At 51.4% G+C, this 57,671-nt stretch carries 55 protein-coding genes and 1 tRNA gene (2 of these 56 running past the window's edge); 25 read left to right on the top strand and 31 right to left on the bottom strand.

Annotation, left to right across the window (positions count from 1 at the left end):
• Positions 1-1,077, bottom strand: partial view of a PD-(D/E)XK nuclease family protein gene (locus PED39_07025; protein ID WII07337.1) — the 5' end (the start) only. It extends 1,551 nt beyond the left edge of the window; the window shows 1,077 of its 2,628 coding nt (coding positions 1-1,077); its start codon is at positions 1,075-1,077; its stop codon lies off the left edge, out of view.
• Positions 1,078-1,186: 109 nt separating this feature from the next.
• Between PED39_07025 and PED39_07020 the strand changes: the two genes are divergently transcribed.
• Positions 1,187-1,747: a hypothetical protein gene (locus PED39_07020; GenBank protein ID WII07336.1), complete on the top strand. Its 561-nt coding sequence runs from the start codon at positions 1,187-1,189 to the stop codon at positions 1,745-1,747.
• Here the strand turns inward: PED39_07020 and PED39_07015 are convergent.
• The 6 genes from PED39_07015 to PED39_06990 all read right to left on the bottom strand — a co-directional run bounded on the left by PED39_07015 (position 1,715) and on the right by PED39_06990 (position 9,855).
• Positions 1,715-2,143: a hypothetical protein gene (locus PED39_07015; protein WII07335.1), complete on the bottom strand. Its 429-nt coding sequence runs from the start codon at positions 2,141-2,143 to the stop codon at positions 1,715-1,717. The genes PED39_07020 and PED39_07015 overlap by 33 nt on opposite strands.
• Complete coding sequence (locus PED39_07010; GenBank protein ID WII07334.1) at positions 2,140-2,574, bottom strand: PaaI family thioesterase; 435 nt, start codon at positions 2,572-2,574, stop codon at positions 2,140-2,142. The genes PED39_07015 and PED39_07010 overlap by 4 nt, the downstream gene beginning before the upstream one ends.
• A 178-nt stretch (positions 2,575-2,752) precedes the next feature.
• Positions 2,753-3,697 (bottom strand): hypothetical protein, encoded by a 945-nt coding sequence (locus tag PED39_07005; protein WII07333.1) that lies wholly within the window; start codon positions 3,695-3,697, stop codon positions 2,753-2,755.
• A gap of 90 nt (positions 3,698-3,787) precedes the next feature.
• A complete protein-coding gene (locus tag PED39_07000; protein ID WII07332.1) occupies positions 3,788-8,782 on the bottom strand; it encodes a hypothetical protein in 4,995 nt (1,664 codons plus the stop codon).
• A gap of 301 nt (positions 8,783-9,083) precedes the next feature.
• Entirely contained in the window at positions 9,084-9,518 is a 435-nt protein-coding gene (locus PED39_06995; GenBank protein WII07331.1) for a hypothetical protein, read from the bottom strand.
• Positions 9,519-9,606: 88 nt separating this feature from the next.
• Positions 9,607-9,855, bottom strand: coding sequence for a hypothetical protein (locus PED39_06990; protein WII07330.1), 249 nt, complete (start codon positions 9,853-9,855; stop codon positions 9,607-9,609).
• Positions 9,856-9,994: 139 nt separating this feature from the next.
• Between PED39_06990 and xseA the strand changes: the two genes are divergently transcribed.
• Together xseA and xseB are read left to right on the top strand one after the other, a co-directional pair.
• Positions 9,995-11,329 carry an exodeoxyribonuclease VII large subunit gene (gene xseA, locus PED39_06985; GenBank protein ID WII07329.1) on the top strand — a complete coding sequence of 445 codons (1,335 nt, stop codon included), beginning with the start codon at positions 9,995-9,997 and terminating at the stop codon, positions 11,327-11,329.
• Complete coding sequence (xseB, locus tag PED39_06980; GenBank protein WII07328.1) at positions 11,326-11,568, top strand: exodeoxyribonuclease VII small subunit; 243 nt, start codon at positions 11,326-11,328, stop codon at positions 11,566-11,568. The genes xseA and xseB overlap by 4 nt, the downstream gene beginning before the upstream one ends.
• Here xseB and PED39_06975 read toward each other — a convergent pair.
• Together PED39_06975 and PED39_06970 are read right to left on the bottom strand one after the other, a co-directional pair.
• Positions 11,540-12,415, bottom strand: coding sequence for a DUF4435 domain-containing protein (locus PED39_06975; GenBank protein WII07327.1), 876 nt, complete (start codon positions 12,413-12,415; stop codon positions 11,540-11,542). The two genes, xseB and PED39_06975, sit on opposite strands and share 29 nt — an antisense overlap.
• On the bottom strand, positions 12,408-13,445 hold the full coding sequence (locus tag PED39_06970; protein ID WII07326.1) for an AAA family ATPase: 1,038 nt from the start codon (positions 13,443-13,445) through the stop codon (positions 12,408-12,410). The genes PED39_06975 and PED39_06970 overlap by 8 nt, the downstream gene beginning before the upstream one ends.
• A gap of 32 nt (positions 13,446-13,477) precedes the next feature.
• Here PED39_06970 and PED39_06965 point away from each other — a divergent pair, with 32 nt between their 5' ends.
• Positions 13,478-14,326 (top strand): hypothetical protein, encoded by an 849-nt coding sequence (locus PED39_06965; GenBank protein WII07325.1) that lies wholly within the window; start codon positions 13,478-13,480, stop codon positions 14,324-14,326.
• On the opposite strand, the gene PED39_06960 is transcribed toward PED39_06965, so the two are convergent.
• The gene (locus tag PED39_06960; GenBank protein ID WII07324.1) at positions 14,320-15,855 is read right to left on the bottom strand and encodes a hypothetical protein; all 1,536 of its coding nucleotides are present in this window, start codon (positions 15,853-15,855) and stop codon (positions 14,320-14,322) included. The genes PED39_06965 and PED39_06960 overlap by 7 nt on opposite strands.
• Before the next feature lie 5 nt (positions 15,856-15,860).
• The gene (locus tag PED39_06955) at positions 15,861-17,213 is read right to left on the bottom strand and encodes an NAD-binding protein (GenBank protein WII07323.1); all 1,353 of its coding nucleotides are present in this window, start codon (positions 17,211-17,213) and stop codon (positions 15,861-15,863) included.
• A gap of 91 nt (positions 17,214-17,304) precedes the next feature.
• On the opposite strand from PED39_06955, the gene hisD reads away from it, so the two are divergent.
• The 6 genes from hisD to PED39_06925 all read left to right on the top strand — a co-directional run bounded on the left by hisD (position 17,305) and on the right by PED39_06925 (position 24,254).
• A complete protein-coding gene (hisD, locus tag PED39_06950) occupies positions 17,305-18,564 on the top strand; it encodes a histidinol dehydrogenase (GenBank protein ID WII07322.1) in 1,260 nt (419 codons plus the stop codon).
• 227 nt (positions 18,565-18,791) lie between these two features.
• Positions 18,792-20,072, top strand: coding sequence for an Nre family DNA repair protein (locus PED39_06945; GenBank protein WII07321.1), 1,281 nt, complete (start codon positions 18,792-18,794; stop codon positions 20,070-20,072).
• Between the two features lie 90 nt (positions 20,073-20,162).
• A complete protein-coding gene (thsA, locus tag PED39_06940; GenBank protein ID WII07320.1) occupies positions 20,163-21,800 on the top strand; it encodes a thermosome subunit alpha in 1,638 nt (545 codons plus the stop codon).
• Positions 21,801-21,971: 171 nt separating this feature from the next.
• Positions 21,972-22,451 carry a MarR family transcriptional regulator gene (locus PED39_06935; protein WII07319.1) on the top strand — a complete coding sequence of 160 codons (480 nt, stop codon included), beginning with the start codon at positions 21,972-21,974 and terminating at the stop codon, positions 22,449-22,451.
• 127 nt (positions 22,452-22,578) lie between these two features.
• Positions 22,579-23,352, top strand: coding sequence for a recombinase family protein (locus PED39_06930; protein ID WII07318.1), 774 nt, complete (start codon positions 22,579-22,581; stop codon positions 23,350-23,352).
• Complete coding sequence (locus PED39_06925; GenBank protein ID WII07317.1) at positions 23,349-24,254, top strand: recombinase family protein; 906 nt, start codon at positions 23,349-23,351, stop codon at positions 24,252-24,254. The genes PED39_06930 and PED39_06925 overlap by 4 nt, the downstream gene beginning before the upstream one ends.
• 294 nt (positions 24,255-24,548) lie before the next feature.
• Here PED39_06925 and PED39_06920 read toward each other — a convergent pair whose 3' ends face one another.
• Positions 24,549-24,809: a hypothetical protein gene (locus PED39_06920; GenBank protein WII07316.1), complete on the bottom strand. Its 261-nt coding sequence runs from the start codon at positions 24,807-24,809 to the stop codon at positions 24,549-24,551.
• Between PED39_06920 and PED39_06915 the strand changes: the two genes are divergently transcribed.
• The 3 genes from PED39_06915 to PED39_06905 all read left to right on the top strand — a co-directional run bounded on the left by PED39_06915 (position 24,799) and on the right by PED39_06905 (position 30,302).
• Entirely contained in the window at positions 24,799-28,257 is a 3,459-nt protein-coding gene (locus PED39_06915) for a hypothetical protein (protein ID WII07315.1), read from the top strand. The two genes, PED39_06920 and PED39_06915, sit on opposite strands and share 11 nt — an antisense overlap.
• A 21-nt stretch (positions 28,258-28,278) precedes the next feature.
• Positions 28,279-29,337: a mechanosensitive ion channel family protein gene (locus PED39_06910; GenBank protein WII07314.1), complete on the top strand. Its 1,059-nt coding sequence runs from the start codon at positions 28,279-28,281 to the stop codon at positions 29,335-29,337.
• A 209-nt stretch (positions 29,338-29,546) separates the two neighbouring features.
• Positions 29,547-30,302 (top strand): SDR family NAD(P)-dependent oxidoreductase, encoded by a 756-nt coding sequence (locus PED39_06905; protein WII07313.1) that lies wholly within the window; start codon positions 29,547-29,549, stop codon positions 30,300-30,302.
• Between the two features lie 810 nt (positions 30,303-31,112).
• Here the strand turns inward: PED39_06905 and PED39_06900 are convergent.
• Genes PED39_06900 through PED39_06890 form a run of 3 tightly spaced genes read right to left on the bottom strand, consistent with a single transcriptional unit; the run spans position 31,113 to position 32,263 of the window.
• Positions 31,113-31,616 (bottom strand): hypothetical protein, encoded by a 504-nt coding sequence (locus PED39_06900; protein ID WII07312.1) that lies wholly within the window; start codon positions 31,614-31,616, stop codon positions 31,113-31,115.
• A 27-nt stretch (positions 31,617-31,643) separates the two neighbouring features.
• Positions 31,644-31,874, bottom strand: coding sequence for a hypothetical protein (locus tag PED39_06895; protein ID WII07311.1), 231 nt, complete (start codon positions 31,872-31,874; stop codon positions 31,644-31,646).
• Positions 31,871-32,263 (bottom strand): hypothetical protein, encoded by a 393-nt coding sequence (locus PED39_06890; protein ID WII07310.1) that lies wholly within the window; start codon positions 32,261-32,263, stop codon positions 31,871-31,873. The genes PED39_06895 and PED39_06890 overlap by 4 nt, the downstream gene beginning before the upstream one ends.
• A gap of 127 nt (positions 32,264-32,390) precedes the next feature.
• Here PED39_06890 and PED39_06885 point away from each other — a divergent pair, with 127 nt between their 5' ends.
• Positions 32,391-33,032, top strand: coding sequence for an HAD family hydrolase (locus PED39_06885; protein WII07309.1), 642 nt, complete (start codon positions 32,391-32,393; stop codon positions 33,030-33,032).
• Here PED39_06885 and PED39_06880 read toward each other — a convergent pair whose 3' ends face one another.
• The 5 genes from PED39_06880 to PED39_06860 form a co-directional block, all read right to left on the bottom strand.
• Positions 33,033-33,914 (bottom strand): serine protease, encoded by an 882-nt coding sequence (locus PED39_06880; protein ID WII07308.1) that lies wholly within the window; start codon positions 33,912-33,914, stop codon positions 33,033-33,035.
• A gap of 12 nt (positions 33,915-33,926) precedes the next feature.
• The gene (locus PED39_06875; protein ID WII07307.1) at positions 33,927-34,487 is read right to left on the bottom strand and encodes an adenine phosphoribosyltransferase; all 561 of its coding nucleotides are present in this window, start codon (positions 34,485-34,487) and stop codon (positions 33,927-33,929) included.
• 4 nt (positions 34,488-34,491) lie between these two features.
• A complete protein-coding gene (locus tag PED39_06870) occupies positions 34,492-34,899 on the bottom strand; it encodes a hypothetical protein (GenBank protein WII07306.1) in 408 nt (135 codons plus the stop codon).
• Between the two features lie 68 nt (positions 34,900-34,967).
• Entirely contained in the window at positions 34,968-35,624 is a 657-nt protein-coding gene (locus PED39_06865) for a tetratricopeptide repeat protein (protein WII07305.1), read from the bottom strand.
• Positions 35,625-35,658: 34 nt separating this feature from the next.
• On the bottom strand, positions 35,659-36,549 hold the full coding sequence (locus PED39_06860; GenBank protein ID WII07304.1) for an SEL1-like repeat protein: 891 nt from the start codon (positions 36,547-36,549) through the stop codon (positions 35,659-35,661).
• Between the two features lie 276 nt (positions 36,550-36,825).
• Here PED39_06860 and PED39_06855 point away from each other — a divergent pair, with 276 nt between their 5' ends.
• The 3 genes from PED39_06855 (at position 36,826) to PED39_06845 (ending at position 39,110) form a co-directional block, all read left to right on the top strand.
• Positions 36,826-37,518, top strand: coding sequence for a DUF5131 family protein (locus tag PED39_06855; protein WII07303.1), 693 nt, complete (start codon positions 36,826-36,828; stop codon positions 37,516-37,518).
• A complete protein-coding gene (locus PED39_06850; protein ID WII07302.1) occupies positions 37,515-38,411 on the top strand; it encodes a radical SAM mobile pair protein B in 897 nt (298 codons plus the stop codon). The genes PED39_06855 and PED39_06850 overlap by 4 nt, the downstream gene beginning before the upstream one ends.
• A 231-nt stretch (positions 38,412-38,642) precedes the next feature.
• Positions 38,643-39,110 carry a hypothetical protein gene (locus PED39_06845; protein WII07301.1) on the top strand — a complete coding sequence of 156 codons (468 nt, stop codon included), beginning with the start codon at positions 38,643-38,645 and terminating at the stop codon, positions 39,108-39,110.
• Positions 39,111-39,225: 115 nt separating this feature from the next.
• On the opposite strand, the gene PED39_06840 is transcribed toward PED39_06845, so the two are convergent.
• The 4 genes from PED39_06840 to PED39_06825 form a co-directional block, all read right to left on the bottom strand.
• Positions 39,226-39,372: a hypothetical protein gene (locus PED39_06840; GenBank protein ID WII07300.1), complete on the bottom strand. Its 147-nt coding sequence runs from the start codon at positions 39,370-39,372 to the stop codon at positions 39,226-39,228.
• 233 nt (positions 39,373-39,605) lie between these two features.
• Positions 39,606-40,292, bottom strand: a complete 687-nt coding sequence (locus PED39_06835; protein WII07299.1) for a DUF45 domain-containing protein — start codon at positions 40,290-40,292, stop codon at positions 39,606-39,608.
• Complete coding sequence (locus PED39_06830) at positions 40,285-41,973, bottom strand: YgiQ family radical SAM protein (GenBank protein WII07298.1); 1,689 nt, start codon at positions 41,971-41,973, stop codon at positions 40,285-40,287. Before PED39_06830 ends, PED39_06835 begins: the two co-directional genes overlap by 8 nt.
• A gap of 6 nt (positions 41,974-41,979) precedes the next feature.
• Positions 41,980-43,323 carry a pyridoxamine kinase gene (locus tag PED39_06825; GenBank protein ID WII07297.1) on the bottom strand — a complete coding sequence of 448 codons (1,344 nt, stop codon included), beginning with the start codon at positions 43,321-43,323 and terminating at the stop codon, positions 41,980-41,982.
• A gap of 106 nt (positions 43,324-43,429) precedes the next feature.
• Between PED39_06825 and PED39_06820 the strand changes: the two genes are divergently transcribed.
• From PED39_06820 to PED39_06805, 4 genes are all read left to right on the top strand, one after another.
• Positions 43,430-44,341: a hypothetical protein gene (locus PED39_06820; GenBank protein ID WII07296.1), complete on the top strand. Its 912-nt coding sequence runs from the start codon at positions 43,430-43,432 to the stop codon at positions 44,339-44,341.
• Positions 44,342-44,489: 148 nt separating this feature from the next.
• Positions 44,490-46,556: an ATP-dependent DNA helicase gene (locus PED39_06815; GenBank protein ID WII07295.1), complete on the top strand. Its 2,067-nt coding sequence runs from the start codon at positions 44,490-44,492 to the stop codon at positions 46,554-46,556.
• Complete coding sequence (locus tag PED39_06810) at positions 46,553-47,470, top strand: Na+-dependent transporter (GenBank protein WII07294.1); 918 nt, start codon at positions 46,553-46,555, stop codon at positions 47,468-47,470. Before PED39_06815 ends, PED39_06810 begins: the two co-directional genes overlap by 4 nt.
• A 32-nt stretch (positions 47,471-47,502) precedes the next feature.
• Positions 47,503-47,585 (top strand) — tRNA-Ser (locus tag PED39_06805).
• A 13-nt stretch (positions 47,586-47,598) separates the two neighbouring features.
• Here PED39_06805 and PED39_06800 read toward each other — a convergent pair.
• Positions 47,599-48,861 carry a DUF4143 domain-containing protein gene (locus PED39_06800; GenBank protein WII07293.1) on the bottom strand — a complete coding sequence of 421 codons (1,263 nt, stop codon included), beginning with the start codon at positions 48,859-48,861 and terminating at the stop codon, positions 47,599-47,601.
• 425 nt (positions 48,862-49,286) lie between these two features.
• Between PED39_06800 and PED39_06795 the strand changes: the two genes are divergently transcribed.
• The gene (locus PED39_06795) at positions 49,287-50,504 is read left to right on the top strand and encodes an ATP-binding protein (GenBank protein ID WII07292.1); all 1,218 of its coding nucleotides are present in this window, start codon (positions 49,287-49,289) and stop codon (positions 50,502-50,504) included.
• A 33-nt stretch (positions 50,505-50,537) separates the two neighbouring features.
• On the opposite strand, the gene PED39_06790 is transcribed toward PED39_06795, so the two are convergent.
• Positions 50,538-50,795 carry a hypothetical protein gene (locus PED39_06790; protein WII07291.1) on the bottom strand — a complete coding sequence of 86 codons (258 nt, stop codon included), beginning with the start codon at positions 50,793-50,795 and terminating at the stop codon, positions 50,538-50,540.
• 69 nt (positions 50,796-50,864) lie between these two features.
• Here PED39_06790 and PED39_06785 point away from each other — a divergent pair, with 69 nt between their 5' ends.
• Positions 50,865-51,152: a YdeI/OmpD-associated family protein gene (locus tag PED39_06785; GenBank protein WII07290.1), complete on the top strand. Its 288-nt coding sequence runs from the start codon at positions 50,865-50,867 to the stop codon at positions 51,150-51,152.
• 2 nt (positions 51,153-51,154) lie between these two features.
• Here PED39_06785 and sfsA read toward each other — a convergent pair whose 3' ends face one another.
• Entirely contained in the window at positions 51,155-51,838 is a 684-nt protein-coding gene (gene sfsA, locus PED39_06780; GenBank protein WII07289.1) for a DNA/RNA nuclease SfsA, read from the bottom strand.
• A 163-nt stretch (positions 51,839-52,001) separates the two neighbouring features.
• On the opposite strand from sfsA, the gene PED39_06775 reads away from it, so the two are divergent.
• Positions 52,002-52,235, top strand: a complete 234-nt coding sequence (locus PED39_06775) for a hypothetical protein (protein WII07288.1) — start codon at positions 52,002-52,004, stop codon at positions 52,233-52,235.
• Here PED39_06775 and PED39_06770 read toward each other — a convergent pair whose 3' ends face one another.
• The 4 genes from PED39_06770 to gpmA form a co-directional block, all read right to left on the bottom strand.
• Entirely contained in the window at positions 52,236-53,642 is a 1,407-nt protein-coding gene (locus tag PED39_06770; GenBank protein ID WII07287.1) for an MATE family efflux transporter, read from the bottom strand.
• A 150-nt stretch (positions 53,643-53,792) separates the two neighbouring features.
• Positions 53,793-54,332, bottom strand: a complete 540-nt coding sequence (locus tag PED39_06765; protein WII07286.1) for a Holliday junction resolvase — start codon at positions 54,330-54,332, stop codon at positions 53,793-53,795.
• Positions 54,333-54,440: 108 nt separating this feature from the next.
• Positions 54,441-55,745 (bottom strand): aspartate--tRNA(Asn) ligase, encoded by a 1,305-nt coding sequence (gene aspS, locus PED39_06760; GenBank protein ID WII07285.1) that lies wholly within the window; start codon positions 55,743-55,745, stop codon positions 54,441-54,443.
• Between the two features lie 34 nt (positions 55,746-55,779).
• Complete coding sequence (gpmA, locus tag PED39_06755; protein ID WII07284.1) at positions 55,780-56,535, bottom strand: 2,3-diphosphoglycerate-dependent phosphoglycerate mutase; 756 nt, start codon at positions 56,533-56,535, stop codon at positions 55,780-55,782.
• Between the two features lie 179 nt (positions 56,536-56,714).
• Here gpmA and PED39_06750 point away from each other — a divergent pair, with 179 nt between their 5' ends.
• A protein-coding gene (locus tag PED39_06750; GenBank protein WII07283.1) for a fructose-1,6-bisphosphatase crosses the window boundary here: on the top strand, positions 56,715-57,671 show its 5' portion. Its footprint extends 258 nt past the window's final position; only the first 957 of its 1,215 coding nucleotides appear in the window; its start codon is at positions 56,715-56,717; the stop codon falls past the right edge of the window.

Below are 57,671 nucleotides of genomic sequence, written 5' to 3'. Positions count from 1 at the left end.
GTGGTGAAGCTCCTTCACGTTGTCCACTGCGTATTTCACCTCGTTCAGATTGACCGATGTGATTCTCGTATCCGCCACCTTCAGGTCCTCGATAAGGATGCCGACCTGTATCCTGGCCCTCTTGTCGCAGACAATGTCGCATACATCCCTGTAGGTCATCGAGCGGATGGCCTTCATAACATTCCACAGCTCAGACGCCCGTTCCGTCATGTCTGATTCGTTCTGCTTGCAGAGGAGGAACTCCTCCCTGCCCTTCCTGAAGAATCCGTTGTAGTTGGAGAACAGCTCTTTGACGTGCTTGACACGAATAGTATCGAATTCCATGGCCAGGGTTATGAACTGAAGGTAGTCCCTAATCTGTGAGAGGTCCCTGACGTTGAGGGCGTTTATGAATCCGATATTCACTCTGTACAGGGATGCCCTGACCGCATCCGCGATGGGCCCGCCGGTATTCAGGACGATGGCGTAATCGGTGCTCTTCTTCGGATCTATCAGATCCACGGCATTCTCCGCAAGCTGGCGGTCGTTTCCGATCTCGTAGATCCTGTTGATGGTGTAATCATCATCCTTGGAAATGGATATGGATTCGTGATTGATGGGGATGAAATGCTTGTCCAGGTCGTTGAACAGCTCCTCGGCTATGACGGCCACCCTGTTGCCCCTGTAGAATTCATCGTCATCGGGGACGAAGGCTCCCATCACGCGCTCCAGCGTGGGGATGGCCTCGTACGAGTCGTATACGGCCCTTGATGCGGCGGTATGGAGATGTTTTGTGACCTCCTTGGTGTATTGCCTAATCTCTTTGATATTCTCGATCTCGCTGTGGACGTACTTCATGCTGAGGCCGGTCTCGGCCGATACAGTGGAGATGACCTTTAGTTCGGAGTAAAGGGGGACGCCCATGACCCTGGATGCCACGTGAGCGGCTATCTGTTTGGGCGTCATGGCGAAATGCCCAATTATGGGCCTGTCGATCCTGCCGTTCAGGGCAGTGGCCAGGGCGGCATCGGTGGTGATGACCAGATCGAAGTCCCTGACCTCCTCGTAGAGTTCGTCTATGCTCTTGGTGCATCTCATCGTGTTCCTGATTGCTTACACCGTGATAAAGGCATCCGCGTTATGCCTGTAATGCCTGTTATCCGTGTTAGTACGATGTTTTCTTGTACTCTTCAGCCGATAATCGGTCATGGACGATGTGTACATCGTGGAGATCGCTACAACCGGACCGAAAGGCTTCCCCATGGACAGGGTGGTCGACGTTGCGGTGTGCAGGATGCATCGGGACGGTCAGGATTTCGACACCGTGTACAACTCCACGGTCTTCGCCGAGCCGATGGACATAGGGAAGGATTCATTGGATTACATCCAGGAGAACTACGGGATGACTGCGGAGGTGCTGTACGCATCCCCTGAGGTAGGAATCGTCGCCAAGGAGCTTTTGGAGAAGCTCAGGGACACCGAGGCTACATCCTTCGATGTCAACAGGACCTTCGGTCAGTTCCTGTGCGTGGAACCGTGGGATCTCAATGGAGAGCTGGCGCTGTTCCCTTCGATATCGTCCAGACTGCCGCCCGAGCATTCATCGGATCTGAAGGATGCCTACGATTACGTCACTCCGGGCAATCCGATGCAGATTGAAGGAAAGACCGCTATGGACAGGTGCCTCATGTCCACGTCGATCATGATGAAGCTCCGTCAGACAGGATTCTTCCGATCACATATGGCGTATCTTCACATGGAATCCTGAAGCGGAATCAAGTACCGATATGACGAATGTGATGAGGTACAGCAGAATGAATCCAATTCCGACGGGCATCTTCAATATGAATCCCAACCAATCCGACGGGACCGTCACGAGGAACGTCCCTATCGAAAAGAAAACAAGCCCGACGATGAGGAACTTGTATCCCCTGGGCTGTTTGTAATCCATGTAGATGTGCCCAAGGCCGAGAATGCCGAAGAATCCGGGAACGATCGCCAGGATACGGCGGATGCTCTGATTCTTTCCGTTGGAACCAGTCCTCTGCTCTTCCTGCCTTCTTTCGTTCTTGACAGGTTCCGCAGGGATCTTGGCGTAGCACTTTGGACAAGTGAGGCAGTTGCTCGGAACGGCCTCTCCGCAATTAGGGCAGTAACGGGTCATTCTGCCTTCTTGATGATGAAGGCTGTACAAGTAGATGACGCTATGAGCTTCCCCTCTTCCGAATAGACCTTCACGTCGTAGACCGCCAGGGAGCGGGAGATGTTGACGGGTTTGGCAACACATCTGAGGTTTCCGTTGGCAGGACGGTAGAATTTGACCTCGGTGCTCTGTCCGGTTCCGTCGTGCATCATGTTGGAGATGATGGCGAACGTGTGGTCCAGAAGGGCATAGACGGCACCGCCGTGCATCCTGCCCATGCTGTTGATCATGAAATCCTGAACATTCATCGAGCAGACAACCTCTTCCTGGGAGATCGATTCGATCTTCAGTCCCATGTGCTGGGCGAAGGGGGCGTCGAAAACTTCCAGAACGCGGTCGGCATACTGCTTGGTGTCCTCCGACATCAGGGGAAGGAGGTCTGATCTGTCCATGGTCGTGCATCGGGGATCACAATAAAGAACTATCCGAGCTACCAGCATGTTTTCTGGGATGGTGGTATCTCGGAGTAGGGTTCAGGATCTCGATCATCCTCGTAGGCGACAATCGTGTAACGTGCCGCAAAGTCTGGTGATCTCAACGTTCAGACGATCCGCTTCTCAAAGGAGACGGTCACAGCCTGTCCAGCTGGTTTGAAAGCATATCCTTGCCACTGAATGTCCCTTTCAAACGGGATTTGTCAAGCAGTACATATCCGAACTTGTTCAGGCGTTCCACGGTGGAGTTGTCATAATCCTTGTTCGGTATGAGCAGGATCCTGGCATCGATGACTTTCTCCCCCATCGTTGTCGGATGAGCGCCGATTCTTTCATCGAGACTGTTCGACGGCGGCAATCTGGTCATGATACTTATCTCAAGATGATACGTCCTCTCTGACCTGATGTGTCTGATTGTCATGTCCGGCCCGGTCTTCCCCTTCCCGTGAAGCGGTCCGACATACAGTTCGTATCCCGTATCCATCGAAAGACCGGCCCATAGCAAGTCCACTATGTACCAATTCGTTGGAGGGGCCTCCGAGGCCTTCGGCATGCCCTTTTTCTTCATCATGGAATCCAGCAGATGCAGGATACGCCCCGATTCCACCCTCAGGAAGAAGTTGTAGTTGTTCCTGTTACGATCGAAACCGATGAATGTGGAATCTTCCGTCAGAGTGAACCTCCCGTGAGCCAGAGAGTTGCGCAGATGGGTCAGCATGGACATCATCTTCGTCTGTCCCTCTTCCTTCCCGCATCCATAGGCCATTATCATCCTGCGAGTCGGATCGTCCTTCTCCAGACCCATGATCTTTCCGTTCACATCTTCCGGTCCGCTTCCCGCGCATCCGATGCATATGACCTCGTCCAATCCCATGGCCGAGGTGAAATAATCGAATATCTCGTCGCTCAGATCGGTGCTCTTTATTAAGGGCTCATCTATGGACTGATATCCGCCCGGATTAGGCGAATTCCATAGCAGAAGCTTGAACATACTGGCGACATCCTCGCCGTACGAGAGCGGTTTAGGACGATGGGAGAGTCTGAATTTCCTCTCCATGGCGAAGATCTGTTCACCAGGCATGTCGATCACGAGAAGGATGAGAGGGGCGATGCCCCTCTCGGTTTGTCTTGTGGTTATCGGTTTTCGTTGCACCTTATTCCGAAGTTACCTTCAGCTCCTGTTGAGTCTCAATGCGACGATGACTGCCATGACGGCGATCAGGATCACGAGGATGACGAGCAGGATGGTGGTGATGGTCCACTCGGACTGCTGCTCCTCGGGAGCGGGCTCGGGGATGAGCTCGGTTCCGTTCAACTGGAGAGAGACGGTCTTGTAATCGGATGCACCGGAAGCAGAGAACTTCATGTCCTTCAGGATCGTACCGTCAGCAGTGTACAGGATGACTCCGTTGTTGTCCTCCTGGTAAGTGCTGTACAGGGTGTAGGTGATCTTGTAGGTGCCCGTCTTCAGTTTGGAGAGGGTGTCCGTGTAATCACCATTGGTCATTCCCATGGTGAAGATGTTCGTTCCGGACTGCCTTACCATCTCGATTCCGTCGATGGCGACGGACTTGATTCCGGAGTCGGTGATGACGGTCACGCTGTAGATCTTCGTTACGATCTCTGCATAAACCGCGTCGTAGGTTCCGATGTATGCATCATTAGCAAGAGCATCACCATTCTCGTCCAACCAAGCGGAGATCACTGCCTCCGAGATGAGGGGCTTGTATACGGTGTAAGTGCTGAGGGCCACATTATTTGCTACAGCATAGACGGTGTAGTACACATCATCGTCGATGACGAATGAGGTATCATAATGTGCTGCCAGTGCGGTGAGGGCATCGTAGTCGAGCTCTGCATCGCCCATGACGATCGCTGATGTTACAAGAGTTACCGGCCCGTTGAAAGCTGCGGTGGCGAAGGTCTTCGCATTCTTGGGTGCAGCGTCCGCACCGATGTAGAGGTTGGTAACGGTCAGGGATCCCTTGGCGGTCGTGCTGGTCGCGGGTGCGACGGTCACGGTTCCGAGATCGATGAGGTTGGTTACCGGAACTGTCTTGTTTGCAGGGACCTCGAAGGTTCCCTCGACCCTGATTCCGCTGATACTAGTCACTTTCTCGACCACGGCCTTGGCGCCCTTCTCGATGAGGAGGTTGTTGCTTTCTCCGGTGTAGGTGAAGGTAGCGTCGCTGGTTCCGAGATAGACGGTTCCGGATGAGACCGATGCGGATGATCCGGTAGCGGACGCAACCATCGTACCGGTGACATAGAGCTTTCCGTCGTTCTCTTTGATGGTTAATGCATCCGTCGCGATTCCCTTCACTGCGGTGAACGCCATGGTGGCGTCGATGTCACCGATGTATCCGGTGACGGGACTGATGGCAGTCACGGTGACCCCGTCGAGGACGAGAGACAGCACTGACAGGGATGTGCCCACTGCGCAGCCGGTGGCTGTGCTCGTGGGTGCGGTGACATTACCATCCTCAGGAACAGTGATGGTGCTGAAGTAGTTGGTCTCCTTAAATGCCACCACAGAAGCAGCTACCTTTCCGTGGATCGTGATATCTCCGACGATGTAGTCGTTGACCATAGCTGCATAGGACAGCGATGAGACCACGTACAATGTCTTGCTGCCGTCCTTCACCTGGTAGTAAGCACCGGCGATGGGTGCGGTGGTAGGGGAACTTAGGTTGGTATTAACCGTATTGTATGTAATGTAACCCTGACCAGTGATGAAGTTTCCTCCGAGCAGTGCGATCTTGTTCGCATCGGGAGTCTTTGGATCTTGGTCGGTGACTGACGCGTATCCGTCGTCGTATCCGACTGCGACTGCGGATATGAAGGCTCCGTTGACGACGATGGCGGAAGAGTACCTGCTAGCCGTGCCGGTAAGCTTCATGTTCTGCGCTTCAAGACCGAATGCCTGCTGGGCGTAGATGTTGGATCCGACGATGATGATACCGTCCACGGTGAGGGTCACACCGTTCTTCAAAAGAAGAGGTGCGGCGTTCTCGGGCAGTTCGAGGGTCACTCCCTCGGGAACCGTGAGGTTTCCGCTGAGTGTGACGAACTTGTCGGCTGCCTTGGTGATGGTGACGATGGAACCGGGCTCGGCATCGGATAATGCCTTGGCGAGGTTGGTCCACATGATCCATCCGGTCCTAGCCGCCTTGCCCTTATCGTCGAGGGCTTCGGTCTTGACGTCTGCGACGATGGTGAGGGCGGACTTGACGTCTCCCTTCTCCTCTGCGTAGAGGGTTCCGTCCACATTGACGGTTCCCTCTCCCTTGAGGGTGGCCCCGTCCTTGATGGTGAGGGTGATGTCCTTCTTGACTTTCATGTCCGCACCGGTGTTGATCACCAGGGTGATCGGGGACGGCAGATCGGTGCTCTTGGAAACGGTCTGGCCGGATCCGAGGACCACGATCTCGTCAGTTACAGCCTCGGCGTTAACGACAGCAAGGGCGCCGTCGATGGAGTAGTAGTTGTAGATCCTGTAGTTCCTTCCAGAACTGTCCTTCGCAACGACGACGAACTTCGCAGCGCTGATTCCGGTCTCGGAATTGATGGAAGAACCGAGAAGGGAGATGGCTCCGTCGTTCGATACGGTGATCTTGGCGGCGTTGGTGAACAGTCCTGCCGAGGACTCGTTTGTGATGGTTCCGGTAACGGTGAGGAGACCCCGCGTGTTGGCGATCGTGACGTTGTCGCCGATGAGGATGGCTCCAACAACCTTGACCGCACAGTATTTTTTGTTGTCACCGGCATCGGTGTATGTGGACACCGTGGCCTGTGCTGTGAGGTCGGTCCTTCCGGTCGTGTTCCCGATATAGGTGTAGTCGACCGAAGTCAGTCCTTCGACGACGAGTGCCTTCGAATACTGCTTTCCGTTGTAGATTCCTTTTGTTGCGTCACTTCCATCGCTGGTCGAAGAAGAGGAAACGGTGGATTTGACTACCAGTCCGCTGAATGTGACCGAGTAATCCGTTCCCGTGATCTCTCCAGAGGGTACGGCGAGACCTGTCGAGATGACGACCTTGTCCTCGCTGTTAGCAAGTTTTACATCGACATCTGCGGCTCCTCCCCAGTATGTGAGGAACACAAGGTCCCTGTCGGAGATGGTCAGTGTCGCGGTACCGTTGGCGGATGCCTTGACGGTGTAGTTCTCGATTTCGACTACCGCGTTGGCGGCCATGTTGTAGATGGTCGTGGAGGTGGTCACCGCGACATCGCTGTCGACCGTGACAGATCCGCTGTTCTTGATGACGGTTCCCATGGTTCCGTAAACGACCAGGTATCCTCCGTCGTCGACGATGAATTCGAAATAGTCATCCTCGGTGACCGTTCCGTCGTCACCGATGGTGAACAATCCGGACTCTGCGACCTCGACTGTGGATACGATGGCATCTCCGTTCTCGAACGAAGTGATTCCGTCCATCTCGACCGTTCCCTCGACATAGACATATCCTGCATCGATGGTGAGCTTTCCGGCGGATTCCGCGCTCTCGGTCTTCTTGTCGATTATCAGCTGTCCGTAGACGATCAGCTTGGCGTTCTTGTGGATGACGAGCTCCGCATCGGCCTCGACGGTGAGCTTGGTTCCCTCGGGGATGACGAGCACTCCCTTGATCTCGACTTTCGATCCCTCGCTGAGGGTCCAGAACTTGATCTCGGAGCTGACAGTCACAAGCTGCTTAGCGGAGTATACTGTGCTCTTACCCTCGGAGTCTCCTCCGATGATGATCTCCTTCATGTCGCTCTCGGATGTCTCGTCATCGATGACTCCGGTTCCAGTTATGTTCAGGTCCGAGATGTCGGCACCGCTCTCAAGAACGATCGTTCCTGCGTTGGCAACATTACCGGTGACATTTCCGGTGAGATCGAGTGTTGCTGTTGCGGGAACCTCAAACTCGCTACCGGCTCCATTTCCAAGGACGACTGTTCCGGTGGTCGCGAGGATCTTGGATCCGTTGAGTGTTCCAAGTGCTCCGGTGACCTTGACTGAACCTGTCGCGATTGTCAAGTTAGTTTCGGTTCCAGCCTTGACCAGCATATCTGCACTGGAGTTGACGGCCTTGTTCGTGTAGTGGGAGATGGTTCCGTCGAAGACTGCTCCATTAGCATTCGCAGTGAGTACGAGCGAAGGTGTGGTAGTCCATACGACAAGATCGATATCGGCCTTTAGGGTCTTTCCTGCGGCCACGGTCACGGATCCGTTCAGGATGAAGAGCTTGGTGATGGTCAGGTCGCTGGCAATTCCGATGTTTCCGCCGGTATTGACCTGTGCCTTCGGTATTGTCGCATCGACGATCACCTCGGCTCCCGCCGTTCCCGAGACTCCTATACCGTATCCTTTTCCGATGAAGTGGTAAGGTCCGAATGCCTCGAAATATTTGGCATCGTCGATATCCGTGAATGTGTTCTTGGTTAGGTCCACTGTCGTGTAATTACCGAACGTCTGGCTCGTACTTCCTCCGACCTGGATACAATAATAGATTATTCCATCGTCCAAGTCCGCTGTGAATTTGTTGTTCGTGACTGATATCGTATTCGATGCATTTGCGATATCGATCCACGCTGCGTATGCGGTCTTCTGGGTTATGTTGTTGTTGGTGAGTTTCGAGGTTCCGGTCCCTCCGACCTTGATTACAGCGTCCTGTATTTCGCCTTTGAATTCGGTCGTGATGTTCTGGTAGGATACCGTTCCCTGGGTGATCGTGAGCGCATTTGCTACAGTGCTCTCGACGATGATGGTTCCCTTCACGGTCGTCTCGCTCGAGCCGCTGTAGATCGCAGCGCCATCTCCGTTCACGATTATTGTCGTATCCCCTGTGATATCCATCGTTCCCAGGTTGGTCACTTTTTTGCTTAACGTCAGGACCGGGGTACCGGCTGTATTGGTGACCGGAGCGATTGTGAGTGTTTTTCCATCATTGATTGTGATATCATTAGTTATAGAAGCTGCTCCACGGACATACCATGTAGTATTAGCATTGATGGTGATATCTCCTGTGTCAACGACCGCAGTTGTTCCTTCTTCATTTGTGAAGACGCCGTCGTTAACACCCGCATCGTCTGTCTCCGCAGGTGCGACGACAGCGAATGCGGCGAACGCCATAGCCAATACAGCCAGGACTGCCAGGAATTTCATTCCTTTTGTATTCATATTTCATTTCTCCTTTTCAGCGGTGATGTTACCTCTGATCCGGGTTGCTCCAGGAATACTGGAGTGATGTCGAAAAATCTCCGTTTACTTGCAGGACACATGCCCTATACATTGCCCCGCGGGCCTTTCACCGCCCGACCGCAATCATCCCATAAGGCCCCTAACCTCCCTCAGGACGAAAGTTTGGTCGGAAACAATGTATCTGAACAGAATATTAAGCGGGTTTTCAATCTCGTGCCTAAATCCATAACGAGTTTTGACAAAACCCGAGATGGTCGCTTTTTGTCGCAAAAGATGTACATCAGGCATCTGGACCGTCTGATTCTATGATGCCCCTGATCTCCCTGATGCAGTCCGCCACGAGACGTCCCTTCTCGGTGATCATCATGATATGGGAATTGGTGCGGCCGGTGTAATACGTGGCAATCAGCCCAAGACCATCCAGATCATCCAGTTTTTGAGTCATGTTGGAGCACCTCGACACATCGTTGTAGATGTCCGTTTTGAGAACGGGGGACATCTCGTCGAGATAGAGGATGAGCGTGAGCATATGCTTCTGCTCGAGAACCGCGATGGTCGATCTCGCCTCCTTGGTGAGCCTGTTCTTGCGGCTGACCAGGAGTTCCTGGACATCCTTGGGCAACTGGTCGAAGGACCTGGGCGAGGAATCAACGTTGTTCCTGTCATCCAATTTGCCTCCGAAGGGGATCCTCTTCTCAGTCAAGTTCTCTACCATTTTGGCGCCTCATCTGCTGTTTTTTCTAACTGTTCAGTATAATATTATACTTTCGGTCGAAAGTAGATATAAGAATATGATAAAGAAATCAGAAAAGATTCTGTCGAGTATGGAAGGCGACAGTGTGTTCGAGAGGCACGTCTTCGAGATATTGGACTACCTCGTGAGGGATGGAGACCATATCAGGACGGAGATCTACGACCACATCGGTCAGAACGGCCATACTGCCGTCAATGTCGTCGACAAGCTGATCTCTCTCGGCCTCATAGCCGAGACCAGATATGGAAGGTACAACAGGAAGCTCATATCCATCACCGAGAAGGGAGTGTCTGTCCACGAGCTCATGACTTCGATAAACGACATCATTCTGGTGCGAATGCTCCTGACGCCGAGCGATCCCTGGATTGCTGATGACAGCATATGGGTCGATTGTACGATGCAACATCCTTTATCCTCCGTCCCCATACGGTCCAACGATGCCCGAAGTGATCACCGTAACCCAACTGAACACCCGCGTCAAGGAACTGTTCTCCAGGACTGTAGGTCTCAGCGATATTTGGGTGAGCGGGGAGATCTCCGGATTGACCAAATCCACGTCCGGGCACTACTATTTCGTTCTCAAGGACGAGGGCAGCGAGATCCGCTGCGCTCTTTTCAAGGGTTCCCGCGCCAGGATCGATTTCGAACCTACAGAGAACATGAAGGTCAGGATGTTCGGGCGCGTCGACATTTATGTCGCCCGCGGAAGCTACCAGTTCATAGTCGAGACCATGGAGAAATCCGGTGTCGGCGACAGATATGTTGCATTTGAGAAGCTGAAGAAGAAGCTATCCGACGAGGGACTATTCGCTGAATCGCACAAGAGGAAGCTCCCCCTGTACCCTAAGACCATTGGGGTGGTCACCTCCCAGACGGGTGCTGTCATCCATGATATCATAACAACCTCAGAGTCCAGGTACACCGCGGACATCCTTCTGGCGCCCGCGATGGTCCAGGGAGAGGGCTCTGCGGAGTCCATAGTGGCCGGCATAGAGCTGCTGAACAAGGCCGGAGTGGATGTCATCATAGTCGGAAGGGGAGGAGGTTCCATAGAGGACCTATGGGCCTTCAACGAGGAGATCGTCGCCAGGGCGATTTACAATTCCAAAGTCCCTGTGGTATCAGCAGTAGGTCACGAGACGGATTTCACCATAGCGGATTTCGTCGCTGACCTGAGGGCACCAACCCCGACCGGGGCAGCGGCATTGATACTACGGGACAAATCCGAGATGAGGTCAGAGATCTCCTCTTTTATGACCAGACTCAACCGTGCCATCTCTTCCGTTCTGGATGAGATGCAGCATTCGTTCGAGGTTCTGGATTCCAGGTTGGACCCGCAGAGGGGCCTGGATGCCCTGTCCCTTCAGCGCATGAGGATAGAGAACCTGTCAAAATCAGCCGATAGGGCCCTGGTAGACAAGATGCACGACATGATCCTGGACTTCGAGGGGCTCGAAGCAAGGCTCCAACCCTCCAGAGCTCTGGACGATATGGAGAACAAGAAGGAATACGTCGAGGCCTCCCTGGAAAGGATCAATGTAGGTATCATGACCTCCGTCAGGGAGAAGGAGAGCGAGCTCTCGTCATACAGCAAGCAATTGGAGGGTGTGAACCCGCTCAACGTCCTCACAAGAGGATACAGCATGATCACCGGCCCCGGAGGGAAGGTGCTCACCACCATAGATAATGTCAACGTCGGCGACAGCGTTACCATCCATATGAGGGATGGAAGGGCTGAGGCCGACATCAAATCGAAGGAGATGAAGGAATGAGCGATTATTCGGAAGAAGTAGAGAAGATGAGCTTCGAGGAAAGCATCGAGACCCTGGAGGGCCTGGTGAAGGAATTGGAGGCTGGAGGCATAGACCTCGACCGCAGCATAGAGATCTATGAGAAGGCCGTCATCCTTAGGAACCATTGCAGGGAGATACTGGACGAGGGCGAGCGCAGGATCAAGAAGATAATGGAATCCTCAGGCAGCATCAAGGTAGAGGATCTGGAATTCGATTGATCTTCCACAGTTTTATGTTCCTCTCGGAGGCCCATTCGCTGGTGTTCTTGAAAAGATCGGTGGATTCGAACTCATCGTCATCGAAGGCTAATCTGAGAGCGCCACCGAGGCTCCCCTCGTTGAGATTTGATGAGTTATAGCTTCCGAAGGCGTCCTTCAGACCTATCATCAGTACGTTGACGGCATCGTGTCCTCTGGCGATCATATGCTTGTCGGTATGGTTGGACATCTGACTTTGAAGGTCCCTGAGGACGTTCTTCCTTGACAGCTCGCTGCCGTAAGTGTTCTGGATGACGGACTGGACCATCCTGGTCAGATCGACCTTGAGGGTCTTCCTGTCTATGAAATCCCTGAAGTCCAGGTTCTTGAAATTGAGGTTGTATCCCCTGAGATGGGACACATACATGAGCAGCCCTAACGGGTACGAAGCCTCGATTATAGCTTCCCTTATGTTCCCGAACTGGCGCTCGAACCTCTGCATCCTGTCCTGGTCGCCGTATTCTGAAAGCACATCATCGAGGGCGTCGCTGTTGATCAGCATCATCTCCAGATCCCTCATGTCTGTGTAGAAAACCGGAGGGGAATATACCCTGCCCTTGAGTTCGTCCAGGTCCTTGTCAACTATGCCCAGTACCTTTCCGTCCCTGCGGGCGGTCATCTTGTTGACAACCTGTATGACATTGCTCTTGGAGTGTGCGGGGAGGATCTTCGTCCCCTTACGGTCTATGAACTTGCCGTACAGCCTCTGGTCGGTGTTGCCCTCAGAAAGCAGTATGGTTCCCTTGAACAGGGATCTGTTCATCGATATCTGGTTGCAGATATCATCGACAGTAAGGTAATCACGCATTCTTCAGCACCAGCTCCTGAGCCTGATCCCACCTGTCATGTATCACCTGGGGCGAATGGGTGGCGACAAGCATCTGAATCTTCCTCACCCTGCATATGTCACTGAAGTAGTCCCCTATCATCTGCTGCCAGGATACGTGCAGCGATATCTCGGGCTCATCCACTATGACTATGCCGTCCTGGTGGGAATGGAAAAGGATATTGTAGAACATCAGTAGGATCTGAGTCTCGCCGGATGACAGCTTGTTCAGCTGCAGCGAGGTCCCGTTGGCCATGGTTACGGTCAGCTTCCCTGTTTCGGTGACATCGATGTACTTGTTCAGGAAGATGTTGTTCACGATGTCCTTGAAGACTATTATGGACTCGGCCAGCTGATAGTCCCTGTCCACGTATTCCGAGATGGAATAGGCCAGATCCTCGCAGGCCTTCCTGTTGTCTATTATCTCGTATCTGGACGGAGGGAACTTTATGTTCGTGGGAAGAACAGGGTAGAACCCTGCGTCCTTGATGAAATCGAGCTTTGCATTCAGGTCCTTGCACCAGAAGTCGAGTTCGCTGTCGGACATCTCCCTGCGCTCTCCGGTGTATTCGGTCAGGGAATTGTCGTCCTTGGCGCGGCGTATGGTCTCATACAGCTCCTGGGCACAGAACTCCAGGGCATTCACAAGATGCCCGTCCTTCTTCCTGATGGTTAGGCGGTCGGGACCAATGTATGTTATGTCCGACATGGATTCGACATCCTCATCGGTCACACGGGTGTCCAGATCCATTTTCTGTACCATCTTGGTCAGCTTGCAGTCCTTGTTCTCAATAATAAGGACGGTACCATCCACGAACTCTATGTCGAATCTCTTGAATGGGATCTCCTCCAGATATGCGGAGTCACCCTTGAGAGCACTGTAGAGCATGTGCATCAGGGTGGACTTGCCGTAACCGTTTGGAGAATGGATGTATGTCAGATCGGGATTCAGTTTGAGCTCATAATCGAACCCGTTGTAAAGCCCGTCCACACTGACCGAGCGTATCTTCATGAAAGTAAATCGGACTCATCAGTTAAAAATATATGAGCGGGGATGTCACTTCGATGTCGAACGAGGAGATTTTCAAGAGCATCTCTGCTGATATTTCGTCCGGGAACACGGAAGGGGTCAGCCAGAGGATACTTTCTCTGTCCGAATCTTCGGACGACCCGTTCGAACTCCTGAAGTGCATGTCGCTTCTGAAGCTCCTTCCGAACGACGGCACGGAATCCAAGATCGCCAACAGGCTGGTCGCGATGGCCGATACGGAGAACGGATTCGAGATCGCCACAGCGCTGTACAACCTCGGATGTCCCTATTTCTCATACCAGATTGCGAAGGATATGGACGGGGATGACAGGGTCAAGAGGCTGAGATGCCACTGCCTTGTGGACATGGAAGAGTACGAATCCGCGATGGAGTGCTATCCACAGATATCGAATCCAGTCATCAACGACAGGATCATGCTGTCTGCGATACAGAGCGCGGTGGGGGAGCATAGGCAATCCCTTGATACCTCATCAGCCCTTCTGAAGGAGAATCCCAAGGATTACGATGTCAGGGTGGCCTATGTCACATCGCTGATGCTTGGCGGGCATGACAGGGAGGCCGTCAAATACGTCCGTGAAGGCCTGAAGGACAAATCGGCTGATTCCAATGCAATCGCGGCATATGTGATGAGGATCCAAGGGAACGTCAAGGCCGCGGGCGGATATGCTGCCAGGGCTGTGCAGAAGGACAATCAGCATATCGGAGCCTTGGAGACTTTGGGGATATGCCTGGCCCTATCCAACGAGTACGACAAGGCCAGGATAACCGCCGGTGCAATCAACGAGATCTCGCCCGGCAACAAGGCTGCCATGAACATCCTTTCTTACTGCGAAGGTCACTGAGACTTCTTGAAGAAGTTAGAGTACCTCATATTCATCCTCAGTTCATGCCAGAATGTAGGCGTGAGGAAGACCAATGCCAAGGATATCTCGAGACGTCCGATCCACATCAGGAGCATCAGGAACCCTTTGGTGACGGGATCTATGAAGGAGTACGTTCCCGCTTCTCCGATGGTACCGAATCCTATTCCGGTGTTGGTTATCGAACCGACAGCCATTCCCAGAGATTCCTCCCAGCCCCAGTTCGGCAGGAGGAAGATGATCGCCACGAAGGTGGTTCCTAGATACAGGAGCATTATCGAGACGGCTGAAAGAACACGGGAATCGTCCACATCCTCTCCGTCAACCTTGACTGTGTACACTGCATTGGGGTGGAGGATGTTCTTCAGGTTGTTATGGAAGAACTTCAGGATGAGCCTGACCCTGGTAATCTTTATACCTCCAGCGGTAGAACCTGCAGATCCTCCGATCATCATGAGCACGATGAACAGGAACATGATGATCTCCGGGGCCGCGGTCGTGTCGATGACGAAAGCTCCTGTGGTGGTTCCCAGGGATATCGCCATGAACAGCGAGTTCTTGAAGGTCTCTCCGTATTCAGAGGGTGGAACGCTGCCAGTGTTGAAGATCGGGAATGCGTAAAGCACGAATATCACCAGGGCAGCGAAAAGGTACCATCCGAGGAGGAGCTTGATCTCCTTGTTGTGGTAGTATTCCTTGAGGTTCTTCCCGTATATGGCTTTGAAGTGCAGGTAGAAGTTTACTGCTCCGATGAACATGAAGAACATGGTGACGATCTGGACCGCCAGCGAGAAGTCCATCATACTGTTGTTGGAAACTATGCTTCCGCCGGTCGATATAGTGGTCAGCGACAGACAGATGGAATCCACCAGAGGCACATTCAGCAGCATCAGGATGATGAAGTTCAGGAAAGATAGCAGGACGTAAACCAATATGAAGGATTTCGCTGCGCTCCTGAGCTTCATCGAGAACCTGTTGTTTCCGGAACCTTCCAGCTCATTGCTGAAGAATGAACGGCCCATTCCGAACATCGGCAGGATGTACATGAAGATGATAACGACTGCTATACCTCCCAGCCACTGCGTAAGGGATCTCCATATGAGGATGCTGACCGGGTAGGCATAGACATCGTCTATGGTGGAGCATCCTGTAGTTGTAAAACCGTTGACAGATTCGAAAGCCGCATCGATCAGCGGGAAATTGAGCATGATGTACGGGAAGGATCCGCAGACGAACATGACAATCCAGGCCAAAGCCACGGTGATCAGTCCGTTAACCGTCCTGAAATTGATCGACGGGGCGAAAAGAAGGTATACTATCGTACCGAAGATTATCATCGGAACGGCCGGTGTCAGGAAAATGAATGGGTTTTCACCGTTCAGGAATGCGTATAGGGCAGGGAAGAGGTATGTGCCTCCGATGATGGCCACTAACCCTCCCAAAAGCTTCATCTCGGTGCTGTTCCACCTTGAGATCTTGCTCAAAACACTCTCTTCCTTGATACGGCCCATTGGAATCAGCTCTCTGAAACGATGTTCCTTCCGAAGACCTTGGCAAGATCCTTCTCCTTCGTGAAATTGGTGAATACCAGAAGACGGTCGCCCTCAATGAACTCGGTGTCCATGGCGGGATAAAGAACATCTTCGTTGCGTTTGATGGCCACGACTCTCACACCGTTAGGAAGGATGAGATCACCGTAATACCTATCGATAAGCTTGGAATGCGAATCCACATCGTGGATGAAGAACTGCTCATCGCTGTTCCTCATCCTCATGACCACCTTGTCCCCGGAAATGACGCATTTGGCGATCTCGTTGGATACGATCTTGTCGAATCCTACGATGGTGGCCAGACCGGTGAACGTGAAGATGTCCTGATACTCCTTCTTGAGGTATCTGGATACGATCTTGTTAGTGTTGTACTTCTGAGCCGACATGCACATAAGAAGATTGGTATCGTCCTGATTCGTTACGGATACCAAGCAGTCGGATCTGAAAAGGTTCTCAGATGACTGAATTTCCGGATCTGTGAAATCCCCGTTGATGACGAGCACACCGCTCAGGCTCCTAGAGAGGTCCTTGCAGCGCTCATTGTCCTTATCGATGATCCTGACGTACCTCTGCTTATCATCAGCTGCCAGAAGCGAGGCCAGATGCTGTCCGACGATGGTTCCTCCGAGGATAACTATGTCCTTAGCTGAGATTTCCACTCCCAGGGATGCATTGTAGCCTGAAATGGCCTCATAGGTTCCCATGACGCATATCCTGTCCCCAGCGTGTATCTCCATCGTGTCCACCTGGAAGAACAGGTCATCGCCGCGATAGATGGCGAACACGGTTGCATCGTTCAGTGAGAAGGTATCCTGTACAATCTTCCCGACCATATTGCTGTCCTGAGAGACCTCGAATACGGCCATGGAAGAGTTGAAAATGGGCATGACCTCGAAGTCGACAGCATTCTCCAGGGTGCATATCCTGTACATCTTGTCGGCAGTTATCAGCTCAGGGGAGATTATGACATCCACTCCCGTCACTCCATCTTTGGTGGTGGCGATCATGAAATCTGGATTGGTGATCGAAGCCACGGTGACGATCTCGGGTCTGATCCTCTTCGCCATCATGCAGATGAAGAGATTGGAATCGTCTCTCTTCAGGGTGCTTATGAGAACGTCTGCTCCATGAGTCTCAACAGCATAATTGATCGTCTTTGGATTGGTACCGTCCTCATGAAGAACAGATACATTCAGACGGTTCTTAACCATGTCCGCGATATCGGAATCGTTCTCTATCACAAGCACATCGTGCATGTTCGAAATGGTCTCGGCAGCTACGTAACCGACAGCGCCGGCACCGATTATTATGACCTTCATGGTACTGAAGACCGAGATATTCGTAACGTTAAAAGCGTTATCATTCTTTAATAAAAGGGTTAATATACAGGCGCGTGTCGTAGCCATAATCATGTGGAAGCAAGTCAGCGAGGATTTCTGGGCAAAGAATCGCGCATCGAAGGTCGACGACGTCAACGAGATCGTCAAAGGCATCATAGACCAGGTCCGCAACGACGGGGACAAGGCTCTCATCGAACTCGCAGAGAAGTTCGACAAGGTGAAACTGAAGTCCATAGTCGTCACGAGGGACGAGATCGAGGAGGCCTACGAGAAGGTCTCGCAGGATGTCGTGGACGAGCTGGAGAACGCAGCGTACAACATCGAGCGCTTCCATAAGATGCAGAAGCCCCAGGGACTCTGGCTGACCGAGGTCGAGCCCGGTATCACCCTGGGTGTGAAGACGACTCCTCTCGAGAGGGTAGGATGCTACATCCCCGGCGGAAGGGCCTCATACCCCAGTACCGTCCTGATGACAGCGATTCCCGCCAAGGTGGCTGGTGTCGACGAGGTCATCATGTTCACACCGGCTCCTGCCAACCCCCTCACACTCGTAGCAGCCGATATCGCAGGCGTGGACGAGATCTATTACAGCGGAGGTGCCCAGGCGATTGCCGCTATGGCCCTCGGTACCGGGAGCGTTGAGCCTGTCCAGAAGATCGTAGGTCCCGGAAACGTGTTCGTCACCGCGGCAAAGATGATGCTCAGGGACAAGGTGGACATAGACTTCCCTGCAGGACCGAGCGAGGTAGCTGTCCTTGCAGACGAGACAGCGGACGTCGAATTCGTGGCCATGGACCTTGTGGCCCAGGCCGAGCACGATCCATCATCAGCCTGTCTACTCGTAACAGACGACCCCGAACTTCCTGACAAGGCCTGGAAGATCATGGAGAAGTTCATCAGCGAGACTCCCAGGAAGGAGATCATCGAGAAGGCCATGAACAACTCAGGATACATCATCGCTGACGATATGGACCTGGCTGTGGAGATCATCAACGAGATCGCTCCGGAGCACCTTTCCATCCAGACCAAGGACCCCTTGGATACGCTCAGCAAGGTCAAGAACGCTGGTTCGATCTTCGTCGGCCCGTACACCCCTGTGGCCGCAGGCGATTATGCTTCGGGTACCAACCACGTGCTGCCCACGGCCGAGCACGCTAAGACCTGTTCCGGACTGAACGTGATGGCCTTCATGAAGACATCCACTGTCCAATATCTCACCAAAGAGGGATTGGCGGAGCTCGCTCACACGGTCGAGACCCTCGCGAATGCCGAGGGACTCTATGCCCACGGCGCATCCGTCACGGCTAGGAAATCCGATTCGGACGAATGAATTCATACGGGGCAATGCCCCGTTCTTTCCATCTTTTATAAATACCTCCTGTGAAAAACATTCGATAATTGACCATTATCCAACTTTTAACTACTGTTAATCAATGGGTTTTATATTCTCCAACCCATATGCACAATCATAGTGGGAGACAGCCCCTTGCAACCGGAGAAATCCAACTGTCTCTCCTATTCGTTCCTTATTTTAACATCTAACCCATACCTAAGTCCATGGGGGAGCAGAGCACTTTATTCGAAGAAGCACTCGAGAATAGCGATTCCATTGTGAAGAACGGTCTCTGCAACGTATGCAAGGGTACAAGACGCCTTTGCGGAAAGGACAGATGCCCCCTGATGGTGAAGTTCTACACCAAGAAGCTCAACACCCCGGAGATCAAGAGCAACGACATCGCTGGTAGCTCACCCCCCGCTGTTTTCGTGGGAAGGTACGGCTATCCAAAGGTGGAGATAGGTCCACTTCTCCCCACATACATGGGAGACACCACAGTCCTGGACAAACCCGAGCTCTGGGGAGGCAAGTCCATGTACGATATCGCCGCCATGAGATTCCAGCTTGTCCGTGGAAAGTACAGGATAGATGCGACAGATTTCCAGAAATCCGGCAGGATCGTTGACAACGTGCAGGAACTTGCATTGACCGAGAAACCTGTCAGCGTAGAGACTATGTTCGAGAAAAGGCCCTCAGGCAGGATAGTCCTGGATGACGAGATCATGCCGTTCGGACCTTCAGGAAAGATGTCCGAGATCCGTGTTGAGAACGGGAGATTCGAGCATAATCTGGAGAAATCCTTCTATGATACCGATATGAGGTCAGTGGATGCCGTCATGGCAGCATATAACAACGGTACATTGGTTTCCGAGATAGAGAAGGCCTTCTCCGTCGGCACCATGGGGATCGGAAAGAGGAGGAGGTTCGTCCCCACCAGATGGAGCATCACCGCTGTCGATGACATGATCGGCAAGGAGATGATGAAGGATGTCAGGTACCTTGAGACCATCGATGAGTTCAGGCTCTTCCAATGGAAGGAACTGGATAACTGGTGGTCCATAGTCATGATGCCCACGACCTGGAGGTACGAGATGATCGAGGCTTGGTATCCCAAGACCTCTTGGAACCCAAGTCCTAACGAGATGATACTCGACCACGACTACGAGTTCTTCGATGGACGCACATCATACGCTGACAACATCACCGGAGCCTATTACGCCGCGAGATTGGCAGCCACTGAATACCTGGCAAGCATCGGACGCTCCGCAGCCGTACTGGTGTTCAGGGAGATACATCCTGGATACGACATCCCACTGGGAGTTTGGAACATCAGGGAGAATGTACGTGCTGCTCTCAGGACCAAACCCTACACCGCAGAGAACCTGGAGGGACTCTGGCCTCAGATCAACGCGTTCATGGACCTGAAGAAGGAAAGATGGCTGAGGAACTCGGAGGTGCTCAAGGATTACCTGACGCAGCGGCGCATAGAGGACTTCTATTGACGCTGGCTTCACCCGACCTTTCTGAATTCCTATTAGCATACTTTATATAGAAGAACTAAAATATCGTCGAACCATAGAAAGGTGAAAGCCATGTATGGTTCTGGAAATCAGCCTGTCATCGTACTCAAAGAGGGTACACAGAGAAGCAAGGACAAAGAAGCCCAGTTCAACAACATCTCCGCTGCCAAGGCAGTCGCGGATGCGGTAAGGTCCACACTCGGACCCAAGGGAATGGACAAGATGCTCGTCAACACCATCGGTGATGTCGTCATCACCAACGACGGTGTGACCATCCTTAAGGAGATCGACGTCCAGCACCCCGCAGCCAAGATGGTCGTCGAGGTCGCTAAGACACAGGACTCCGAGTGCGGAGACGGTACAACAACATCCGTCGTCCTCGCAGGAGAGCTCCTGAAGCAGTCCGAGGAACTGATCGAGGCTAACGTCCACCCCACAGTCATCACCAACGGTTACAAGATGGCAGCTGCCAAGGCCATGGAGGTCCTGGACAAGATCGCAGTCGACGCAAAGAACGACAAGATCCTCAAGCAGGTCGCAGTAACAGCCCTCACCGGCAAGTCCGTCGGAGACGAGGAGTCTCTTCTGGCAGACCTCGTCGTCAAGGCTTCAAAGACAGTCGTCGAGAAGGGAATCGTCGACCCCAAGAACGTCCGCCTCCAGAAGAAGGTCGGAGGAACCATCGCAGACACCGAGATCGTCACCGGAATCGTAGTCGACAAGGAGAAGGTCCACAGCAGGATGCCTGACAAGGTCGACAAGGCAAAGATCGCACTCTTCTCCTGTGCCCTCGAGGTCAAGAAGACAGAGTTCGATGCATCCATCCAGATCACAGACCCCACAATGATGTCCTCGTTCCTCGCAGAGGAAGAGAACTCCATGAAGGCCATGGTCGAGGCCATCAAGAAGGCCGGAGCCAACGTCGTGTACTGCTCCAAGGGAGTGGACGAGCTCGTCCAGCACTACCTCGCAAAGGCAGGAATCCTTGCCTACAGGAGATGCAAGGCATCCGATCTCGACGCACTCGCACTGGCAACCGGTGCAACAATCTGCGGAAACGTCCTGGAGATCTCCAGCAAGGACCTGGGAACCGCAGGATGCGTAGAGGAGAGGAAGGTCGGAGAGGACGGAATGTCCTTCGTGACCGGATGCAAGAACGCAAAGGCAGTCACAATCTTCATCCGCGGCGGAACCGAGCATGTGCTCGAGGAAGTCGAGAGGGCGCTCAACGACGCAATCCGCGCTGTCGGAGTCGCACTCGAGGACGGAAAGGTCGTTGCAGGAGCAGGTGCACCCGAGATCGAGGTCGAGCTCGCTCTCATGGATTACGCATCCTCCGTCGGCGGAAGGGAACAGCTCGCAATCGAGAAGTTCGCGAAGGCCATGGAGATCATCCCCTGGACTCTCGCTGAGAACGCTGGAATTGACCCCATCGACAGCATCATCAAGCTGAAGAACGCCCACGAGAAGAAGAACGCCAAGGCCAAGTACTTCGGACTCGACCTCGAGACCGGAGAGGCTGTTGACATGCTCGCACGCAACGTCGTCGAGCCCCTCAGGGTTAAGTCGCAGGCAATCAACTCAGCCGAGGAAGTCTCCAACATGATCCTCAGGATCGATGATGTCATCGCATCCCGCAGGGCCCCTCCGGCGCCTGCCGCAAGCGATGCTCTCGCCAACGGCCCTCACGGCATGGCCGGCGAGATGTGAGTTTTAAAACCATTCAAGGGGGTTTATCCCCCTTTTAATTGATTAATCCATTTAGATAACAGTTCAATTTTAGCTAGGCATCTGGATAGTGATTTTTGTTCTCCAAGATATACGATGTTTGGCTAGGGTTTTTATCAGACTAACATATTAAGTCCGTTAACAGGTAATAATATGGATGCGTCAAAAGATTTCGATAACATGGATTTCAAACAGTCCCTGTTCGCGAGCTACGCAAACATAGCAATCATGGAGCTCAAACTGTTCAATAACAGTCCTGAGCACCTGAGGCCCACGCACAAGGAGATCCTGTATCTATACAGCATTTGGTCCAGACCGGGCTGTACAGCGACGGACCTAGTTGATCTGTTCGACAGTTCCAAAGCCCTGGTATCCCAAACCATCATCGCTATGGAGAAGAAGGGATACATCATCCGCGAGAAGGATCCGGAGGACAACAGGCGTCAGAACCTGCGTCTCTCCGACAAGAGAATCGAGGAGGGCAACGATGAACTGAAGCTCATTGACTCCGCTGTTAGGAAACTCTCCAGCCAGTATTCGGAGGAGGAGATCCATAACGCGGCTAAGATCCTGGCCTCGTTCACCAGCAATATGGTGCATGAGACCGTCGATCCTAAGATCAAAAAACACTGAGGACTGGGGTCATCCCCAGATCCACCTTATTTGCAGCATTCTACGAGTTTATATTGTCCATTTTGTAAAAATTAAGGTCAATGCTTAAATAAACAGAATCAGATAATCTTCTCGGGATGGATAGCACTTGCGTGCAGCACTTTACGCCAGGGTATCCACTGAGGACCAGGCTTTGGAAGGTTTCTCTCTGGACGCCCAGATGAAGAAGTTGGAGGCCTATTGCAGGGCAGAGGGGTTGGATATAGCCGACCGCTACATCGATGACGGTTATTCCGGTACTAAGAGCAACAGGCCTGCCTATCAGCGCATGATGTCGGAGATGGACTCTTGGGACAAGCTCATCGTTCTCAAGATGGACCGTATCCACAGGAACAGCCTGAACTTCACGCTCATGATGGACCAGCTGCGCAAGAATGACAAGAAGTTCGTATCCATCTATGACAATCTCGACACGGAGGATACCATGGGAAGATTCGTTATGGATATCATGCAGCGTATAGCTCAGCTAGAGAGCGAGCAGATCGGGGACAGGGTTAAGCTGGCCATGACGTACAAGGCCAAGAACTGCGAGGGCAACCTCGGATCAGCCCACCCCTACGGATATCAGTATTTGAACGGCAAGCTCGTCGTCGTAGACGATGAGGCGCACATCGTCCGCGCCATTTACAACATGGCAATCGGAGGATCGACCCTTCAGGAGATCTGCGATCACCTCAACGATGCGGGCATTGAATCCAAGAAGGGAGTAGGATGGAGCAGACAGACCATCTCGAACATCCTGCACAACCCCCTCTACATCGGACAGAGGCGCTGGGATAACATCCAGCTCAAGTCCGCCGTTCAGGCCATAGTATCTGTCGATAAGTTCAAGGCCGTGAACCCCGAATACCTATCGTCATGAGCAGAGGCAGGGTAGCCGCATACATCAGGGTCTCCACAGAGGAGCAGGCACGCGAGGGATACTCTCTAGCGGCGCAGAAACAGGCTCTCGAGGATTACTGCTCGTACACTGGCTACGAGATCGTCAAGTTCTACATCGACGACGGTTACTCTGGCCGCAACACCAGACGTCCTGCATACAAACAGATGCTGGAGGACATCGACACCTGGGATTCTATCCTGGTCCTGAAGATGGACCGTATCCACAGGAACAGCCGCAATTTCCTGGAGATGATGGACCTCCTCAAGAAGAAGAACAAGGAGTTCATCTCCAAGCAGGAGAAATGGGACACCAACACCGCCATGGGCACCTTCGTCATCCAGCTATTGCAGAGCGTCGCCCAGCTCGAGAGCGGACAGATAGGCGAACGCACAAAGGACGGTATGCGCCAGAAAGCAGAGACGCTGGAGAACAACGACGATGAGAAGAGGACCATGGGATTTACCCCTCCCTTCGGATACCGCATCAGCGAAGGGAAGCTTGTAGACGATATGGACGAGCAATACGTCGTATCGCTGATTTTCGAGCTCTACGCCCAGGACGAGACCATGGATTCCATCTGCTATTCCCTGAACAGGCAGGGCCTGCTGACGCGCAAGGGGAACCCATGGAACAAGTACAACCTGAGGAACATCCTCCACAACCCCGTTTACGCCGGCTATATGCGTTGGGACGGACTATTGATAAAACATGACGCCACCCCCGTTATATCTCCGGAAAAGTTCAACGGCATACAGGATAAGATGGCCAAGAAGGTCAGGGATCCCTTGAAGAGGAATCCCGAATACGTCCCCGTCTACGACGAGGTGGAGGGCATCCCTCCGTCCGACAGCAAACTCGATCCGTCCGAGGATGGCGATTGAGCCGCCCGTTCACCCCGTCGAGATGACCGTACCGTTCGGTCCCGGATCAACAACCCAGTCTCCTTTTTAAATACCCTGAAACAAACTATTAAACTTCGTTAACTGTACAGTTGGTAAGCGGGGTCTTACTCTGATAGAGGAGTTTCAGCAGCTGAGGGAGCCGAACAACAACCATACCAAGGAGTTCGAAGTCTACCCAGAGTACTCTCCGCAGGTTTACAGTAACTTTGCATACGTCGACGAGTATCACTGCGATTATGCAGAGTTCCCCATGCAGGAGTACGGACCTCCCCTTCAACTGACGGAAGAGGAGGAGGAACGCCAGCAGAAGCGCGAGCAGGAGCAGAGCTCCGATAACCCCAGCACCGACAGCTCCTCCTCGGACCTGTCGTCTGCCTCAGGCTCGTCCTCTTCGTCATCGGCATCATCATCCGCATCGTCTTCCGCCTCTTCCTCGGCGGCCTCGTCTTCAGCGGCGGCGAGTTCATCCGCTGCCGCATCGTCTGCGGCCAGCGTCACAGCGGCCCAGGTCATGGCGACCACCATGGTCGCCATGGTAGTGGTCACATCCGTGGTCGTGCCCACCATCGAGAATGCTGATGTCCAGATATACCTGGATGCGTATTTCGTCGGAGGGATGCTGAGCTACTCGATCGAGCTCGTCGATGCCGTTGAATCCGAGACCTATTACGCCGTCCTCCTCGAGGGCGGGACGATCGTCCAGCAGGAGGCGATACCCGATGGCCAGCTGTCAGGCAATCTGGCGGGCCTGGACGGCTCGAAGGACCATTCCGTGGAAGTGAGGACAGGACTGCCGCCGTTGCTGGTCCTGGCATCCCAGACCATCCCTGGAGAGCCGGTCTGGGCGGAACTGGAGTACTACGACGCCACGTTCGATTCGATCGGATTCTCCGTGCGTCTCCACGGTACGGATGAGGGTGCATACGCCACGCTCAGCGATCCGGACACGGGTTCTACACTCTATTCGTCACCGTTGACCGACGGGCGCTGTTCCGCCACGGTCTCGGGACTCGCGGAGGCGCACACCTACATCCTCACCGTGGAGTCGCCCACTGCATCGTACATGCAGCAGGATCTATCCACGCAGTCCCCGGTCATCACCCTGGACAGCCTGTCCGCATCGAAGAACGCCGTATCCTTCAGCGTGACGGTCGAAGGCATACATTCCGAGATTACAGCGGAACTGAAGGACGCGGAGACATCCGCCGCGGTCTATTCGGCCCTGCTGTCCGAGGGCGCTAATTCGGGAACGGTAAACGAACTCAAGTACGGGCACACCTACACGTTCACGGTATCCACCTCCGAGTCGATTCTTCTCAGCGAGAGCGTGACGACCGAGCCCTCGCCCGTCGTGGTCGAGCTCACCGACCTGACCGTCTCCGAGAACAACGTGTCCTATGCGGTCCAGGTCACCGGTTACGGCGAGACCGTCACCGCCCATCTGTACGGACCAACCGGAGAGTCCGTGTACGCTACGGATCTGGCCGACGGGGCTAACACCGGCACGATCAGCGGACTGGAGTACGAGAAGGCATACGAGTTCAGAGTCTCCACGGAATCACAGTCATTCGTCAGTCAGACCGTCACCATTGGGTCCAGAGCGATAACCGTGGAGCTCGTCGGCCTGGAGGTGGAGGGGAACACCGTCTCATACGAGATCAAGGTCACCGGCACAGGCGAGATAGCGACAATATACCTCTACGATGTGACGGAAGAGGAGAGCCTCATCGCCAGCAAGGAGCTGTCCGAAGGCACCAATACGGACACGTTCACGGACCTGGAGTCCGGTAGAGAATACCGGTTGACCGTAACTTCTGGCTCTGAAACATTCGTGAGCGAGACAATCACCTTGGAATCCACAGAGGCGGTCATCGTCAATTATGTTAATGCACTTTATTGCATGATCGAATACAGCGTGACTGTGACAAATGGTGCTGAAGTTCCGATCCTGACAATCACTGATGAAGAATCTGGTGAGGCCGTATATTCAAAAGGATTGATCTTAGGCGAGAACACAGATACTGTCACCGAGTCAATTAGCTACGGTTCAGGAGATTGCAGTTACCTAGTCGAGATCAAAGGAACCGGGATGTATTACAGTAAGTCTTTCATTATTCCGAATCATTATGAGTTCGAACTCGTACAAGTTGGGGAAACCATACACTATAGTGTCACCATCAACGACGATTTCTCGGATAAGATCATATATGTCATCGATGACAAATATAGCCTGGATTCTGTAATGGAGAATGGGCACTTCATAACTCCTAGCAGTCACACAACCACAGGGGTTCTGGATGACGATTGGGTCCGTTTCAATAGTAGTTATACATTCGGCATACTGTATGAGGGACAGATCCAGAGCTATTATGGACACATCTCCGTACAATACGCAACCGTAGACATAATCTCTGCCGACACATCAGGCATCACGTGCAAAGTTACGATAGTGGAAGGAAGCTATGAAGATGTTATAATACATCTGATGAAAGGAGCGGATACCATCGCTTCGAAACAAGCGACTAGCCAATCAGACACGTACATGTTCAATCAGAAACTACTCAGTAATCAGTACTATTACATAGGAGGGACGTTCGGAGACCACGTTTGGACACTTGAAACGGTGTATATTGAAGGTACTAAAACAGAAGTCAGTAAGAATAATGTCCGTGTCAATGGCAATACCGTGGTATATAATTTCACCGTGACAGGTGATTCTGATATTCCCGTGTTCCGTATTAAAGATCCAACCACCAGCGATGTTTTGTTTGAGGCGGATCTGACGGAGCACCCTTCCGGAACCGCTAGTTCTGGAGGAATAGAATACGATAGAACGTATCACTGGGAAGTTGCTGGAGTTAATGGGAATACTTATTATTCAGGCGAGTTGACAACGCCACCGTTCGCATTGGTATGTGGGTTCAGTTTTGACGACTTTTCATTCTATGATGTAACAATCAATACGAATGATCTGATCGATCTCGTGATGTACCTATACACTGACGAAGATAGAACAACGTACGTGTCGACAGACATCTTCCAACCTGTAAAGATAACGACGTCTCCTGCAAGGATATTAGTCAATTCTGAGGTTTTTTATTATCCTGGCTTTGTTCACCATGACAATACAATGAATGTGGAATTACAAACTGCCAATTTCAATCTTGAAGCATCAATTGAGGGAAGCGTAGTCCATACAACTGCTGATATTGACAACGAGAAATTTGATACAGCAGACATCACTATAGGTCTGTACACAGATGCGGCATGTACTACTCCAGTATCAGGTACGGTTCATCCGTTCTCAGATGCAGCATCAGGTCTTGACTTTGTAGTAGCTGACTCTGGCACCTACTACATAGGGGTGATTCTTGACGAGTACATAATCAAGAAGATGCCGGTTCAAAGACTATTCGATGATAGTAAAGTGACATCTAGTGTTGTCTTTGTACTTTCCGGCAGTACTCTAACACCTACTATCGATTACTCTGTGAAGACCTCTTTGCCCGTTCCCATGGTGTTAACACTTTATCATGATGGAGGTGAAAAGGGAACAGCGAGTTTTGGATCTGCTGATGATTTAGAATATACAGGGAGATTCCCTGTCACTGAGTATGGCGCCTATTCATTGAAGATTGTCGCATCTGCCGAATCTGGCTTGAAGCAAACCGGACAAAAAACCGTAAATGTGGAGAATGTCGGATTGGTATCATCAGTAAATGTCGATACTAATTCTTCAGGATCGTCCTTCAATGTAAAGATCACCATGAAAGCAACTGAATCTATTGAATTAGGATCGATATATCTGGACGGAGAATCAATTAGCCCAGGTATTAGTGAAAAAGACAATAATGTATATGTCATTGAAATAAGCAATGTCTCTGGCGATCATGAATTGAGCATAAATGTAAGGAATGCTTCAGGCTCTTCTGCTAAATACGAAAAAATAGTCGTCCCTATAGATTTACCGAATTTGTTATGATATTATGATATGGGTGAGAAAATGACAAATGAAAAGGAAAACAACAAAGAACTCTCCGATGAACAGAGAGAAAGTCGCGCAGTGCTCGTGGCGGTGGCCCTGCTGGGCATCGTCACGGTGCTTGCCGTGGTATTCGACCAGTACATCTTCGGTCCGGACTCGATATTCAACGACGCCCCCACAGGGAACGCCGTGATCGATTCGCTGTATCAGGAGATCCCTGCTTTGATAAGGACCTGCGAGATCCTCTTCGTCACGTTGCTGCTGTTCGTTGTGCTCAACGTCATAAAGAACAGAATCAAGGCGGACACCCACTTCCAGACCGCCCTGAGGCTAATCCTGAGCTTCTCAAGGTATGCGATATTCATCGTCGCCATCATTTGGATCCTATCCTCATGGGGCGTTGACACCCAGGCTTTGCTGGTAAGTGCGGGAATCTTGGGACTGATCATAGGTCTTGGTGCACAATCGCTCATCGCAGATATCATCGCCGGACTGTTCATCGTGTTCGACGGTGAGTTCAAGGTCGGCGACTTCATCGTCGTGGACGGCTGGAGGGGATCCGTCATGGAGATCGGGATCCGTACCACCAAGATCCAGGACGAGGGCGGCAACATCAAGTACCTCAACAACAACACGATCAGCGCCGTCGTCAACCAGAGTCAGGAGCTGTCTGTCATCAGGTGCGAGTTGCCGATCAACTACGCTGACGATCTCGAGAGGGTCGAGCTCCTCATCAGGGACTACATGCCCAAGATCAAGGATAAGATCCCCTACATCGTGGAAGGCCCCTACTACAAGGGGGTTCAGGACATGTTGGACAGCAGCGTCAACCTCCTTTTCCTCGCTAAATGTAAAGAAGTCGACTTCTATCCTGCGAGGAGAGCCCTCAACAGAGAGATCTATAGGATGGCCAACGAGATCCACATAGAGATTCCGTTCAACCAGATCGTGCTCAACCAGCCTTCCCCGCCGGAGACATTCGCCAAGAAGACCGACGAGAGGGAGAAGCGCATGGCAACGGCCTTCGTCTATGACCAGGCCCACGATTCCGATGGAATGGAGGCAGAGAACCGCTGAACGGCCATAAACCCATATCATTAGGTCCCGGGGCAACCCGGGACCATCCCAGATGGGAAGTCAAATTATCCAATCAATTCAACCGTTATATATCTGAATGAAATTCTGACCAATATGAACAAGCAAGATAAGGCCAAGTGGCGCGCGCTGCTAATGGTCGGTATAATGGTCGTTGTCGCCGTCGTAGCCGCAGCATCCGTATTCATCTGATGTCTGTAGCTATCGTAACCGGGGCATCCTCAGGCATGGGTGCAGAATTCTGCCGCAGGCTCGATGCCCTGAATCTTGATTCTATTTGGCTCATCGCCAGGAGGAAAGACCTCCTGGACGATATAGCCGCTTCTTTGAAGACTTCTACACGTGTTATTCCTGCCGATCTAACAGACAGGGCAGAATTGGACTCCATAAGGGCACTCATCGATGCTGAGAAACCCGAGATCTGTTTCCTGGTAAATTGCGCGGGGTTCGGCAAGTTCGGTATGACCTGGGAACTTCCCAAGGAACAGACCAGGGCCATGATCGACCTCAACGTCACTGCTCTGGTCGAGATGACAAACATATGCATCCCCTACATGAAGCGTGGGAGCCACATAATTGAACTATGCTCCGAATCTGCATATCTGCCGCTATACGATCTGAATGTATATGCATCAACCAAAGCTTTCGTGCGTCACTTCTGTAGCGCATTGAGGATCGAGCTTAAGGACAGGGGCATAACGGTAACTGAGGTCTCTCCCGGTTGGGTCAGAACCGATTTCATTGACATAACCCTCACCGAGTCCGATGTGCCCAAGAAAGTGTTCACCAATGCAGTATCCAAGGAAGAGGTCGTTGCGGCTGCTTTGAAAGCTGCTATCAAAGGCAAGAAGAGGTCAGTCTGTGGTTTAACCAACAAACTGATCATTTTTATGTGCACACACTTCCCGGGCTTCGGTGAAAGGATTTGGAAAGGGCAATTCAATTGAGTTAAGCTTTAAGCTTAATTCAATTATCTAATAGCGTAACTAACTAATTTAATTAATGTATTAAATTTTGCAATATGAGTTAATCAATATTAATTAAGCTAATAACTAAACTAACATAATTATTAATGCACTTTAGAATTCATCGAGATCTTCTGTGAAAAATGAAACAATCCGGGATGAATATGCATAGTCTACAGTTGTTATTCTAACAATCTTAGATTTTCCATTCAATAAGATGCCCTATATCGAATAGTTAGACTTAAAGTATAGTCTCAAAGGCATCAAGCGCTATGGTTTTGAACAAAAATGGCCCCAATTAGCACAAAATAATGGAAATCTGCTAAACTACACGATAAGTACACCCTTTTTAGGTCAAAAACAGGGTAATTTAGTTGATATTCGGGAGACCGTTATTGACAGAATATTGCCCATGAATCTGATGATTTTTGATCTATGAATCGATTTTTGATGTATTTTCATTGAAAATGCATAATAATATACATTTTAACCAATTTTTCGATACAACGAGCATTATCTGCAATTAATTTATGTAATAAAGCAATTAGCTTTATTAATTGCAAACTATCTTAAAATTCCGTTACATTATACTATTAATCATTAAAAATAAAGTCAATTTAGTTATTAGCTAAATTAATTATGAATTTACATTGCATTACAGTTTTCTGCATTAATAATTAAACTAATTAATGTAATAGCTAAATTAATTTAACATATTCAAACAAAATAGCAAAACAGAGAGGCAATTTGATAATAATTAATGTAATAAAGTAATCAGCTTAATTAATTACGTTATAGCTGCATCTTAGCAGAAACGATGAGCAAAGCATACAAGATATCGCCTCTTGCAGCAAATTTGTTCTGGAAAGCGATTATATCTCTGCGTACCTCCGGTGCATAATCAGGAAGGAATAACTTGTTGAATGCATCGACATCAACATACTCCCTGAAATCCAAATGATAGCACAGCTCATCCATCGTAACTATCTTGGACAGATGAGTCCTCATGAGGATGCTGCATTCATCGAGCATACATTCGATATACCGGCCTGCTTCGACATACGGCAGATCCGTTTCATCCTTCATCAAATCGCAACGCTCTCCTGCAATCCTCAGTAATTCGCTCAGACGCTGGAGCGCCATGAAATCGGAATATGATACTGCTTTGCTCCCCGCCAATATCTCCTCGGACCATTTCTGCGCCATGGAGAAATGATAGTATGCGCCGATGCCTATGTTGCAGTAAGCGACGAATGCAGATTCCATACGCATGTCCTCTTCCGTCAGGCTTTCCATGTAATGCTGGTGCAATTCTACAGGAAGCTAGATGGGGTGAGGGGCCAGGGCAATGAGATCCTCGTCAAGATTCGAGAAATCGTTCTTTGCTATCCTGAGCATCGCATCGCATCTCGACAGATCCAGTTGCATCTGACAGTCCATAGCGGAAATGAAAGAAGGTGGAAGGAACTCCATGCTGTTGTATATGACGCGCTCAGAACTCTTGCGGTTCCGGATAGATTCGATTACAGCACATTCATCCGAATCGTAGATCATCTCATCTCGTCCCTTATCTTGGTGATGTTCTTCTTCAGATTAGTGAGGTAGGCATGGGTGATCTTCTCATTCAGCCTCTCGGCCGGATCGATCTCCCTCAGATACTCTGCATACAATCTTGGAGGCAGCTCGCTCTCCTTCGTCATTTCTAGAAGATCTTCGTTCGATCCATTCTCGAAATAAGAGAAGTTTTCAGCATAGTAATGCTCGGCCATATCGTAGTAGCGCGATTCGATGTCCGCATAGGTGCTTAGTTCAGAGTACACGTTCTCGCGATCCGGATTAGTATTGGCACGCATAGCGAATATCTCATGTTCCTCGAGCTTGCGGATAGCCCCGTTATGGAAGAGTTCCACGAGTTTTTCCTTCGATACGGGTTTGTTGTTCATTGTATCTTTATTAATTTAGCTTGTAGCTTTATTAGATATATTATTTACATCTAATTCGTTATCTATCCTTTCAACATCCTACCTAATGGCGTGTAGATTTTTATTAGTGGTGCAGATTGGAGGGCTGATGCCAGATACTAAGCTCCTGATCTTCGATCTAGACGGTACCGTCAACAATTCTTCCCCAGGTATCGCCTACTGCTACAAGAGGACTGGAGAGCATTATGGCAAGATGGACATCACGGACGACAGGATCGCCGAGGGCCTTTGCGGACCTTTCGATGAGAATCTGAGGATGATTCTAGATGATCCTACGATAGATATCGATGAGGCCATTAAGGTCTACACGAAATTCTACGTAGAATTCGGACAGGCGATGTCCGAACTGTTCGACGGCATAAAAGAAGTCCTCATAGACCTCAAGGAAAGAGGATACCTTATTGGTCTGGCCACTCTCATGGCAGATGAGTATGCAAAGAGTACGCTGGAGAACTATGGGATTATCGACTACTTCGATACCGTACACGGAGCGAGCTTTGTGATACCCTACGTCAAAGAGGACCTGATAGACATGTGCATCTACGACGTGGATGTGCTGCCTGAAGAAGCAGTGATGATCGGCGATGGTTTGGATGATTACAGGGCATCGAAAGTCTCTGGCACGGACTTCCTGGCAGCCACATACGGCTACGAGCTGAACGAGGATTACTGCGTCAAGCACGGCCTGAAATACGTCAACTCTCCGTCAGAGATTTCAGATAAATTCTGATCAGTCGACGATCCTGAAACCGCTCTCGTCGCCTTCCTTCTGATACCTGACGTTCCTCATATCCATGAGCTGAAGGATGGTGTCCACATGCAGTCCGACACCCACGTTCATGAACTGAGTCTCGATGTACTTCTGCCCATCGACCTCTGCAGTAGGGTGGAATCCGGTTACACGGTGCTCTGTGAGTATCTGCATTCCGTAGATCCTTCCCTGAGCATCGAAGATCGGACCGCCAGACTGGCCTCTCAGACCGATTGATGAGGTCTCTATGTACTTGAGGTCAAGGCTGCCGTCTTTCGATTTGCCCTTGTCCTCGTAGTGGGTGAATATCCCGTCTATGGGGTAGAAGAACTTGTCATGAGGTATGGAAGGGATGCTGAAAGCCTTCCTGTCCTCAAGGAACTTGGGAGTGATCTCTATGAATGGATAGCCGCCGCGGCAAACGCTTGTGCCTATCCTCATGTGGGATGAATCGGCGAACACGGGGTACTCGGGAACATTCTTGGGGTCAAAGTTCTCCAATTTCACCAATGCGATGTCCGCCTGACGGTTGATGGTGACCGTGGATAACATGACTCCGTCCCATCCCCACCAGAATGAATGGTTGGTTAGGAAGGTTTTGTCCTTCTTTATCTCGCCGGAGAGCTTTCCTGCGCCTTGAGATCTTCCGGAATTGATCACATCGATCTCCTCCATCTTCTTGCTGTCGCTCTGGAATTTGGCGAAGGAATCGAATACGTGGCCCGCGGTAATGGCCCAACCGTCCTTGTTGACGACTATGAAGGAAGCGATATCCGTACGCAATGTGCCGTCGAGAGTACGAGTCGAGACGGCTACCGGACGTGTGTATCCCATGGCTTTCTGGCAGGCATCCGCGAACATGACTACTCCCCCTTATTGTCTGAGAACGGGTTTTCCGTCCTCGACAGCGACATCGATGAGCGTGTAGATCGGTATTCCTATCTTCTCGGAAAGGGCATCAAGATCCTTGCACTTGTTCAGGACGCAGAGGGCCTTTTCGATGATGATGTCGTGTTCACGTAAAATGTTCACGATGGCCTCCAGAGTACCTCCAGTGCTGACAACATCATCGACCAGTATGGCCTTTGTACCCGGCTCCATGAAGCTCAGGAACATATCGGCGGTCTCGTAGCCGGTGGCCTTCTTCAGCTTGATCTCCTCTGGGATGCCATGTCCTCTCTTACGGATGATCTGGAATGGAACTCCGGTGCGCATGGTAAGTGCAGCTGCGATGGGGATTCCCATAGCTTCCGGAGCTAGATAGACGTCGGTGTCGAGGTCTGTCAATCTCTGGAAGTTTCCGACTATCTGGTCGAGAAGCTCGCGTGAGATAGAGGGGTTTCCGTCCGAAATGGCGTTGATGAAATAGGGATAATCACCCTTCATCACGACCTTAGAGGCCAGATAGGCCTTCTCCAACTCATTGGTTTCCATGGTATCATCTCGTAATTAATTGGTAGATTAATGCTTTGAGGTCGCTGACCTCCTTCTCCAGAGCGGCGATGCGGGCCTCCAGATCTCCGGACGAGTCTGTGGTCTGGGAGTTCATGTTCCTAACCTCATCGATAAGAGCCTGCCTCCTGGATTTGAGTGCGTTGGCGGATAGCTGAAGCTTGATCTTCTCGCTGTCGTCTCCGGACATCTCCGCTTTGAGCATCTTGATCTCGATCTCCATCAGCTCGTCCGTGATGGATCCGATCTCCTCTGAGAGCGAATCGAGATCGTTAGATGTTTTGGGAGAATCGTCTGTCAGCATTCCTTTCTGCTGATAGAGCTCGGCCAGCTGTTCCTCTATGAGCCCTACCTCCATGGCCTTCTTCTCGGCATCGAGAGGTGTCTCGGGCATCTACTCCCTGAGAATGGAGAGCTTCTCCTTCAGGAACTCTATCTGCTGGTCCGTATCGTCCATATTCATCAGAACTTGGTGTCGCGGGGTATGATCTGGATAGGTGCTCCGCAGAACGGGCAGTGGTCCAGTACAGCGTCCATTCCGTCCTTGTCCTCGCCCAGAAGTGCGGGGCCTGTCCTGGAGTCGATGAAGACTATATCCTCGGATATGAGATGGTCCAGCATCGGCTTGCAGCAAGCAGCCTCGACATCCACATCGGAAATCTGGAGGTGCAAGAGAGGTCTGGCGCGGAGCTTCTTGACCCTCTCGTCGTAGAGTATCTTATCGACTCTCTCAGCGTCTGTATCCGCTCCGGGATATCCCATCTCTGCCGCGTAAGCGAGCATCCTGACGCTCTTTTGGAGATCCTTGGGGATTCCGATTCCTACCTCATACATGAGTCCGAGGTGGTACAATGCGCTGGGATCGAGCTGGTCAGCTGCCTCCGAGAGGTATTGAATGGCTTTCTCCATGTCAACATCGACACCGTCACCGGCGGCCAGGAGCAAAGCGAGTTCCCTGCGTGCGGGGAGGTATCCCTGATCTGCCGCCTTCTTGAACCACTCAGCGGCCTTGGTGGTGTCCTTAGGGACATCCGTACCATAGATGTAGTTGAGTCCTAGCTTGTACTGGGATTCGACGTCTCCTGCCTCTGCGCTTGCTTTGAGGTTCTCGCTGTCCATTTTATCGAGACCCCTATGGATTGGACAATATAAATCACAGTTGGGCCAACAGTTCCTTGGCCTCGGGGATATCGCTGTCAGCGGCCATCTTCAGCCACTTCTTGGCCTCTTCGACATCGGGGGATACGCCATGCCCTCCGACGTAACAGTAGCCGACCATGAACATGGCTCCGGGGATGCCTGCATTGGCTGCCTTCAAGAACAATTCGAATGCTTTGTCGGCATCGGGTTCGATGCCTTCGATACCCTCGGCATAGATGTAAGCAAGCCTCTCGGCGGCGAATGGATCGTTGGAATCAGAGCCTTTTGCGTACCATTCCACTGCCTTGGAGATGTCCCTTTTGGTACCGGTACCGAACTCATAGGCGATGGCAAGATGGAACATGGCATTGAGGTTGCCGTTATTGGCCGAGGTCCTGTACATCTTGAATGCCTTGGATTCGTCCTTCTCGACACCCAGACCTTCCTGGAAGAGGAAAGCGAGATTCGTGCGGGCCTCATCATTCCCCTGGTTAGCTGCCAGACGGAACAACCTTACGGCTTCCTTGTAATCCTGTTTGACGGCTATGCCGTCCATGTAGGCCAATCCTGCGTACAGCTGGGCATCGGGGATGCCGTCTTTGGCGGCCAGGATGGACATCTTGGCGGCCTTCTCCTGATCCATGCCGTCATACTCACCCTGCATGTACATCCTGACCAGAAGGGTCATGGCCTCGCTCTGGCCCTTATCTGATGCCTCCTCGAGATACTTGTACCCCAAGGCCTCATCCTGGGGGATGTCCCAACCGTAGAGATATGCCATCCCGAGCGCGTACAATCCATCCGGATCGTTCCGCTCTGCGAGCTGCTTTACCTCTTCGATCGAAAGCTCCGTCTCTCCCTGAGACGAGTGGAAAACGAAGCCTCTTTTGTCTTCATCCGACATATGATTTCCCAAACTCAACAAACATCTGCATCTCAGATGTCACGCTCAGTTCGGAAATGAATCAAAAAAACACAATAAATAATCTACTCTGTTGGTCAGAACAGTGCAGAAAAACGCCTCTTTCTTTTCCACATGCGTCTCACATCCTGCTCGGATGCTACCATCGTTCCTGCGATGGATGATGGGTCTTACTGATAGATAAGGGTAGGTGAGAGGTCTGAGCCGGTTGCCGGGCTAATTGGTTATTTAACCTCCATGGGTATGGAATCATGATCGATGTCAATAAGATGCCTGAAATCGGAGATACAGTGCCTGAACGCGGTCATAGGGTGCACCAGAGGATGCGAGTATTGCTATACGAGAACCGTCGTCAGAAGATATCATGTGACGGAGGACTTCTCGATACCGCAGTTCTTCCCGACAAAACTGAGGATCCTGGACAGAAAACGCCCGCGCATCTACTTCATGACCGGGATGAGCGACCTCTCCGATTGGAAAAGGGAATGGATAGACACTACCATGGATGCCGTCGGGAATAACCCGCAGCACCAGTACATATTCCTGACCAAATCCCCGGACAGATTGAGGATTAGGTGCGATATGGATAACGTGTGCTTTGGTGTGACCATCACAAGAGATTCCGAGAAGGGCAGGATAAGGGAGCTTCGGAGGAATGTCCGTGCGGGAAGCTACCACATTACTTTCGAACCGATGTTCGACCGCATATCTGACATTGATTTCGAAGGAGTCGATTGGATAGTCCTCGGTACGGAGACTGGAAACCGCAGAGGAAAGGCCGTATCGCAGCGCGATTGGATACAGGACATCGCCGATTCGGCCATCGAATCGGGCGTCAGCGTCTTCATGAAGGAGGATGTAAAAGACATCATGGACGAGGAGAACATGATACAGGAGCTTCCCAGAGCCTACGAGGAGCTTCTGGTCAGGCAGAAAGAGTGGAGATTATGAGCGATATAGTGGTTAAGGAGATAGAGACGAAGAACATCATGACCAAATCATCCGGTCCGCTGGGTGGTTATGCGGTCAACCCGTACACGGGATGCACCCACGGATGCAGATACTGCTATGCGTCGTTCATGAAGAGATTCACAGGACACACCGAGCCCTGGGGAAAGTTCCTGGATGTCAAGGACTGGCCGAAGGTGGACCCCTCAAAGTACGACAATCAGACCGTGCTGATCGGTACCGTCACGGACCCCTACGTCCCGCAGGAGAAGAAGTATCTCAGGACGAGGAAGCTGCTCGAACAGCTTTCCGGGAGCAAGGCCGATATCACCATATGCACCAGATCGGACCTTGTTCTCAGGGACTTGGATCTGCTGAAGAGTTTCGAACGCATGACCGTTTCCTTCTCCATCAACACCCTGGACGATTCCTTCAGATCGGACATGGACAAGGCCATGAGTATAGAGAGGCGCCTGGATGCCATGAAGAAGCTCTACGACGAGAGAATACGCACGGTCACCTTCATCTCGCCTGTCTTCCCGGGGATAACCGATATAGAAGCAATCATAAGGAGGATAAAGGACCAATGCGACCTGGTTTGGCTGGAGAATCTCAATCTCAGGGGAGGATTCAAGTCCGATATACTGTCGTACATAGAGGAGAGATATCCTAACTTAGTTCCGCTGTACAAGGAGATCTATACGAAGAAGGACCGCTCCTATTTCATCGACCAGGAAAGGAAGGCGGAGAGCCTGGCCAAGGAATTGGGTTGCCCATTCACCGACAACTGGACACCATACGGGAGGGCGGAACCCGGACATCCCGTCATAGTCGATTACTTCTATCACGAGGAGGTCAGGAAGACCAACAACTCCGGGGTCAGGAACAGGAAATGATTCCACCCGCTCAGGACCTGATCAGATGCGGATCTCCTGATACTTGGCACTCATTCGCCGTATGATCACCGTTCTGTATTGCTCCGCTCGAAGTGGTTCCATGTTCTGCCAGCGGCGAATTCATGCCGATAGTTACCTCAGCGTAACTATGTTACCCTCTGGTTTCTTATTTCTTATTAGTTTCTGTTCGATACTAATACTCATAGCGATATCTAGTATCGGTGAGAAACCATGTCACAACAGATAGAGACACTCGAACATGGAATAATCACGAAGATCGCATGCGGGGACATGAACGTCCGCGTATACAGCACCAAGGACGCCATCGAGGACCAGGTCATCATCCTGGACCGTCAGGGAAAGGGGATCATCATCGAACTGCCCTGCTTCCATGACAGCATCGCGGAGCTTACCAAGTATCTGGCCGATAACAAGCTGGAGATCGTCGGAAAGCTGGTATCCTACCACGCGGAAGGTTCCTCCTTCCTCCCTGATGTCAAGAACTATTTGACCGAGTCAGCAGTCGCATACAACACCGACGGAGAGGGAGCACACCTGGTGCAGAACTTTTCCGGAGTCTTCGGAGCCGCTTTCGATTCCGGGATAATCAACGCCGGCGAGAAGCTCAACGGAGGAAAGATGAACATCGCAGGGATCGACATCGAGATCATCCCCCAACGGGATACCTCTCGTGTATGAGTTCGATAAGGATTTCAACGTCATATCGAAGAGATATCTGGACGACAAGTCCGTTCTGGCTTGAAAATTTGGAGAGATAAGTAAAGGGGGTTGGAGGACAGTTTGCTGCTGTCCTTCATTGCTTGTTGCGGTTCTTGAACATCTTGATGGCCTTGGCTGCAGCGTCGAGGTCTATGTTCAGTCCATCGCCATCTTGCTCTTCTTCCCATCTGGCCTCTTCATTGTCCGTCTCGTGCTTCTTAAGGAACTCTCTCAATCCCATTTTGAGTCACCGGATATGAATCCGTTTAACTGATTTATATACCTTTGACCAGGAAGGTCGGATCGAATAGAAGTTTCGGAACCTGAACCTCATATGCATGAGATCAGAACGCTGACAGCATGTGCAGGGCCCGCTGTCCTCGAATTCAAGCCCGACGAGGTCGAGGGGCTTACGTCTCGATAAGGAAAGAAAAGTCCAGCGAGAATTACAGCATCGATGATGGGCATAGGTTTTCAATGTAGACGTTTCCTCGAATAGAACGTCCTCAGGTACTCTTCGCAGGCATCGTATTCCGGGAACAAGTGCTCCCACGATCTAAACTGAGCGTTGTGGGGGCGATGGGCCTTGGACATATCCTGCCTAAGGTGAAGGATCTCATGATAGATGACGAAATCCAGGACCAGGTCGGGGACGCTGTCGTCATCCAACAACGGATTGACGGATACGACTCTGAAGAACTGGTTGCACTGGCCCCATTTGTACTTCTGCATATGGTCTGCCCAGGAGAAATAGGAGTTCCTGATGTCATCATCGAAGATGAGCTCCATATCCCTTAGCCTCTCGACTGAATCCAGAAGGTTCTTGCACTTCCCCTGCTCGGTCAGCTTGAGGGACCTGGTGCGTTGGAGGAAAATAGGTCTGCTCTTGACTATGAAATCCGGGGAGAGGATGTACTCGGTTAGCAGGGGCGACTGCTTGTACCTCTTGCCCCTGGACCACGCCACGATAGCCTTGCATTCATCACTCAGGACGTTATCAGGCGCATCCTTCAGGTAATCGGAGAGCTCTATCTCGATGGCCTCGCCGGTGATGCGGTATGCATAATGCAGATGCATCTTGCCTTTCAGGATGACCTTGTAGGAATCATAGGGATACATGTCCAAAGGGCGTATCCTGGATGTGACATCGACATCACGCATCCTTATCCCTCACGAGTATCCTCTTCTGGGCCTGCTTGCCCTTGATCGAATGCTCCGAGAAAACCCTGTGCCCCTCCAGATCCTCTCCGGTATGATACATCGAGGTGGAGGCCGTTGAAGGCGTGGGAGTGAATATCTGCACCTGCTCAGGATTGGTCTTGAGCCTGCTATGGCAGAATCTCGAGAGCTCCTCCATGTCCTCGTTCCTGCAACCTGGATGCGCAGCAATGAAGTAATAGGTCAGGAACAGCTCCTTCCCGCATCTGGCGGTGCACTTGTCAAACCTGTCCTTGAACTCCGTAAGCTTCTCTGGCCCAGGTTTGCCCATCGTCTTCAAAACCCTTCTGCTAACATGCTCCGGGGCGATCTTCATCTGACCGGATACATGATGCCTGACGAGATTCTCGAGATACCTCTCACCGTTCTTCTCGTCTGCAAGGATCATGTCGTAACGGATACCGGATCCCACGAAGACGCGTTTCACTCCTGGGATGGATCTGATATCCCTTAGCAACTGCACCTGTTTTCCGTGGTCTATGCAGAGCTTGGGGCATGGTTTGTCACCTAGGCATGACTTGTCCTTGCATGCGCCTATGCGGAGCTTCTGACGGCATTCTATGCCGTACATGTTGGCTGTCGGTCCTCCGACATCCCTTATGACGCCGTTGAAATCTGGCTTGGAGGCGAAGCCTTTGGCCTCGTTCAGTATGGATTCCTCAGAACGGGATACGACTGTGCGTCCCTGATGCACCGCGATAGCACAGAAGGAGCAATCGCCGTAGCATCCTCTGTGGGTGGTGATGGAGTTCTTGATCGTGTCCATCGCCTTCACCGGGCCGTCCTTCAGATAGTATGGGTGCACCTCGTCCTCGAAATCCAATCCATAGATGGTGTCCAGTTCCTCTGTGGTAAGCAGCCTTGACGGCGGATTCTGCACCAGATAACGGTCGCCGTGCTTCTGAACAAGACCTTTGGCGGTTATAGGATCGCAGTTGTCCCTGAACAGACTGAAGGCTTGGTTGAAGGCCTTGTGATCCTTTGAACACTCCTCATACGAGGGCATCTCCAGATATCCCTCAGGAGCGGTATTCGATGCATAGCATACACCGTTGATCCCCTTCCAATCCGCTCCGTCCTTCATGGCATTAGCGATGGCCAGATTGCTGAGCTCTGTCATTCCGTAGGTTATCGCATCAGCTTTGGAATCGAACAGAACCGATCTCCTGACAGAATCGGACCAATAATCGTAATGGGCGACCCTTCTCAGACTGGCCTCTATGCCGCCGAGGATTATGGGCTTGCCCTTGGCGTACTTCTTGATGAGATTTGTATATGCGATACATGCCCTGTCAGGACGCCTGTTGTTCACGCCTCCAGGAGTGAAGTCATCGTCCTTGCGGAACTTGTTCACTGCGGTGTAGTTGGCGACCATGGAATCCACGCATCCGGCGGAAACCGACCAATACAACTCAGGTAAACCCAAACGGGTGATGTCATCGGGGGCATCGATCCTCGGCTGGGCTATGATGCCGACCCTGAAACCGTTATAGATCAGCCAATGGCCTATCAGCGCAGCGCCGTTGTACGAGTTGTCGGTGTAGGTGTCCCCTGAGACGATGACGACGTCCAATGCGTCCCATCCCCTCTTGGCGACCTCCTCCCTGGTCGTTGGAATGAACATCTCAGGTCAGAATAAGAGTTCCATTATGTAATCGTTCATCTCGAAACCGTTGCCTATCGGCTTGTCGATGGATGCGCTTATGCTGAATCCCATGTGCTTGTAGGCCTCGATGGCGCGGTAGTTGTCGCGCTTGACGGTGAGGTGGATCCTGTGGATGTCCTGCTTCGTGCAGAGCTGCTTCAGGAAAGCTATGGATCTCGATGACAATCCCATTCCCCTGTGCTGGCCGTCGATGTAGAACTTGGACAGGAACATGCCACCATCATCGGGATGGATCCCGAGATAGCCGATATCGTTGCCCTCGCTGCGGATGATGTAGTATGAGTATCCGTCGGAGATCTGCTCTTTGATGGCATCGTAGCACTGCATGGTCGTGACCATGTAGTCTATCTGCTCATCTTCTACAATCCCGTCATAGGCCTCCGGCCAAATCCTGGCGGCCAGTCCAGCCACACGGGATATCTCCATGTTTGAGGTAGCCTTCATAAATTCCGGTCCGTTCCTAAGGACCTCCACCTGGCGTACATACTGTCCGATGCCCTGTTCGAAATCGACTCCGTACCTGACGTCTGCACCGGAGTAATAGGTCCTTTTGATGGAACCTACGGTGTAATCGACGGCTATGCGGACGGAATCCTTCAGGCCTATGCCCGATTCGAGTGCCCCTACCAGTGCTGAGCTGAACACATCGCCGGTGCCGTGGTAGTAGCCTTCTATCATGTCCCTCATGACCTGCCCAGTCTCCCCTGTATCGTAGTCCTTGAAGACTGCGCCGACCTTTCCCGGCTCGAAGCTTACACCGGTGATTACGATCTTCTTCAGTCCGAAGACCTCAGCAGCATTCAGCATGGATTCGATGTATCCCCATTCATAAGGCCCGTCCTTGTACTCCTGGCCCAGGAGGAAAGACAGCTCTGTAAGGTTGGGCATGAGGACATCCGCTCTCTCGCAGAGTTTCCTCATCTCCTTGGGAAATTCCATGTCGAACACGGAGTACAGGTTCCCCTTGTCGCCCATGACGGGGTCGACATAGGCCGTGGTCCTCTTGTTGGAAAGCTTGTCCAGCAGATCGCAGACAAGGTCAATCTGCTCGAATGACCCGAGGAAACCGGTGTAGAATGCATCGAAATCCAATCCCAAGGATCTCCAATGCTCCTGGATGGGGTGTATGTCCTCGGTCAGATCACGGTAGGTGAAACCCTGGAATCCTCCCGTATGGGTTGAGAGGACTGCGGTGGGCAGCACAGAGCATTCGATACCAATTGACGATATGATGGGCAAGGCTACGGTCAACGAGCACCTGCCGACGCATGATATATCGTGCACAGCCAACATTCTACCGTGGGACATCGGCCACTTCACAAGGATAGTAAAAGATAAAGATTGCTATCGTACAATTCTTTGCACCGAGGCTTCGGAAGTCATAGTTTTTATCCCTCATCCACATCCCAACGGCATGGACGTTTCGGAGATCCGTTTGGAGAAGGCCCTTTCAGAGTGCAATTCTACAGTCAACATGCTGGAGTCCAACGGCACCTCTCCCGAGCTTATCGATGCTTACGTCAACCGCGGTTGCATCCTCTACATGTTGGGGTATTTCACATCCGCTATGGAGGACCTGACAGCGGCAACAGAGATGATCGACGAACTCGAGTCTGACGGCACCTCAGTTGATGCCGGAACGTACATCAAGGCCCATGCGACGATGGGCGCCATCCTTTATGAGCAGCGTTCTGAGGTCTCCGAAGAATATGGTTATGCAATCTCCAGGCTTCCGGAGCTCAAGACCGACTCCAAGCACTACGATAAGGCGGGCATCATCAGGCTCTGCATAGAATCGGCAGAGAACCTCATTGACTGCGAGTATCCTGAGGATGCAGAGGAATTCGTTCAGAAGGGCCTTTCGTTACTCGCCAGATCGACAGACAAATGGTCAGGAAACCGTCTTATGGAGCTCCACACGCTGGAAGGGGAATGCAAACTAGGTATGGGCGACCTTCGTGCAGCTATGGAATGCTATTCGGAGGCAATATCACAAGGTACCGACCTGGTCGACAGCAACGAGATTGAGGATATGGAGGAACTGGTGGTCCCGATAATCTCAAGATCTCAATGCGAGAGCGAGCTCGGACTGGACGACATGTACATCGCGGACCTTAACTTGGCTATCCAGCTTCTTGAGGAGATGCTCAAGGTGAACAGGCTAGAGGATCCCGAGATCCTCGTGCACATGCACCAGGATATAGCTTCGGCCCTGATGACGCAAGGCAAGGTCCAAGAGGCCGAAAAGCACCTTGTGCGCGCTATGACCATGGGAGTGAATGGCGCCAAAGACTATCTGAACAATCAGACCAACGGCCAATTTTGACTACGTATCTTTTCAATAATAATTGTAAATTAATTAAGTTAATAGCTTAATTAACTAAATTAATTATCTTCATTAAGCTATTTACTAAATTTAATGACTTGAACCGGTTCGAGATAGCATTATATCCTGTCCTCGTTTCATCGAGCGCATGCAAGGGATGTTCTGCAGCAGATGCAAGAGTTTAATGCCTCCTGGCAGCCGTAGATGCAGGTCCTGCGGAGCCACCCTGGGTCCGGGAGATATCAGCATCCAGTCATCCCTTGACGGCATCGGCCCGAAGAAGACCTCCGTTGAATACGTTCAGGAAGAGAACAAGGAGGCTCCCTACCTCCCTTACAAGCCTCGCGGATGCCAGATGGATATCATATCCGATATTCGCATCGCATTGGACGAGGGAAGGCACATCATAATCGAATCCGGCACAGGCACAGGAAAGACTATTGTATCCCTCGCCGCGGGCCTGGAGCATGCCAATAAAACAGGGAAGAAGATCGTCTATCTCACAAGGACGATCTCGCAGAGCGATCAGGTCATGAGAGAGCTCAAGGCCATATCGCGCATCAAGAACGTATCCGGACTCACGATCACCGGCCGTAACAAATCCTGCCCTCTGTTCAGAGGTACGAAGGACTATGAGAATCTCTCGCCAAAGGTTCTATCCATGATGTGCGAGGAGAAGCGCTCCAAGAGCATCAAGGGATCCGCAGGCGGATGCCGCTACTTCGACAGGATCAAGACTGAGATCGATAACGTAGAGAACTACGTCCTGAACAACTTCCCCACATCTGACGAACTGGACAGGTACTGCGAGAAGATAGGTGTCTGCCCATATGAGATGAAGAAACAGCTCATGAAGAAGTTCGACGTCGTAGCTGTTCCTTACGTCCATATCCTTTCCACGGACATCCGTACTACCCTCATGGCCAATCTCGGCCTCGAGGAGAGTCCGGAGAGCATGCTGCTGATAGTCGACGAGGCCCATAACCTCGTGGATGCGGCAAGGGATCAGGAGAGCTTCACGATAACCAAGGACCTGGTGGACAACGCCATAGACGAATGCTCCACCATGAAGGGCAACCCGACCGTTTGGATGGAGGTCGAACTGAAGGATTTCCTATCCTTCTTCAAGAACTGCATTCGCAATGTCGCCACAGAGAAGCTCGGCCTCAACGAGAAGGAGGTCGTTCTGAACGACGACTACATCGAGCAGCGCATGATGAAGAAGTTCGGGATGAGGTCTCAGGACCTTGATGCGGCCATCGAGAGGGTGATGGACTATGGTGAGGCCAGGACAGAGCTCCTTATGGAGCAGGGTGATAACAGGGTCTCCGAGATACAGACTCTGGGCATAGCCATGAAGGACTGGTGCTCCTCGGCTTCAGACAGGTTCGTGAGGTCCCTTAAGATAGATCAGGACGGCGAGTTCCTTAGCGCCAAGTGCATCGATCCCGCAGAGATTTCTGTCTTCCTGAACAGCATCCCTGGGGCTATCCATATGTCCGGAACTCTGCAGCCGTTGGACCAATACGCTAGGGTTCTCGGTATCAGGGGGAACCCGAGGTTCAGGATGTACCCCTCGCCCTTCCCGCCCGAGAACAGATCAGTGCTCTATGTGAACGATGTCACGACTCAGCAGAAGGAGATGCAGAAGGACCCTGGGATGCAGAACCGCATAGAACGTTACATCACGATGCTCTGCAACTCCGTCGACAAGAACACCTTGGTGTTCTTCACATCCTACTCGTTCATGCGCAGCATGCGCCCCTATCTGGAGATGCATATCAACAAGAGGCTCTACTGGGAGGAGTCCCGCAACCAGCGCAAGACCATGGAGAATTTAGCTGCGTTCCGCAACGGCCGCGACGGAGTTTTCTTCTCGGTCATGGGCGGATCGGTCGCAGAGGGCATGGATTTCCCCGGCGACGAGCTATGCTACGCCATCATTGTCGGAATCCCCTATCCTCCCCCGTCTACCGAGCTTAAAGCCATGTCGGCGATGTTCGATCAGAGATATGGAGCAGGCAAAGGTTGGATATACACAAGCGAAGTTCCGGCTCTCAGGAAGATGAAGCAGGCGATCGGCCGTTTGATAAGGACGGAGACCGACCGCGGAATGGCAGTGATCCTAGACAACAGGGCATCCAGATACGTCAAGCAGCTGGAGGCCAAGCTAAGCGATGATCCTGCCGGAGATGCAGCGAGGTTCTTCAGATGAGCATGGTATTCGACATCAAGGTATGGATCATCATAGGGATTGCCCTGGGGCTGGTCCTCGGATTCGACCATCCAGATGCGCCCACCATGCTCATGATCACACTTATGATCCAGATGACACTGGCCCTCCAGGGGCTGAAGTTCGACTTCTCGGATATGAAGGAAAACAGGAAAGGGGTGCTTTTCTGCCTCCTTCTATGCTTCGGATTCAACACGGCGATCACCCTCCTCACTGGACTGCTCTTCATAGACGATGCCGCACTGTGGTACGGTTGGGTGATGCTTTCTGCCGTTCCCTGCGCAATTTCCGTCATGACCATGACCTTCTACATGAAGGGCGACATGAAGCTGGGCATGCTCGGATTCTCCGTGATCTACGTGTGCGCTCTAGCGCTCACACCGTTCATCACCCATATGCTCATGGGGGAAGCTGCCAGTTGGCTGAAGATACTGGAGTATGTCCTGCTGTTCGTCGTAATCCCCGTTGTCGTTGATATTCCTCTAAACAGGATAACTATCCCCCCGAAGGTCAAGGTGATGGTTATGAACGTCGTCATCATGGTCATGGTCTTCATCAGTGTCGGCTTCAGAAGGGACTACATCATCGAGAATCCCGATATCGCCCTTTGGCTGCTCCTGGCCAACCTTGCCAGGATATTCATCCCCAGCCTGGCGATGATCTTCATCCTGAAGAAGATGCGTTTCGACAGGGACAAAGGCGTGGTCTACGTGGCCCTCTCCACCTGGAGGAATTCCGGTCTAGCCGCGACACTGTGCATCATGATGTTCTCCGTAAGCTATCCCAATGCCCTGCTGCCTGCCGTGCTCTCGCTGATGGTCGAGAACCTGTGGTTCGTGATCATGCAAGGGTCTTTCGACAGACTGTGGCCCGCTCCGAAAACGGAGAAAAACTGATTTTTATAGTAGTTGCTCTATCGAGAACTCAAGCGGAGGTAGCCAAGCGGCCTACGGCGCCGGTCTTGAAAACCGGTGGAGCATCTCCTCGAGGGTTCAAATCCCTTCCTCCGCGCCTTTTCGCCCAATTATGGTCCAAGACATCCGATAGGGACTACGTAAACACCATCGTCCCTTTGATAAGCCAATTCAGTTCCTGTCAGGACCATTTTGAAACTTGGCAGTTTCATCTCATGTTCCTCCAACAATGATTCCAACTTACATAGATTCTCTGCACCTTCATCGATATCCTTACTTCCAAGCTTCACTTCGATGACTCCGTATCTTCCATCATCTAACCTGACGACGGCGTCTGCCTCCAACCCATATTTATCATGATAATAGAGCACCTCACCCGATAAACTGGAAGAGTAGACTCTGAGGTCTCTTATGCATAACGATTCGAATAGTAAACCGAATGTATTGAAATCATCTACAAAGTTATCAGGAGTTATCCCCAGGTAATATGCAGCGATGGATGGATCGATCAATTCCCTTTTAGGACCCGCCCTTATTGCATCCTTCGATCTGATCTGCGGATTCCACGCGGGAACATCCTCTATGAGGAAGACTCCTCTCAATGCAGCCAGATAGTCGGCGAATCTGTCCGAAGAGATAGAAACATCATTCTTGACCACATCAGCGACCATCGTTTTCATTGTTGCCATAGAGGAGACATTCCTTGCGTAAGATCTTATAATCTCTTTGGCTGTAGCGGGATCCTTAGCATATTTTCTTAAAGAGACGTCATCACTCTCATATATCAGATCGAGATAACTTTTGATTCTGATTGCGCATTTACGGTAACTCAAGCCCATATTCGCAGGCCAACCCCCACGACATAGACATTCAGCGATCTTTTTGACAGAAAGGTCTGATTTGACTCCGTTCTGAAAATCTCCATCAAACAATGCCTTTAAAGATACTTTTCCATTCGAGTCTTTGGATTCGTACAGGCTCATAGGATACATATCTAGAACTCCGATTCTGCCTGCTCCGCTATGTTGGATACTATCTTCTGATGGTATTCTGGAACCGGTTAGTATAAATTGTCCGTTTTTTCCGCCTTCATCCACATTGCTACGCACTGCATCCCAAATAACAGGAGAAACCTGCCACTCGTCGATGAGCCTGGGCTGTTCCCCTTCCAGAATCAAGGATACATCCGCTTCTGCTGCCGCTATATAGTCTTTGGATTTCTTTGGATCCTGCATCTTTATGGTACTGGCTGCAATATTGGATGCTGTTGTAGTTTTTCCACACCATTTTGGCCCTCTGAGAAGTACTGCTCCAAATGAATCCAAATAGAATTCGAGCTCATTGTCGATGATACGCGGCATGTATCCTTCCATGCTTCCACATATGCCTAACAACTATTTATTGCTGCCTTTTTGATTAAAATTCTGCAATATTTTAGTGCTAATTTTTGCAGTAATCTAGTGCTAATTGACTATTATAATATCTATAAATTCGATATCCATGTATGTGTCTGGCGCGGTGGCTATGATGCAGAACCCTGATTTTCGGGGTAAAAATGAGGGGCTCGGTTTAGCGATCTGGACAACGCTAGCTGTACATCCCTTCCTCCGCGCTTTTGACTCTCATAATCTTCATGCTACTGCACATTGAGAGCTATCATTGACTCATGCATAATTTCAACAAATATCACATCATCAAAAATTCAAAATTAATACGATTAAACATAAAAACATTTGATTTTTAAAAATAAATACGATTAAACGAATTTATTTTATAGATTTAAAGAGTATTGATGATTATGGAAGAAGTGTGGAGAAGACAATATCTCGATGAGATCCTTAAATTCAAAGACCAAGATGTGATCAAAATCATAACTGGGATAAGGAGATGCGGGAAATCCACTCTGCTATTCCAATACATGCAGATGCTGAAAGATTCTGGTGTCGATCCTGATAATATCCTATACTACAACATGGAATCGATGAGGAACGATCGCTTCCGTGATGGCAAGGCCCTGTACGATGAAATCATATCAAAAAAGAATACCGAAAAGATTTACATAATAATCGACGAGGTCCAATTCATCAATGGCTGGGAAAGGGTTGTCAACTCTTTGAAGATAGACCTTGACTGCGACATATATGTAACCGGATCAAACGCATATATGCTCTCAACTGAGATCTCCACACTTCTTACCGGTCGCAACGTCGAGATTGGCGTGCTTCCTCTATCGTACAACGAATTCTGTATAATCAACGATAAAGAATCTGAAAGAACAAGGCTGTTCGATTCATATCTGCACTACGGTGGAATGCCATTCATACGTCCAGACTATTCTGAAGAAGTTATTTTTCAAAGATTAGATGAGATAAAATCAGACATCATTTTGAAGGACATATGCAGTAGAAAAGAAAGAATTGATTCCGTCAAAGTCAGGAAGGTCGTCGATTACATGTTCTCTGAGATAGGCAATTCCATATCGGCAGGGAATATCGCAGATTCATTGAAAATCAGCCCTTCTACAGCCAGCGATTACCTCAATATTATAACCGAATCCCTTTTGTTTTACAGGGTAGAAAGATACGATCTGAAGGGCAAGACGATACTCAAGACCGAAGCGAAATACTACTGTTCCGATCTGGGGATGAGGAATACACAACCTCTGAAGGCGGATCGGGATTCTGGAAAGGTACTAGAGAATCTGGTATATCTGGAGCTCAGACGTAGAGGCTATAGAGTTTACGTGGGGACCATAGGTCAATTGGAAATCGATTTCATAGCCCTTAAAGGCGAAGAGAGGAAGTACATCCAAGTATGTCAGACACTTTCGAATGATGAAACAAAGAAAAGGGAACTGAGACCGTTTAGAAAGATCGTCGGAGAAGGTTCTAGATTACTTATTACGGCAGATCCGATATCCATCACAAGAACCGAAGAAGCCACTATCCAGAACATAATTGATTTTCTTGAGGAATCGAATCGAAAATCCATGTCTGAAGATTGGGGGTTGAGCTGAGGGAGTATGTAAACAACTTCATCAGCCCTTATATCATACCGTTCCATGAAGGTAGGTGATACCGGTATGGCCACATTCAAATCTGGAGAAAAGGAGATTTTCTACTCCGCAGACCGCAAAGAATGGCGCCAGTGGCTCGAATCCAATTTCAGAGATGCCAAAGAGATCTGGTTCGCATTCCCCATGAAATCCTCTGGGTAGGAAGGGATAACCTACAACGATGCTGTCGAAGAGGCTCTCTGTTTCGGATGGATCGACAGCGTCGCTGGAAGCCTTGATGAGAGATGCCATATCAGACGTTTCACCCCTAGGAAGAACAACAGCCCTCACTCCAGGATGAACATAGAACGCCTAATCAATATGGACTCCAAAGGACTGATCCATCCTGAAATCCGTCCCCAGGTGGAATCCCTCATAGCCGAAGAATATGTTTTCCCGAAGGACATACTGGCCAAGATCAAGAAAGATAAGGAGGCCTGGAAGAACTATCAGTCCTTTTCAGAGCCCTACAAGAGGATCAGGATAGCGTACATTGATTCTGCCAGGGACCGTCCGGAGGAATTCAAGAAACGCCTCAATAACTTCATCGCCAAGACCCGTGAGAACAAGAAGATCGGCGGCTACGGCGAGATCGACGAATACTACTGAACTCATCTGAATTTGAACGGGACCTCGGCATCGATTACCATCGAATCGGGCGTGACGATGCAGTCGTAGACCAATATGCCGACGCCTTCGTTGTGGACCTCTTCCAATACCTTCCCGAACTCCTCATGCGTCGCATAGTTGGGCGTGAAGTACCGCATAGGCTTCATCTGCACCACGAAGGCTGCGTAGCACTCGTATCTCTCGTCCAATGCCTGTCTGAGGCCCCTTAGATGCTTCAGACCGCGCTCGGTAGGTGCGTCAGGGAAGCTGCAGACACCGTCGAACTCTAATGTGACCCCCTTCACCTCGACGAAGATCTTCCTCCCCTCGCTCTCGATATAGAAATCGAAACGGGAATCGCCGTGAGTGTACTCGGGAAAGACCTTGGGATCTTTTCCGAACCTGCCCGATGTGAGGATGAATTCGTGGAAAGCTTTGTTGGGGGCCTGCGAATCTATATTGATCAGCATATCGTCCTTGTATGCCGCGATGAGATCATATCTGGTCTTCCTTTCGGGATTGTTGGAATCATAAAGGATGGTTTTGCAGCCGGGGACGAGAATCTCTCTGCAGCGACCTGTGTTCTTCACATGGACCGTCTCTATGTTGCCATCGACCTCGACCTTAGCGATGAATCTGTTCGGTCTGCTAAGGAACTTGCCCTCTACAACCCTATCGTATCTCAAGATACCGCCCTTAACTCCGTTGATATCCGACCTGCATATTGGTATTTGTCCCTATCCTTGTTCAGACGTCTTCACGTATCAGATAAATCTGAAATAAATCGGAAATTATGCCCATATCCAGCCATCATCCTTCTTTAATACCCTGTATGCAGGTCTTTTCCACATGAAACCGATAACGCAGGAAGAACTGCTAGCTACCATCGAGGAGAATCCGATGATCTGCACTCGTGCGATAGTGAAGAAGCTGCGCCCTGAAGAGTTTCATGACGTAGATGCGTACGTGAAGTACTTGGATGAGATCAAACCCATGCTCATGACTCTCTGGAAGAACGGCAAGATCGTCTCATCCAAGGTACAGTGCTGCACCTTCAATCTGAAGCAGTGGCAGATAGCCTGATCAATCCTCTACGAATTCCTCTTTCTTCAGGAGTTTGGGGTACCCTCCCCTCAGGAGCTTCCTGATGGAGGTTATCCCGAACACTCCGCCGTAGATGGATCCGATCATCTCGGACGCTACGAATCCCCACCAGATCATCTCGAGGGTTCCGAACGAGACCGCCAATGCTAGGCATATCGGGATGCGTATTAGGTTCAGCACCGCTGTGATGGAGAGTGATTTCAGACCCCATCCCATGGACTGGAAGTAACCTACGGACGTGTATCCCAAAGGCGTGAAAGGCATGTATATCGCGCTTATCAGCAGGAAGAACGCCATCTGATCCCTCAGTCCGATCGTGGCCTCAGAATATGTGAACGGCAGGACCAGGTACTGGTTGAACAGCACCAGCACCAATGAGATGCCGATGCTGATGAGTATTCCGTACTTCAGAGCTATGAAGTAGATCTCCTTCACCTTGCTGGCCTTCTTGGCACCCAGGGCTGCTGCGCAGATAGGCACTATGGAGAAGCCGATCGCCATAGTCGGCATGAAGAACAGGTCCATTATCTTGAATCCGTTACCGAAGATGGCCACACCGTCGATGGGCGATACACCTTCGATGATGACGTTCATCACCATCGCTGTGACGGACATGAGGATGATCTCCATCGATGCGGGGATTCCGACACGGAGGATATCCCAATCGAGATGAAGGTCGAACTTGAATCCCTTCAGAGGGATCTTGACGAATGTGCTCTGGTTTCCGAAATACCAGAAGAATGCGATGATTATCGGAACGGTCATCGACAGGGAAGTTGCGATGGCTGCTCCGGAGATCCCCCATCCAAAGACGAAGATGAAGATCGGGTCGAGGATCATGTTGAAGACGACCCCGATGACATGGATGATCATGGAACGCTTCGCGGCACCTTCTGATCTGAGCAGACCGCTGAGCATGTTTCCAATCAGGATGGCGGGGGTTCCGATGAAGATCGGGATGGCGTAGGCCAAGCAAGCCTCCATGTTGGACGCGCCTCCGCTGGCGGCGATCAGTTGCTCGGCCAGCAGTATGAATACGACCGCCAGGACGATACTCATGACAAGAGTCATCATAAGTGCCTGTGCGGCGACCCTGTTGGCTCCCTGGCGATCCATGGATCCGATACGCCTGGCCAATGCCTGTGATGCTCCCACACCTATTCCGTTTCCGAAGCCGATCATCAGGAAGAACAGCGGGAAAATGACGTTGACTGCCGCCTGCGCCTCCACTCCGATCGATGTCAGCCAGACCGTGTCCACGACATTGTTGATGCTCTGGATGAAGTTGGCTACCATAACAGGCACAGCCATGGCTATGATGGCCTTCTTGGGATTGCCCAGCATGATCTCCACATCTTTTGTCATCCTAGCTTCGGTCTCGGACATTGTTTCCCCCTTAAGAGGAATACCTAATAAATGTTGTGAATGGCCAACGGTGTTTTATGAATACTCGTCCATTACCATTCGGAACAGACCGGATGATGATAGACCTTGGCTGATCAGTGATGAGCCCTATGAGTTCTGACGGTGTTCCGCTCATTCATCTGAAGAATAATCGGACATTCCGACATAGCTTATGAGGTCCGATAGCTTCATCCCGTTCTCCCAGCGCATGATGAAGTTCCCGTTCGCAGATGATTCGAACTTGGGTATCCTCCTGTAGAGGATGGCGTTCCTTCCCTTGAAAACGTGGTCGGTCGGGATGGTGAAGATCCTCCAAGGGTCGCCCCTGAATGCCTTGAGCCTGTATGCGTAGATGGGGACCAGATGCGACTGTGTGCAGTCCGCCAGCATATCGTTGGCCTGCTCGATGAGACGGGCATTCTTGCTGAAATGGAGAACGTCGTCGGCGGAGCTCTTCACCTCTATGGGGAAAGAGAAATCCCATCTCATGGCGACCAGATCGATACCTAAAGAACCTGCGGCACGTGTGACCAGGAACGGATTCACCAGCATGCTCTTGTACGCATCCGTCTCGGAAGCGCTGCATGTATTGATCATCTTGTTTATGATCTTCTCGTCTCCTGAAAGGAGTCCCTTCAATTCCCTCTCGTAAGGCTCGCCCGGTGCTGCCATTTTGCATCCCTATCATCATCACCGACTGGAGAGTATATAAAGAAAAGAGGGGGGTGGCCGAAAGTGGCGAAAGTGGAAAAATCGGGGGTCATGCCCCCGGAAATCATTTCAAGGCGACAGTCTGCTGGGATCCCTGGGGAAGAGGATGGCTTCCCTGATGTTCGGGAGGTCCAGCATCTTGACGAGCAGCCTCTCGATACCGATTCCCCATCCGCCGTGCGGGGGCATTCCGTATCTGAAGGCGTCGAGGTAGAATCCGAAGTCGTCGGGGTTGAGCCCCTTCTTCTCCATCCTTGCGACGAGCCTGTCGTACCTGTGCTCCCTCTGTCCTCCGGATGAGATCTCCTGGCCCTTGTAGTCCAGGTCGAATGCGAAGGAGAACTCGGTGCCGTCCTTCTCCATGATGTAGAAGGGTTTGGCCTCCTCGGGGTACTCGACGATGAAGTACATCTCTTTGCCCTGCTTGGCCATGTACTCTCCGACGATCTTCTCTCCCTCGGTTCCGAGGTCGTCGCCGTTCTTCAGCGGGAGCCCTCCGTCGTTGACGATCTTGAGGCACTCGCTGTACGTGAGCTTGGGGTAGGGGCGGGAAGGGACCACGATGTCCTTTCCGATGAGCTTCAGCTGCTTAGCGCCTTTCTCCTTGAGCCCGGTGATTACGTGGTCGATGATGACCTCGATCATGTCGGTGACGTCGTCCATGCTCTGGATCCAGGACATCTCTCCGTCGAAGGAGATGAACTCGGTGACGTGACGGTTGGTGTTGGACTGTTCCGCGCGGAATGCGGGGGCGATCTCGAACACCCTGTCCAGTCCGGTGGACATGAGCACCTGCTTGTAGAGCTGGGGGGACTGGGAGAGGAACGCGTCCTTGTCGAAGTACTTGATCTTGAACAGCTCGGCTCCTCCCTCCGCACCTGCGGCGGAGATCTTGGGGGTGTAGACCTGTGTGAAACCGTTCTCGCGGACGGCCTCCTCGATGAGAGCGACCATCATGGACTTCAGCTCGAATATGGCCTTGATCTCGGGCTTCCTCAGGTCCATGAACCTGTTGTTTAGACGGGTGTCCATCTCTACGTTGACCTTGTCGATGACTCCCATGGGCAGAGGGACTCCGGCCTCGCTGTGCATCGTGTATGCCGATGGGATGACCTCCAGGCCCAGAGCGGTCTGGTTGCTCTCCTTGACCTCTCCGACGATGGAGACTACGGATTCCCTGGACAGGGATGTGAGCTTGTCGAAGAGCTCGGGGTCGATCTTCTTCTTTGGCATTGTGACCTGGATGACTCCGTATCTGTCGCGGAGCTGGAGGAAGGCGATTCCTCCCATGTTCCTGATGTCCTGAACCCATCCGCTGATGGTGACCTCTCCGTCACCGACCGCGATGTTGCTGGAATCCTTGAAAGCTGTCATGATGTTCAACCCGATTGATTCTTCCTATAACTAATCACTTCTTCTTGGCCTGGTTAGCAACCGCGTCCATCTTGGCGTTCACCGCATCCTGGTCTCCCAGATATCTCTTGGATATGACCTTGAATTCCCTGTCGAACTCGTACACCAACGGAACTCCGGTAGGGATGTTCACTCCCACGATGTCCTCGTCGGAGATGTCCTCGAAGTACTTGACGAGGGCACGGAGGGAATTGCCGTGCGCAGCGATGATAATCCTGTCTCCTGCGAGCATCCTGGGTCTTATAACATCGTTGAAGAAGGGAACTGCCCTTGCGACGGTGTCCTTGAGGCTCTCTGTGAGCGGGAGAGAATCCTTGGGAACCCCTCTGTATGGATCCTGCAGCGCAGGGTTCCTGTCATCATCCTCGGCGAGTGTCGGCGGAGGGATGTCGTAGGATCTGCGCCATTTCTTGACCTGATCCTCGCCGTACTTCTCGGCGGTCTCGGCCTTGTTGAGTCCCTGGAGCGCTCCGTAATGCCTCTCGTTGAGCTTCCAGGACTTGATGACAGGCAGCCATTCGCGGTCCATCTCCTCCAATGCGAGGTTGAGTGTGTGGATGGCGCGCTTGAGGTAGGATGTATAGCAGACATCGAAGTCGAATCCTTCCGCCCTCATGAGCTTACCGGCAGATCTGGCTTCCGCTTTGCCTGTGTCCGATAAGTCCACATCGGTCCAACCGGTGAAGAGATTCTGCTTGTTCCATTCGCTCTCTCCGTGGCGGAGCAGCACCAAGGTCATGTTTCCTGTCATATGGTCGGCAATCGTGAGTGTCGTTTATTAGCCTGTTGGGCGGAAACCGTCGGGAAAGATGCCTAATGATGTGCATTATGCATCGCGAATCGCCTTTTCGTTCGACTTCCAGTATAGTCCGTGTTAAAGCACTTTTTATAGAAGTCAGCCCATCAAGAAAATAATACAGGTTGTTAATCATGTCTGCAGAAAAAGTCACAGTTTCTATCATCAAGGCAGATGTGGGATCCGTCGTCGGACACGCCAGGCCCCACCCCTCGATGCTCGATGCTGCAAAGAACGTCCTAAAGGACGCTCAGAAAGCAGGAACCATAGAGGATTTCTACGTCACCCGTGTCGGGGACGACATCAACCTCTACATGACACACTACAAGGGAGAGAACAACAAGGACGTCCACGGTGCCGCCTGGGAGTGCTTCCAGCAGGCCACCAAGATCGCCAAGAAGATGAAGCTCTACGCTGCCGGACAGGACATCCTCACGGATGCATTCTCCGGAAACGTCAAGGGAGCCGGCCCCGGTTCCGCAGAGATGACGTTCGAGGAGAGGGGATCCGAGCCTCTGCTGTTCTTCATGGCCGACAAGACCGAGCCTTCCGCATACACACTTCCCCTCACAAGGATCTTCATGGACCCCTTCACGACCACCGGACTGGTCATCGACAAGAGGGCCAAGCAGGGATTCGACTTCGAGATCCAGGACGTCATGGCCAACAAGAAGGTCGTCATGTCCGCCCCCGAGGAGTCCTGGAGCATCCTGTCCCTTCTCGGAGACACCTCCAGGTACGCCATCAAGAGGATCAACTCCAGGGCAGGAATCGGACCCGCAGCCGTCGTTTCCACCGACAAGCTCAACATGACAGCCGGAAGGTACGTTGGAAAGGACGACCCCGTCTGCATCTGCAGATGCCAGAGCGGTCTGCCCTCCGTTGGAGAGTACACCCAGCCCTTCCTCAACAACACCATGCTCGTTGCAGGATGGATGAGGGGATCGCACATCGGAGCGTTCTACCCCTGCTCACCCGAGGACTCTGACCCCACATACTACGACGGTCCACCAAGAGTGTGCTGTCTCGGATTCCAGCTCAACAACGGAAAGCTCCAGGGACTCGAGCCCTACGGAGCCAAGAACGGAGAG

This window comes from Methanomassiliicoccales archaeon LGM-RCC1 (genome assembly GCA_030168575.1).
Taxonomy (GTDB): Archaea; Thermoplasmatota; Thermoplasmata; order Methanomassiliicoccales; family Methanomethylophilaceae; genus Methanoprimaticola.
Note: the sequence above shows the minus strand (reverse complement) of the source record. Positions and strands in the feature narration are given on the sequence as shown.

Bases quoted from the DNA above. Each gene is read 5' to 3' on its own strand.
- PED39_07020 (WII07336.1), top strand. From the start codon at position 1,187: ATGGACGATGTGTACATCGTGGAGATCGCTACAACCGGACCGAAAGGC.
- PED39_07015 (WII07335.1), bottom strand. From the start codon at position 2,143: ATGACCCGTTACTGCCCTAATTGCGGAGAGGCCGTTCCGAGCAACTGC.
- PED39_07010 (WII07334.1), bottom strand. From the start codon at position 2,574: ATGGACAGATCAGACCTCCTTCCCCTGATGTCGGAGGACACCAAGCAG.
- PED39_07005 (WII07333.1), bottom strand. From the start codon at position 3,697: ATGCCTGGTGAACAGATCTTCGCCATGGAGAGGAAATTCAGACTCTCC.
- PED39_07000 (WII07332.1), bottom strand. From the start codon at position 8,782: ATGAATACAAAAGGAATGAAATTCCTGGCAGTCCTGGCTGTATTGGCT.
- PED39_06995 (WII07331.1), bottom strand. From the start codon at position 9,518: ATGGTAGAGAACTTGACTGAGAAGAGGATCCCCTTCGGAGGCAAATTG.
- xseA (WII07329.1), top strand. From the start codon at position 9,995: ATGCCCGAAGTGATCACCGTAACCCAACTGAACACCCGCGTCAAGGAA.
- xseB (WII07328.1), top strand. From the start codon at position 11,326: ATGAGCGATTATTCGGAAGAAGTAGAGAAGATGAGCTTCGAGGAAAGC.
- PED39_06975 (WII07327.1), bottom strand. From the start codon at position 12,415: ATGCGTGATTACCTTACTGTCGATGATATCTGCAACCAGATATCGATG.
- PED39_06970 (WII07326.1), bottom strand. From the start codon at position 13,445: ATGAAGATACGCTCGGTCAGTGTGGACGGGCTTTACAACGGGTTCGAT.
- PED39_06965 (WII07325.1), top strand. From the start codon at position 13,478: ATGAGCGGGGATGTCACTTCGATGTCGAACGAGGAGATTTTCAAGAGC.
- PED39_06960 (WII07324.1), bottom strand. From the start codon at position 15,855: ATGGGCCGTATCAAGGAAGAGAGTGTTTTGAGCAAGATCTCAAGGTGG.
- PED39_06955 (WII07323.1), bottom strand. From the start codon at position 17,213: ATGAAGGTCATAATAATCGGTGCCGGCGCTGTCGGTTACGTAGCTGCC.
- hisD (WII07322.1), top strand. From the start codon at position 17,305: ATGTGGAAGCAAGTCAGCGAGGATTTCTGGGCAAAGAATCGCGCATCG.
- PED39_06945 (WII07321.1), top strand. From the start codon at position 18,792: ATGGGGGAGCAGAGCACTTTATTCGAAGAAGCACTCGAGAATAGCGAT.
- thsA (WII07320.1), top strand. From the start codon at position 20,163: ATGTATGGTTCTGGAAATCAGCCTGTCATCGTACTCAAAGAGGGTACA.
- PED39_06935 (WII07319.1), top strand. From the start codon at position 21,972: ATGGATGCGTCAAAAGATTTCGATAACATGGATTTCAAACAGTCCCTG.
- PED39_06925 (WII07317.1), top strand. From the start codon at position 23,349: ATGAGCAGAGGCAGGGTAGCCGCATACATCAGGGTCTCCACAGAGGAG.
- PED39_06915 (WII07315.1), top strand. From the start codon at position 24,799: ATGGTCGCCATGGTAGTGGTCACATCCGTGGTCGTGCCCACCATCGAG.
- PED39_06920 (WII07316.1), bottom strand. From the start codon at position 24,809: ATGGCGACCATGGTGGTCGCCATGACCTGGGCCGCTGTGACGCTGGCC.
- PED39_06910 (WII07314.1), top strand. From the start codon at position 28,279: ATGACAAATGAAAAGGAAAACAACAAAGAACTCTCCGATGAACAGAGA.
- PED39_06905 (WII07313.1), top strand. From the start codon at position 29,547: ATGTCTGTAGCTATCGTAACCGGGGCATCCTCAGGCATGGGTGCAGAA.
- PED39_06900 (WII07312.1), bottom strand. From the start codon at position 31,616: ATGGAAAGCCTGACGGAAGAGGACATGCGTATGGAATCTGCATTCGTC.
- PED39_06895 (WII07311.1), bottom strand. From the start codon at position 31,874: ATGATCTACGATTCGGATGAATGTGCTGTAATCGAATCTATCCGGAAC.
- PED39_06890 (WII07310.1), bottom strand. From the start codon at position 32,263: ATGAACAACAAACCCGTATCGAAGGAAAAACTCGTGGAACTCTTCCAT.
- PED39_06885 (WII07309.1), top strand. From the start codon at position 32,391: ATGCCAGATACTAAGCTCCTGATCTTCGATCTAGACGGTACCGTCAAC.
- PED39_06880 (WII07308.1), bottom strand. From the start codon at position 33,914: ATGTTCGCGGATGCCTGCCAGAAAGCCATGGGATACACACGTCCGGTA.
- PED39_06875 (WII07307.1), bottom strand. From the start codon at position 34,487: ATGGAAACCAATGAGTTGGAGAAGGCCTATCTGGCCTCTAAGGTCGTG.
- PED39_06870 (WII07306.1), bottom strand. From the start codon at position 34,899: ATGCCCGAGACACCTCTCGATGCCGAGAAGAAGGCCATGGAGGTAGGG.
- PED39_06865 (WII07305.1), bottom strand. From the start codon at position 35,624: ATGGACAGCGAGAACCTCAAAGCAAGCGCAGAGGCAGGAGACGTCGAA.
- PED39_06860 (WII07304.1), bottom strand. From the start codon at position 36,549: ATGTCGGATGAAGACAAAAGAGGCTTCGTTTTCCACTCGTCTCAGGGA.
- PED39_06855 (WII07303.1), top strand. From the start codon at position 36,826: ATGTCAATAAGATGCCTGAAATCGGAGATACAGTGCCTGAACGCGGTC.
- PED39_06850 (WII07302.1), top strand. From the start codon at position 37,515: ATGAGCGATATAGTGGTTAAGGAGATAGAGACGAAGAACATCATGACC.
- PED39_06845 (WII07301.1), top strand. From the start codon at position 38,643: ATGTCACAACAGATAGAGACACTCGAACATGGAATAATCACGAAGATC.
- PED39_06840 (WII07300.1), bottom strand. From the start codon at position 39,372: ATGGGATTGAGAGAGTTCCTTAAGAAGCACGAGACGGACAATGAAGAG.
- PED39_06835 (WII07299.1), bottom strand. From the start codon at position 40,292: ATGCGTGATGTCGATGTCACATCCAGGATACGCCCTTTGGACATGTAT.
- PED39_06830 (WII07298.1), bottom strand. From the start codon at position 41,973: ATGTTCATTCCAACGACCAGGGAGGAGGTCGCCAAGAGGGGATGGGAC.
- PED39_06825 (WII07297.1), bottom strand. From the start codon at position 43,323: ATGTCCCACGGTAGAATGTTGGCTGTGCACGATATATCATGCGTCGGC.
- PED39_06820 (WII07296.1), top strand. From the start codon at position 43,430: ATGGACGTTTCGGAGATCCGTTTGGAGAAGGCCCTTTCAGAGTGCAAT.
- PED39_06815 (WII07295.1), top strand. From the start codon at position 44,490: ATGCAAGGGATGTTCTGCAGCAGATGCAAGAGTTTAATGCCTCCTGGC.
- PED39_06810 (WII07294.1), top strand. From the start codon at position 46,553: ATGAGCATGGTATTCGACATCAAGGTATGGATCATCATAGGGATTGCC.
- PED39_06800 (WII07293.1), bottom strand. From the start codon at position 48,861: ATGGAAGGATACATGCCGCGTATCATCGACAATGAGCTCGAATTCTAT.
- PED39_06795 (WII07292.1), top strand. From the start codon at position 49,287: ATGGAAGAAGTGTGGAGAAGACAATATCTCGATGAGATCCTTAAATTC.
- PED39_06790 (WII07291.1), bottom strand. From the start codon at position 50,795: ATGGCATCTCTCATCAAGGCTTCCAGCGACGCTGTCGATCCATCCGAA.
- PED39_06785 (WII07290.1), top strand. From the start codon at position 50,865: ATGGACTCCAAAGGACTGATCCATCCTGAAATCCGTCCCCAGGTGGAA.
- PED39_06775 (WII07288.1), top strand. From the start codon at position 52,002: ATGAAACCGATAACGCAGGAAGAACTGCTAGCTACCATCGAGGAGAAT.
- PED39_06770 (WII07287.1), bottom strand. From the start codon at position 53,642: ATGTCCGAGACCGAAGCTAGGATGACAAAAGATGTGGAGATCATGCTG.
- PED39_06765 (WII07286.1), bottom strand. From the start codon at position 54,332: ATGGCAGCACCGGGCGAGCCTTACGAGAGGGAATTGAAGGGACTCCTT.
- aspS (WII07285.1), bottom strand. From the start codon at position 55,745: ATGACAGCTTTCAAGGATTCCAGCAACATCGCGGTCGGTGACGGAGAG.
- gpmA (WII07284.1), bottom strand. From the start codon at position 56,535: ATGACAGGAAACATGACCTTGGTGCTGCTCCGCCACGGAGAGAGCGAA.